This is a genomic window from Rhodococcus sp. IEGM 1406, from assembly GCF_030056745.1.
Taxonomy (GTDB): domain Bacteria; phylum Actinomycetota; class Actinomycetes; order Mycobacteriales; family Mycobacteriaceae; genus Rhodococcus_F; species Rhodococcus_F erythropolis.
This window is the reverse complement of record NZ_JASHKO010000001.1, coordinates 285,947-343,617: the sequence shown is the minus strand read 5'-3', so window position 1 is coordinate 343,617 and position 57,671 is coordinate 285,947. Positions and strand designations below refer to the sequence as shown.

Here is a 57,671-nt window from a genome sequence, read left to right as displayed (position 1 = left end):
TTCGACGCCTGCCGCGATCACGATGTCGTAGGCCCCGGCGATCACGCCTTGAGCCGCAAAGTGCGCAGCTTGCTGACTTGATCCGCACTGGCGATCGATCGTGGTGGCGGGTACCGACTCGGGGAACCCTGCCGACAGGACCGCGCTGCGGGTGATGTTGAGCGCCTGCTCACCGGCCTGGCCGACGCAACCGCCGATCACGTCGTCCACCAAGGCGGGGTCGAGGCCGTTGCGCTCGACAATCGACCGAAGGACGTGCGCCAGCAGTTCGACGGGATGAGTCTCGGACAGCGCTCCACCGGGTTTGCCCTTGCCGGATGCGATCCGGACTGCATCGACGATCACTGCCTTGGTCATCTTCGTTCCCTTCGAGGACGTGCATTGCTGGGGCGGTCCGGCACCCGAGTTCGTGGCACCGGATGCCGGACCGAGATCGTGAGAGCACCCTGACTTAGCGCTCGCTAAACAATTACCACCGAGTCGGACCGCCCGTCAAGAGAGGGCTACCGAACTCGAAGCCGATGTGGGCAGATGAAGAGTTGGGCGATCAGGAACCCCTGACCCACGCCCTTCATTAGTACTTTCGAATGATAGGTTTTCAATCTTCGCCCGAAATGTCCGGAATCGGATAGCCTTCCGCCACAAGCAATCCAAGCCACAGGGGATTCGGGGCGTGGCACCAATCGACGACAAACCGCAGGGGGACTGACCCGGAGGTAGAGCGTGGACCTGCGATACGTTGCATTCACACGTGCCGACTCGCATTTCTACGACCGAATCAGAACGGTCACTCGACCTGACACACCGACTGACCAGCACTTTAAGCCTGCAAAGTCGGTGGACTGGTCACTCTGGCGACGCGGTCCCCAAAGCGGACCGTGGAACTACTTTCAACCGCCTGACAGCGTGCTGCCAGAACAGGGATGGAAGATTCACTGCTCCGCTACCCAAGCCAACGCGCAGGAGCTGCTCGATACCGTCTCCGAGTATTGCGGCCGCGATCTGGTGCCTTTCAAATTTCTTCGGACGGCAGCAGACCTCATGTTCTCCAACAGCAAGCAGGCCAATCGAACATCCAGCGGAAAATTCATCACGATCTATCCGGCGGATAGCGTTGCCACACAACGTGTCATCACCGAACTGGACGAGCTTGTCACGGCTGCCGACGGGCCATACATCCTCAGCGATGTGCGATGGAACCGGGGACCACTCTACTTACGGTACGGCGCGTACCTGCCCATGCAGACCAATGATTCATTCGGCGATCGCGTCCCGGCAATACGTCGCCCTGACGGATCGCTCGAACCCGATCTGCGCGGCACTTCCTTCAGAACTCCAGACTGGGTACAAATCCCGGACTTCGTTCGCGCGCAGCAAGACAAGCTGAAATCGCGCGACGCCTTCCCCTATTCGATCACTGAAGCCCTGCACTTCAGCAACAGCGGGGGGATCTACTCCGCGCTGGACGACGCCGGCATCAATCTGGTCATCAAAGAGGGTCGACCCTTCACCGCCCCGGACGCCAACGGCCGGTACGCAATCGACCGCATCCGCAACGAGTACGACACGCTGACTCACCTTGCCGGCAACCCGTACTCACCTTCCGCGCTCAACTTGTTCGAGCGCGAAGGACACCACTTTCTTGTCACCGAGCGCGCTCCCGGCGCTCCCCTGAATCAGGAGATTGCGCTCCGCTATCCGCTGATACGTGCGGATCAGACACTCAGCTCCCGAACGGAATACAGAACCTGGGCGCTCGGTATTGCACAACAGCTGACTACCGCAGTCGAGAGCTTCCACCACGCCGGAATCGTTCATGCCGATCTTCACCCCGGCAACGTGATGTGCTCACCGTCGGGTATTCGGATCATCGATTTCGAGATGGCCCACAGCATCGACGAACAACCGCCCCGGTCCACCGGGGCTCCCGGGTACACCGCACCGCAACAGTTGACAGGAATCGAGGCAGATCGATACTCCTTGGGATGCATCGAACTGGGACTCTTTGTCCCACTTACTACAATGCTCCCCCTCGACCGCAACAAGATTCCCGAACTCATCGGCTACGCGGTGTCTCGATTCGATCTTCCTCGTGCCTTCTGTGCCTCGCTCTATTCGATGCTCGACGCACAGCCGCCGGAACCGGAGGATCACCCGCATCGTTGGGACACGTCGTCGAGGGAAACCTTGCAACGTATGGACGCTCGATTGCGCTGCGGCATCCTCACCACACTTGATCTCTCCCGCGCTGATCGACTCTTTCCCGGTGACATCGCCCAGTTCGAAGTGAACGGTTACGGCATTGCTCACGGCTCGTGCGGAAACCTACTCGCCGATGATCTTCCCACCGACACCTTGGAGACAGTTCTGGAATGGACTGAACATCAAGTTGATTCGGATACGCAACCACGGTTCGGTTTCTTCGACGGGCTCGCAGGTGCGGTGCATACCTTTCGGCAGCTAGGACGACACTCGACAGCCGACAGATGGGTCGAGACTTTGCGTGGAGTCCCACTCGACGCGCTCGACTCCAGCCTCTTCGGCGGCCTTTCCGGAATCGGGTGCCTTCTACTCGAGGAATCGGAGTCATGTCCGGCGGCATCGTCAACTCTCGCTCTCGTCACCGAAACTCTGCGGGATCGCCTTCCGGCTGCTCGCGCACACGTCCGCTTCACCGACGGAACATCTTGGGCGACAACGGGTCGCGGAGGCTTGATGAGAGGGCCGAGCGGGCAAGCACTGTTCTGGACTCGCCACTACGAACGGACCGGTGATCCTCGATCGCTGGAACACGCGCGACAGCTTGTCGACATCGACCTGTCCGTGATGCAGATGTGCCCTGTCGGTTCGATGCAGCTGAGAGAGGAGCGCCGGACAATGCCGTACCTCGGATCGGGATCCGTCGGCGTGGGCCTGGTACTTCTTCAACTTGTTCGACATGTCGACGAGCCGCGCTACGCGTCTGCGCTACTTGCCATAGCCCGCGCTGCCGCCGTCGAATTCACTGCCCAAGCCGGACTACTCAACGGGCGAGCCGGGCTGATTCTCTTTCTCGGCGAACTCTCCAAGAGTCCATATGCCGGCGCCGATTGTGAGCAGACGCTTGCCCAGCAGTTCCAGCTTCTGGGCTTACACAGCCTCAATCACGCAGGAGGACTGCACTTTCCAGGTGAACAGAACCTGAGACTCTCGACAGACTGGGCAACCGGATCTGCAGGAATACTGGCGTTGCTCCGACATACCGGATCGGCAACTGCCCGACAGTCGTTTCCACTGATGTGCGCGTCGAACTGCCACATCGCCTAATTGTTCGGAAGTTATCACCCACGGCAGATTGGAGCACAGAAGTACCAGGCGAAAAACCTGGAATTAAATCAACACCGCAAGCAAACTCGATCGATCAAATCCATCGGCAAGAACGCCGATCAACAAAGGAAATGACAATGGACGCTATTCTCTCCCTTCAAGATCTGTCAGTCGCCGCCGGCAACGTCGGAGACGCAGGCCAGCTCGAGCAGAACGCGGCAATCAGTTCGCTCAGTTTCTTCTGCCTCTGACCTCAGGCCGATACCTCGGAGAAGGTCCGGGGTATCGGCTTTCGGAATCCGTGCGGATCACCAGACGAACAGTATTGTTTCATCATGAGACGCATCCGCACTTCACCGAGCTGTATTTGCCGATGATGTGCGCGACCTGGCGGCAATGCCGAGGGCAGATCGGGCGGCCAGCGGCGGTGATATTCCTCCTGATCCTGACAGCCGCGTTTTCAGGTTGGTTCGTTCAGCGTTCGGCGAGAGTTGGGACTTCGGGGACATCTGCTCACGCTGGTACGACGGAGGTGGCAGTTGCCGCACCGACACCGCCTTGACCTTCACGACGCTTTTCGTACTCCTACTTCCCTTCGCCTCCGGAATGCTGGTCGGGTGGTTTGAGTTTCAATAGCTGTCAACGACAAGATGAGGGAATCGGTACCATCCGCCCCCGATGTCTTCCAACTGGAGCTGATTGAAGGTCTTGTCCGACACGCCATCGGGTGCGTACACCCAGCCTGGATTGTCCAAGATGTCCAATCCATCTCGTGCGTCATAGAAATAGACGTGGCCTTCACTGCTGACGTTGGCATAGGAGATATCGAATCTGCCGATTCGTAGATCACGATGATACCCATCGGAATAGGGATCGTCAGGTTCTTGAAGTAGTTGCTGTGCAACGGTTTCGAAGTCTGCCCGATACTGATCGAAATGTGGCTGCCCCGCGGCCGCGATCCCGAGTGCCATCACCACGAGAACCGGAACAGCGACATCGGACCACAACCATCGGCGTCGCTGCCACCAGCACACTCCGAGCAGCACGATTGCAACACTCGCCGTGAGGACCCAGAGAACGACCGCACCGGCGATCGAGAGTGCACTATCCGCAGGTTCGGGCCAGGTGAGATGGCATTTCGCTGCGACATACATCGCCGACGCCGACGCTGCGATAAGTGCGTTTACCAAAGCAACCCAACGAAGAGCACCGGACCTTCTCGTTGCCTGCGAGTTCGACACTGCCTGATCCATTCGATGAGGATAGCGAGCTGTTTGTCGCGGACTAGCAGTAACCACTTCCCCGATCTCACGATCGATTGTTTCTCGGCACGGTGAAAGTGTCCACGGTGCTATCTTTGCTGCCTATGGGAGGCAGGGCTGCGAGGATGGTCGATTGAACTACCGATGTCAGGAGAGTTCGGCGACTCCCAAAGTCGACAGGTCAATTTTGAGCACGGCTGGATTCGGTGGATCGCAGCAACCAATACCATCGTCACCTCATGATGACGTGACTGTTGCGGGCGAGTCGTGAAGATTCGATTATTACGAGCAAGCCAAGCGTCTTTAGCAATATCGCTGATCGCACTAACCTTGGTCTATTTGTTGGACGCATTTTCTTTGCGCCTCCAACATCAGCCCAGCTGGTGCATTGATCACTATGGAATCCCATCACGATTCAATTATCTCCTTCCCGACCGGGCGGAGAGGGTAGCGGCAGGAATTACAGACTTCTGGGGATGGTTCCCTCCAGGCATAAGCTGTACATTCACTGATGCAGTGACCAAAGAAAGCGAAACGGTGGCACCGGCCGCGGACAGGTCGTACATCGTCGTCGTTCTTGTGGCGCTGATCATGATCTCGGCTGTCGGCGTATTGTTCGGCCGCCGGAAGCGCTGAAGATTGGTTTTGGCTCGGGACTGCAGATGCGCACTCGACACCAGACCGATGAGTAATAAATCGGTGTCCGTCGTGTCCGGCGCTTCCACTACTCGTCGATCTTCGCGAATCCACCAGCCTTGTTCGAGGGCATTTCTTGCGGGTCCTGGTGGTCTTCGTTCCCATCACGCTGGCGATGACACTCCTGGGCCTGGTGCTCGGCTGGACCCATGCGCTTGCCGGGGACAGGCGGCAACATGATCGACGCCGATTACACAATGTGCTGGGGCTCAGACAATTCCGACGTGATGCTGTTGCGCTCCGGGTTGATGGTGGCGCTCGCACTCGTCGGCGCACGTGGACTACGTCGGCGACCCGCCTATAACCGACTGTCCGAAATGTCGAAATCGATTTGATAGCAGCAATTTTCGATCCACATTCTCTTGTGTTCGAAACTTTGTTCGATTAGGCTTTCGGCATGGACAGTCGGGAAGCGTGGCAGCTGGATGGCGAGGGCCTCAAGAGTGAGGTTCTCGATCTGGTGCGCGCCCGGCACGAGTTGCAGTCGCGGTTGGTGTTGCTGATCGTGGAAATGTTTTCCCGTGAGGTTCTCGGTGGGAAGGGTTTTCGGGCGATCGCGCAGTGGTTGCATGGTTCGACGAATCTGGAGATCGGTGAGTGCAGTCTGCTGGTCGGGTTGGCGCGGTTGTTGATGCTCGAACCTGTGGTGGGCGATGCGTTTCATCGTGGGGATGTGGATGCGTTGAAGGCGCGGCAGGTGGCGTCGTTTTGTCAGCATCCGCCCAAGAACATGACCCTGGCGGATGTGGACAAGGCCCGCGGGATCTTGTTGTCGTTGGCGTCGAAGAACATTGTGGATTGTGATGCGGTGCGGGCGGCGATCCGGCGGATCGAGAAGCAGTACGGAAAACGCGAGGATGGCGTTCCGGTCGGCGAGGATTCGGAGCGGAACGAGTTTTACGCCTCGAAAGGCTTGTACGGGCGTGTGTCTGTGAAGGGCGATTTAGATGCTGTGAACGGGGCCCGTCTGATCACCTTGTTGTCGAGGCTGTCGGCGCCAACGCCGGAGAAGGACGGCGTCAAGGACACCCGCACGCCTGCTTTACGGCGTGCGGACGGGTTCTGCGAACTGTTGCGCCGGTACGAGCGGGCGGGGTTGGGTCCGATCGAGGGCGGAGTGAAACCACACATCACGGTCACTGCCAGTGCGAAAGATATGACCGATCTGCAAGCGTTGAAAGACCTGTTGCCGTCCACGGCGGAACTCGGGTTCGCGTGGACGGATTGGGTGGGCCCGATCAGCCTCGACACTGCCCGGATGCTGGCGTGCGACTGCACCGTGACGCGGATTTTGTTGGATGAGAATGGTGTTCCGCTCGACTGCGGTAAGGAAGCGAGAACGGCGACTGTTCCGCAGCGCCGGGCTCTTGCGGTTCGGGATGGCGGGTGTGCGTTTCCGGGGTGCGGGACGCCGTCGGGGTGGTGCGATGCTCATCATATTGTTCACTGGAACGATGGCGGCCCAACGGATCTCGACAATCTGATCTTGTTGTGCGGTCATCACCACCGGACGATGCACCACACGGAATGGCGGGTGGAGATCGGTCCGGATCGAAAGACGGTGTTCTATCCACCGATGTCGGTTGATCCGTATCAACAGCCGATCGGCGGGAACAGCCCACCCACAGCGGCGTGAATCGCGACAATCGAATACATCAACACCGGGGACGAACCATGCCCCGGTGCTGGTGCACGTTTCTGGTCAGATCCCAACCCCTCAGATCCCAACCCCTCAAATCCCAGCCCCTCAGATCCCAGCCCCTCAGATCCCGGCCCTTCGCACGAGAGCGTCAGTGGCAGAAGGGGATACAACGTCGATCGCTCGTAACAGCCCCGCGTACCGCGGATACAGCTCGACGGGACGCGTATTGATCGCCCTCAAGATCCACGATGCAGCTTGATCGGCCGTCAGCGCCGGCTGGCTCACGTAATCCGCCGTCGGCGCGATCATCGGTGTTCGTATGAGTGGGAATTGCACTGTGGTGACATCGACACCGGTGCCGTGACATTCCGCGCCGAGGCTTCGGCCGAAGGCACTGAGAGCAGACTTCGACGCGTGGTAGGCACTGAACCTCGGCATCACGCCGGCAGTGACTCCCCAGGTTCCGACGTTGATGATGTGTCCGGACTTCGCCTCGAGCATCGCGGGCAGCAGACGCAACGTCAGTCGTGTAGGTCCGAAGTAGTTGAGTGCCATAGTGCGCTCGTAGTCGTGGAATCGGTCGACCGAATCCAACGCGGTACGCCGGATCGAGCGACCCGCATTGTTGACGAGGATGTCGACCGACCCGAATCGATCCGCGATCGTCTCCGCGAGTTCGTCGACGGCTTCACCGCGGGAGAGGTCCGCAGGCACGATGTGCGCCCACCCTCCCCTGCGGTGGATCTCGTCCCGTACGTGTTCGAGGTTTTCCTCACCGCGCGCGACCAGGATCATCTCGGCTCCCCGACGCGCCAAGAGATGAGCAGTGGCCTCACCGATCCCCGAGGAAGCTCCTGTCAGAACGATCGTCTTGTCGGAGAGCGTGACACCGCGTGACGGAACAAGAGAGCGCAGACGCGTCGGCGGACTCAAGGCAATATTGCTGAGCAGCGTTCTGATCACATCGGCCTCGGTTCGATCTTCGCGTGCGTTTCGGTGCGAACCCATCCCTGAACAGCCAACTTCGAGCGCACCGCGGAAATTACTCAAAAGTAAGTTATGGCGCCGCTTCGACCGTGTCAAGAATTCGTCGAGATCCAGGAGTATCTGCCACTAGCTTTTCCTGATACCTCGGGTTACATTAAACCCAGACCGAGTGCCAGCGATCACACAACCGGCCCTCGATTCCACCGAACACCGCGAGAAATACCAGCGGTGACCGAAACGAAGAGGAGACGCCATGACGCTCACATCGCCGCTCGACAAGCGCGGAGAAGCATCCGACGACTCGTACAACGAGACGCTTCGACTCCTGTCCGAGGGCTCGGTGCACAAGCACTTCGACCCGTACCTCGACATCGACTGGGACTCCCCCGAGTTTGCCGTCGTCCCGAACGATCGCCGCTGGATCCTCCCGGCCGAGACAGACCCGCTGGGTGCTCACCCCTGGTACCAGTCGCAGTCCGAGGCCAGGCAGATCGAAATCGGCATGTGGCGCCAGGCCAATGTCGCGAAGGTCGGTCTCCAGTTCGAGAACATTCTGATCCGCGGCATGATGCAGTACGTCTTCTCGCTGCCCAACGATTCGGCCGAGGCGCGCTACTGCACGCACGAGTCGGTCGAAGAGTGCAACCACACGATGATGTTCCAGGAGATGGTCAACCGCATCGGTGCCGACGCTCCCGGCATGAGCCGTCCGATGAAGATGCTTGCACCCTTCATCCCCCTCGCTGCGGGTCCGTTCCCCGAACTGTTCTTCGTCGGTGTCCTCGCCGGTGAAGAGCCGATCGACCACATTCAGAAGAGCATCCTGCGCGCCGGCGGCCAGATCCACCCGATCATGCAGTCGGTCATGGCCATCCACGTAGCCGAGGAAGCGCGTCACATCTCGTTCGCGCACAAGCTTCTGAGCCGTCGCATCCCGCTGATGTCACGCCCGAACCGGTTCGTCCTCTCGCTGCTGTTCCCGATCGTCATGCGCATTCTCTGTGACGCCATCGTCATCCCGCCGAAGTCCTTCTGGAAGCAGTTCGACATCCCGAAGTCCGTGAAGAAGGACCTGTTCTGGGATCTGCCCGAGTCGCGCCAGACCCTGCGCAACTACTTCGGTGACGTCCGCATGCTGGCCACCGACACCGGCCTGATGAACCGTGCCTCGCGCCTGGTGTGGAAGGCCTGCAAGATGGACGGCCGCGCATCACGCTTCCGTAGCGAACCTCACCGCAGCTCGCACAACGCCGCCGCGTAGCTCCCGGACAGTCGAGATCGGACTCATAGCGCCATGCCACACGTAGTCACGCAGTCCTGTTGCAGCGACGCCTCGTGCGTCTACGCCTGCCCGGTCAACTGCATCCATCCGACGCCGGACGAGCCGGACTTCCTCACCGCCGAGATGCTGCACATCGATCCGCAGGCCTGCGTCGACTGCGGCGCATGCGTCTCGGCCTGCCCGGTCGACGCCATCGTCCCCGAGTCGAAGCTGACCGACCCGCAGCGAGTCTTCCTGTCCATCAATGCGGACTTCTACAAGGAAGAGCGGCCCAGGCCGCTTCTCGCCAAGGTCATCCCGGCAGCCCACGTCGACAAGGGCCGACCGCCGTTGCGCGTTGCGATCGTCGGTTCCGGACCGTCGGCGATGTATGCCGCGGACGAGTTACTGACTCAGCCTGACGTGCAGGTCAACGTCTTCGATCGCCTTCCTGTGCCTTACGGCTTGGTTCGCGCCGGCGTTGCTCCGGACCATCAGAAGACCAAGCAGGTCACTCGCTTGTTCGACAAGATCGCCGCACAAAAGGGTTTCGAGTTCTACCTCAACGTCGAGATCGGCAAGCACATCTCGCACAGCGAACTGCTCGAAAATCACCATGCGGTGCTCTACGCAGTCGGCGCTTCGTCCGACCGTGGTCTCGGCATTCCGGGTGCTGATCTGCCTGGCACGGCATCGGCCACCGACTTCGTGGCCTGGTACAACGGCCACCCCGATCACGCCGACGACGTCTTCGATCTCTCGCATCGCCGCGCGGTCATCATCGGAAACGGAAACGTCGCGCTCGACGTCGCTCGCATTCTGACGGCCGATCCCGAGAAGTTGGCGGGCACTGACATCTCCGCTCACGCACTCGCCGCTCTGCGGAAGAGTCGCGTCGAAGAAGTTGTCATCGTGGGTCGACGCGGAATCGCGCAGTCCGCGTTCACAGTCCCCGAGTTCACCGGCCTGATGGCACTGCCGGACATCGAACTCTCTGTCGGACCCGACGACATGGTTCTCGACTCGGCCACCGAAGAACTGGCAAAACGCGGCGAGCTTCCGCATGCCGTCGAGCAGAAGTTGCGTCTACTCGAAGCCCTGAAGAACCGCGATCACGTCGACGTCGGCAACAAGCGCATCACGTTGCGCTACCTGCTCACGCCGACGTCGATCACCGGCGACGATCAGGTCAGTGGAATCGAGTTCGCTCGCAACGCCCTGGTCGACGCCAACGGAACCGTGCAGATCGAGGCGACGGGCGATACCGAGACCATCGATACCGGCTTGGTCCTCACCTCGATCGGCTACCGCGGAGTGCCCATCACCGGCGTCCCGTTCGACGAGCGTGCTTCGGTCATTCCGAATGAGAACGGCCGCGTCCTCGAAGCTCCGAACGGCGATCCCGCAACCGGCGTCTACGCGACCGGTTGGATCAAGCGCGGACCGAGTGGGTTCATCGGCACCAACAAGTCCTGCGCGCAGGAAACGATCAGGATGCTCGTCGACGACTTCAACGACGGACGCCTGACCAACCCGGTCGCCGACGACTCCGCAGTCGATCGTCTGGTTCGGGCGCGACAGTCCGACGTAGTCGACCGCGAGGGCTGGCACGCCATCGACAAGGCGGAACTGGAACGCGGCGCTGCGCACGACCGTGTCCGCGAAAAGATTCTGGATCAGGTCGAGATCACCTCCATCCTCGACGCTGCGGCCCGGGTGAAACCGGCGCGTCGATTCGGTCGACCCGTTCGCGCTCGCTGATCCGCTACAGGTAAACAGCTACTTTCACGCACACGGCCCCGCCTGCAGACTCGTCTGCCCGGCGGGGCCGTCTGCGTTCCGGCAGCGTCCCACTCAGCGAAAATTTTTGCCCGTCAGCGGCCAAAATCGTGTAATACTGCAACCTGTTCCAGTAAGCGGCACAGCGGGCCCACGATCCCCCGGATCAGGCTCGCCAACCAGATGAGGATTGCATGAGCGAGACTGCAACGCCGGCGCCGAACGGGAGTGTGACACCTGCAGTAGAGGGTTGGTTCACCACCGGCGACGAACCTGCTCTGATCGGCACGAAGTGCCAATCCTGCGGCACCATTTCCTTCCCTCGTGAGGCGACGTTCTGCAAGAACCCGAGCTGCTTCAGCGAGGAGTTCGACGACGTGGAACTCTCCCGCCGCGGCACTGTCTGGTCGTACACCGACGCGCAGTACCAGCCCCCGCCGCCGTACATCCCGCGCTCGGATCCGTACGAGCCTTTTGCTCTCGCAGCAGTCGAGTTGCCGGAGGGGATCGTCATCCTCGGCCAGGTGGCCGACGGATTCGGCGTCGACGATCTCAAGGTCGGCAATACCGTCGAATTGGTTGTCGAGCCGCTGTACACCGACGAAACCGGAGTACGTACGACGTGGCGCTGGAAGCCTGTCGCCGCAGCTGATCAGGAGTCGCAGTCATGAGCAAGGACGTCGCAGTACTCGGTGTCGGAATGCACCCCTGGGGCAAGTGGGGGCAGTCGTTCGTGAAATACGGCGTTGCCGCCGCTCGCGCCGCGCTCGCCGATTCGGGTGTGAATTGGCAGGACGTCGACTTCATCGTCGGCGGCGAAACTGTCCGCAACGGTTACGGCGGATACGTCGCCGGAGCCACGTTCGCTCAGGCCCTCGGCTGGAACGGCGCTCGCGTCGCCACGTCGTACGCAGCGTGCGCGACGGGAGCCCAGGCACTCGACACCGCTCGCGCACGAATCCTGGCCGGCCTCAGCGAAGTTGCCCTGGTCGTCGGCGCGGACACCACCCCCAAGGGTTTCCTCGCTCCCGTCGCCGGTGAGCGTTGGGACGACCCGGACTGGCTGCGCTTCCGCCTCATGGGTATGACCAACCCGGCGTACTTCGCGCTCAACGCGCGTCGTCGCATCGACCTCTACGGCGCCACCGCGGAGGACTTCGCCAACGTGAAGGTCAAGAACGCCAAGCACGGGCTCAATAATCCGAATGCGCGCTACCGCAAGGAAGTCACCGTCGAGAACGTGTTGGCCTCCCCCGTGGTGTCCAATCCCCTTCACCTGCTCGACATCTGCGCGACGTCCGACGGCGGCGCCGCAATCTTGCTGACGTCGATGGAATACGCCCGCAAGATGGGCATCGCGGAACCTGTTCGCATCAAGGCTATTTCGACGGTCACGCCGACGTTCCCGCAGACGATCATGGATATGCCGAACTTCTCCACCGATTCCAGCTCCGCCGTCCCGGCTCCGGAGCGCACGTTCAAGGAATCCATCGGCTACGCCGCGTACGAGGAAGCCGGAATCTCTCCCGAAGACGTCGACGTCGCCGAGGTCTACGACCTCGCTACCTCGGTGGAACTGGACTGGATCGAAGACCTCGCGCTGTGCAAGCGGGGCGAGGCCGAGCACCTTCTGCGTGCGGGTGACACCAGCATCGGGGGCCGCATCCCGGTCAATCCGTCCGGCGGTCTCGCGTGCTTCGGCGAAGCCGTTCCCGCACAGGCACTTGCGCAGGTGTGCGAGCTCACCTGGCAGCTGCGCGGACAAGCCGAAGGCCGTCAGGTCGAAGGAGCTCGCATCGGTATCACCGCCAACCAAGGTCTGTTCGGACACGGCTCCTCGGTAATCGTTTCCGCCTGACCCCGTTCTACTTTCGTGGCGGTCGCCTACTCACCCGTGAGCGGCCGCCACGATCACGTCTGCCACTGCCCCTGGCTGTGAAACCAGCGAGGCATGGGAGGTCGGGAGTTCGCTGGTGTTCGCGCCCATCCGGTTTGCCATGAACCGCTGCGCCGAAGCTGGGATCACGCGATCCTCACCGGCGACCAGATACCAACTCGGTGTGTTCGCCCACGACGGCGGCCCGCCGAGTTCGAGGTTCGCCCACAAAGCAGCGGACTTCTGATGAGCCAACATCGTTGCCGCCGTCTCGTCGGAAACGTCCTGAGCGAAGACGGAATGGAAATACTCGTCCGTGACGTAGCCGTCGACGTTCTTCCCGCCGATCGCGTGAGGATCGTCGACGATCTTCAATCCCAGAGCGGGAGGAAGCAATTGGCTGCCAGGGAATCGAATCGGGTCGATCGTGATCTGTACCGGCTCACCCTCCACCGGACCGAACGCCGCGATGTAGACCAGCGACTGGACTTTCGGATCGTGGACATTGGTGATCACCGCGCCGCCGTACGAGTGCCCGACGAGAACGACGGGGCCGTCGATGTCCGCAACCGTCTTCTCGATCACGGACGCGTCGTAAGCCGGCCCGCGCAGAGGATTGTCCGGCACCACGACGCGATAGCCACGCGAGCGTAGGTCGGCGGCAACGCCGTCCCAACTGGTGGCGTCGGCAAAGGCGCCGTGAACCAGAACGACAGTTGGCTTGGGGCTTGCCACCGCAGCACCGGAACCGAAGATCAGTCCGGCCGCGACTGTCATGAGAATTGCCAGAACTGCTGTGAATACACGTGAGATCTTCATGCGTTTCCTTCACTCTCGTAGGCAAGCGAGAAACTGCGGTAGGCCGGGACACGCCCGTTTCGATCCTAGAAATACCTGCTGCGACGGACGTGACTGTCCGTGCAGACTTCTGGGCTCACGGTGCACAAATTCTGGTTGAGCGTCCACATCCCGGGGTATCAAGGCTGCATGGCTTTGCTCCTGGATACTTCCGTGCTGGAGCCTGACCAACGCACGGACGCCTTCGTCGACGCGATGGGACGCGCATCGGTTCCCTGTGCGATCCACTTGGAGGATCCGGCGGGCGTGAGCGCCCGGATGAACGTGTGGAATCTGGGCGCAGCATCACTGTTCCGCTCCGAGTCGACGGGGATGCGATTGACCAGAACACCGCGGCACGTGCGATCAGCGTCGATGCCGGTTCTCGCGATTGCCCTGCAGGAGAGCGGAATCGGCCATCTAGATCAGCACGATGAACAACGCAGAGTCCCGGCCGGTGAACTACTCATGACGGACCTGACGTCGACCTACGATTTCTCCTGGACGGGAACGGGCGCTTCCCAGTGCCTCTACGTTCCGATGGATCGGCTGGGACTACCGATCGACACCGTGCGAGACGCTGCCACGCGACCTCACCACAGCAACCTGTACCCCTTGATGATCGCGCACGTTCGTGAATTGTTCCGCAGCGCCGATCAGTTGGAGACCGATCCTGCCGCCGAACAATTGGGCGAGGCCTCGATCGAACTGGCGCGCGCTTTGGTCGCTTCGATCACGCATGCAAATCCCGACGCCTCCGCTCCGAGATCGGCACTCACGTTGACATCGGTCCGCCGATACATCCGCGAACACCTTCACGATCCGGCGCTGCATCCTGCACGAATTGCCCACGCCCACAGCATCTCACTGCGTCAGCTGTACAAGATCTGTTCGGACAACGAATTCCGGCTCGAGCAGTGGATCATCACCCAGCGCCTGCAGAAGGCTCGGGACGAACTGACTCGACCGGCAACCGTCGACCTGCCGATCGCCACCATTGCGCGCCGTGCGGGATTTGTCGACGCCGGACACTTCAGCCGACGGTTTCGACAGGCCTACGGAGTCAGCCCGACTCGTTGGCGTCAGCTCCGCGATTGCAGCAGCGCCACAACGTCTGACTGACCACGGCTTTCGGCATTGTCCAATGCGGTCTTTCCCGACGCATCCCGGATCGAGGGATCTGCCCCGGCGTCGAGAAGCTGAGTGATCACGTCGACGTAGCGCGCCGAGCCGTCGCCGTACACAACGGCCTCGAGAAGCGCCGTCCACCCCGGATCATTGACGTGATTGACCGGTACCCCGGCAGCAATCAGCATCCGGACGGTCTCGACATGCGCGTGTTCACTCGCGGGAATCAGAGCCGTACCGCCGTAACGGTTCACGCTGTCGACATCCGCGCCATGGCTGAGCGTCAATGCCAGAATCTCGTTCAATCCCTCGGCTCCGGAATACAGGAAGGCCGAATCCTGCATGGAATCCTTCGCGTTCACGTCAGCTCCGGCAAGAATCAACGTAGAAGCCGCAGCGACGGCGTTGTTCTTGGTGGCCTCGACGAGTGGAGTCCGTTCGCCCTCGCCGCGCGCTTCGATGTTCGCGCCGGCAGTCAGGGCAGCGGTAACAGCTGCGGGATCATTGCGGTCCACAGCATCGAAGAGCGTGCGTTCGGATTCCGGCGTCGACGATGGCTTTACACCCGTAGTCGGTACAGCTGCCGTTGTTGTCGCTGACGTTGTTGTCGCTGACGATGCGGTGGTCGACGTCACCGGGGTGTCGGACGAACTGCAACCCGCCAACGCTCCGGTCACCGATGCCGCGAAGATTGCGCAGGCGAGGACAGACCTGCGCGGCCGCGCCGTCACAGCGAATCACTTTCTTGGACAAGTGTTTCGAGCGTCATCCTGACGGCGTCCAGGTGTTCGGCCATCGCCCTGGAGGCGTGGTCGTAACTCCCGGATGCAATTCCTTCGACTATTCGTTCGTGTTCCTCGTTCGACTTTTCCTGGCGACCTGCAACAAGATTGAGTGTCTCGGATTGCCTTGTCAGCGCTTCACGGATATCGACGATTACCGACTCGAAGACACGATTCCTACTGGCTTTTGCAATCAGTCCGTGAAATTGGGCGTCGAGTGCAACCCATACGAGCGGATCGTCCTCGTCACGCATCTGTTGTACCAGTCCGCGGAGTGCTGCCAGTTCCTCCGCGGTGTGCCGTTGCGCAGCCCATCCTGCGGCCGGAATTTCGACATGAGGCCGTGCTTCGACCAATTCGTTGGCCGCATAGCTGCCGAAATCGAGGTCTCGCGCTATCGAATCACTGACGACGAACGTGCCGAGCCCGGATTTTGTCTCGGTGAGCCCGAGAGCGTGGCACGAGCGCAGGGCTTCACGGATGACCGATCGACTGACCCCGTGCCTTTCGGCCAGGGACGCTTCGGACGGGAGACGCTCTCCGACTGCCAGATCGCCGGAGGCTATTGCGGCACGAAGGTCTGCGAGGACTGCCTCGGCAGCACTCACCCGCGCGGCGACTGGTCGCCTGGTGGCCCAGCTGTCTGACAGGTTCATGCCGTCATTGTTGCGACTGCCGAAGTCCCGCGTCAAACATCGCACCTGGTGACGGGTTGACGTGCAGGAGTGAGCGAGGTAACAATTAGACCTGTCAGACAGCCTGATAGCCCGATAGCTGGGCGGGTCTACTACTTGTCCGTCAGCGCTGCGATCCCGAAATACACCCACCGCGCAGAGTGATGCTTGCGCGAAGAGACACGAGGAATTGATCAAGTGCTCGAAACGCGAACAGAACACGATCTGCTCGGCGATCGCGAAGTTCCAGCCGATTCGTACTGGGGAATCCACACCTTGCGCGCGATGGAGAACTTCCCGATCACTGGTCGAACAATTGCCACGAACCCGCATCTGATCCGCGGCATCGCTTACGTCAAATGGGCCGCAGCCAGCGCAAACGAGAAGCTGGGCATCCTCGACGGCCCGCGAGCCGAGGCCATCTCACAGGCATGCAAGGAAATCGTGGACGGCCGGTGGCACGAACAGTTCGTAGTGGACGTCATCCAGGGTGGTGCCGGAACTTCGACGAACATGAATGCCAACGAGGTAATCGCCAATCGCGCATTGGAAATCCTCGGCCACCAGCGCGGCGACTACGAACGACTTCACCCCAATGAGCACGTGAACCTGAGCCAATCGACCAACGACGTCTACCCCACGGCCGTCAACATCTCGACGATCTTCGCGATCGAGGACCTGCTGGATGCACTTCGTGTACTCCAGAATGCGTTCACGACCAAATCTCTCGAGTTCGCCGACACAGTGAAGATGGGACGCACCCAACTGCAGGACGCCGTGCCGATGACTCTGGGTCAGGAGTTCGGCACCTACGCGGTCATGATCGAGGAGGATCGAGCGCGCCTGGCTGAGGCCGCTCTTCTCGTTCACGAGATCAACCTCGGCGCCACTGCTATCGGCACCGGTCTCAACGCGCCTGCCGGCTACGCCGAGGTGGCCTGTTCCGACCTGGGCGCACTAACCGGGCTGCCGCTGGTGTTGGCAACGGATCTGGTCGAAGCGACCCAAGACGTGGGCCAGTTCGTCCACCTCTCCGGCGTACTCAAGCGGGTCGCTGTGAAGTTGTCCAAGGTGTGCAACGATCTTCGGCTGCTCTCTTCTGGTCCGCGAGCCGGATTGAACGAGATCAATCTGCCGCCGGTGCAGGCAGGTTCGTCGATCATGCCGGGCAAGGTCAATCCGGTAATTCCCGAGGTCCTCAATCAGGTCGCGTACGAAGTCATCGGCAATGACGTGACGATTACGATGGCTGCGGAATCCGGGCAACTCCAACTCAACGCTTTCGAGCCGATCATCGTGCACTCACTGTCCGAAGGAATGCGACACCTCGGTGCGGCTTGCCGCATTCTGGCGGACCGGTGCGTACTCGGTATCACGGCCAACACCGAACTGTTGCGCGCGCGAGTCGAAGACTCCATCGGCCTCGTCACCGCGCTCAACCCCTACATCGGATATACCGCGTCCACACGGATTGCCCAGGAGGCGTTGATTTCCGGGCGTCGCGTCGCCGATCTCGTGATCGAAGCGGGCCTGCTCGACCGCGAGGAACTCGATCGGTTGCTCAGCCCCGAACATCTCGCCAATCTCCGCGTTGCGGGCGAGAAGCCTCATGCTACCGCCGTTGCGGAGGAGGTTTGATGACCGTCGAACGGGAAGAGACACCCCACGCCGAGGTTGCCGCTGAAGAGGATCTCGGATATCAGAAGGCGCTCGGCCCCAGACAGATTCAGATGATCGCGATCGGTGGTGCGATCGGAACAGGCCTTTTCATGGGTGCGGGAGGGCGACTCCAACAGGCGGGCCCGGCTTTGGTTCTCGTGTACGCGCTGTGCGGGTTCTTCGCGTTCCTGATCCTGAGGGCACTCGGCGAACTGGTGATGCACCGACCGACTTCGGGATCCTTCGTTTCCTACGCACGCGAATTCTTCGGCGAGAAGATGGCTTTCGCTGCGGGTTGGCTGTACTGGATGAACTGGGCAATGACTGCCGTGGTCGATGTCACGGCTGTGGCGTTGTACATGAACTTCTTCAAGAAGTACTGGGCGCCACTGGGGCACATCGATCAGTGGATGTTCGCTCTGATCGCGGTGATGTTGGTTCTCGGACTGAATCTGGTGTCCGTGAAGGTCTTCGGAGAGCTGGAGTTCTGGTTCGCGTTGATCAAGGTCGTTGCCTTGACCGCGTTCCTCGGGTTCGGTGTCTATTTCGTACTCTTCGGCACGCCCATCGAAGGGCATTCCTCCGGATTCAGCCTGATCACCGACAATGGTGGGCTGTTCCCCAACGGAATACTGCCGGCAGTCGTGGTGATTCAGGGCGTCGTGTTCGCTTACGCCTCAATTGAACTCGTGGGAACCACGGCCGGAGAGACCGAAAATCCCCGGAAGGTGATACCCAAGGCAATCAACACAGTGATCATTCGGATCCTCGTCTTCTACGTGGGATCGGTACTACTGCTCTCGCTGTTGCTCCCGTACACGGAGTACCACGCCGGTGAAAGTCCATTCGTCACATTCTTCGGTTCGATCAACATCCAAGGTGCGGATGCGATCATGAATCTGGTCGTTCTCACGGCAGCCTTGTCTTCCCTCAATGCCGGATTGTATTCGACCGGACGAATACTCCATTCGATGGCGTTGGCAGGCTCGGCGCCTGCCTTCGCTGCCAAAATGAACAAAGCCGGAGTGCCGTACGGGGGAATCGCACTCACCGGCGTGGTCATTCTGTTCGGCGTCGGGCTCAATGCTGTTGTCCCAGCGCAAGCCTTCGAAATAGTCCTCAATCTTGCAGCCCTCGGCATCATCAGTGCGTGGGCAGTCATAGTGTTGTGCCAGTTGAAGCTCTGGCAACTTGCGAAACAAGGCAAGGTCACCCGCCCTCCCTTCCGCATATTCGGCGCACCGTACACCGGGATCGCGACACTGGTCTTTCTTGCGGTCGTTATCGTATTGATGGCATTCGACAACCCTGTTGGAACATGGACCGTCGGCTCCATCGCGATCATCGCACCGCTGTTGATGATTGGTTGGTACGGCGCCAGGAATCGCATTCGCGAGTTGGCCATCCATCGCCCCACAGCTTGACGTGAAAGGACCTCAGTGTCGAAAGTCGCAGTCGTCACCACTGGTGGCACCATCGCCAGCACCCGAGATGCGCACGGAATCAGTCGGCCCGCAATCACCGGTGCAGATCTGCTCGGCAATGAGCAGACCGACATCGATCTTCGAGTCGTGGACGTGATGTCGAAGGACAGCTCGAGCATGACCTTCGCGGACATGGATCGTGTTCGCGACGCCGTAGCCGACGAATTGAAGGATCCTGGACTCGACGCGGTGGTCGTGCTTCACGGCACCGACACGATGGAGGAAACTGCGTTCTTGTTGGACCTGCACCACGACGACCGACGTCCGGTGGTCTTCACCGGGGCGCAGCGCACTTTCGACCATCCAGAGTCCGACGCTCGTTCGAATCTGGCAGCGGCGATCGCGGCCGGACTCGACATCTCATCGCAGGGACGTGGTGTCCTCATCGCCTTCGGCGGTTCGGTCCACCCGGCCGCAGGTACGCGAAAGGCCGACACGACGGCACTTGACGCCTTTCGCTCCTTGCGCATCGATCCGGCCCTGCTGCGCACTCCCGAACCATTGCCGTGGCATCCGATTTCGAACACCCGCGTCGACATCATCGCCTTGTATCCCGGGGCAGACCGCGTACAGATCGAAGCTTGCGTGAGCGCCGGGGCAAATGGACTTGTTCTCGACGGACTCGGTTCGGGAAATGCCAATCCGACGATCGTCGAGGCCGTCCGAGACTGCGTAGGCGCTCACATTCCGGTGGTCGTGACAACTCGTGTGCCCTCGGGGCCAATCTCCCCGGTTTACGGTGGTGGTGGCGGCGGCCACGACTTGATCGCCGCAGGCGCTGTATTTTCCACCGATCTTCGGGCCGGGCAGGCACGTGTACTTCTGGCGGCCTTGTTGTCAGATCCGGATCTCGTGGGCCTGGAAAAGGTATTCGACCGATATTCGAGGTTTGCTCGCACCCCGCCGTTCAGGCGGTAGCACTGGCGACGCCGTTCGTAGTTCGAACGCACCCCTCGCTAAATCAGGGACTTTGGTCCGAATCTTTTGATTTGGACGCTTAACAAGTGTCCGAATTGGGTAGTTTCACATCATCTAACTCGTTACGTATGTCGATCCAGCGGTCACGTCCAGTGCAGCCAGTCGAACAGGAGTCGGATGAGCAGCCCATTTCGTGATGCCGCTGCAGTGACGCTCGACGCGTCTCACCGCGTCGGGCACACTCACGCGTCGGACGCGCCTGTCAGCGGGCGCTTTCACCCGCCCTCTGCAATCAAGGGACTGGTTCCACGTCCCCGGTTGCACCAGAAACTCACCGCGTCCACCACTACCGAGGGCTCGGGACCCGGGTCCGTCGGGCTGCTTTCTGCACCGGCCGGAGCGGGAAAGACCCTGCTGCTGGCGAATTGGGCTCGTGAGTATTCGCGGGCGTCCCCTGACGTGGACCTCGCCTGGCTGACGTTGGCCGAGCGCGACAACAACGTGTCGGTGCTGTGCGAATCCCTCGCCGAGGCCATCTCGACGCCTCTCGACCCGGCCGGTCACGCGCCCACCGGCCAAGGGTTCCCGGCACAGGCGGGATCGAGACGACCCGTCGAACAGTGGCTCGCGCACTTCGCGGAAACCGTCGAAGCTCACGATCGCCGAACGACGCTGATCCTCGACGACGTTCACACACTTCACGATCCGATGTCGATCGGTCTTCTCGACCAGATACTCACGCACACCCCGGACAATCTGTCGATCATCGTCGCTGCTCGATACGAACCTCCGCTCACCTGGCATCGTCTCGCGCTCGATGGCCGACTCACTCGCTTCGCATCCACCGATCTCGCCTTCGACCGCACCGAGATCACTGCGATGTTCGGCGAATACGACATCGCCCTCGGCGACGACGAGCTCGCAATCGTCGAGAACTTCACCAAGGGGTGGGGCGCTGTTGTTCGCCTGACCGCAGCGTTCCTGGCAGGCCGGAGCGACATCGGTGATGCATTGAACGAGTTCACCCATACGCCGCGCCCGATCGCCGACTTCCTCGTCGACGAGGTCCTGACATCCTTGCCCGAGCATGTCACGACATTCATGTTGCGGACATCCGTCGTCGATTCGTTCTCTGCTCAACTCGCAGAAACGTTGACCGATTCGAATGCGCGGTCCGAGATCGACGCTCTGATTCAATACAACTTCCCCGTGACGCGGACCGACTCCGCTGACCACACCACGTGGTTCAGCTACCACCCCCTTCTCCTCGAACACCTCCGCGCAGAGTTCCGTCGGGTCGATCACGAGGAGAGAAATCGCGCGCACCTTCGAGCAGCAACCTGGTTCGAGAGTCGTCACTTCGAACTCGAGGCGCTCGAACTCGAGGTGTCGATCGGCGACCCGTGCCGCATCCTCGCTTTTCTCGCGCGCTGCGGACTGGGCCTCGTACTCGACGGGCACAGCGGAGACGTCGTCCGAGTGCTCGAATCCGCACCGACGCAGGTCTCCGAATCTCCGATCACCCGCCTGGTCCTGGCTGCGGCCGCCCTCCATTCCGGTGACATGACCTCTGCGACAACGTGCCTCGACCTTCTCGAGGCAACTCATCCGCCTATTGCGGACGAGCCACTGTTCCTGGCGATGAGTCTGGAAATCTCCTGCGCTTCGCCAACTTCCGACAACAAACCATTGGTTTCGCGCCTGGTGCGGCGCCAGAACAGCACTCACTCGGATGTCGAAGCCTACGCTCACCTCGAGGTAGCGACGGCCCTCCTACTCAAACGCGAGTTCGACAGGGCAACTGTCGAATACACCCAGGCGGTCGCGCTCGGAACACTACGAGGCAGGTCGCGATTCGTACTGAAGGCACTGACCGGGCTAGGATTTGTCGCCTCACTCAGCGGGGACATCGAGGCGATGAGGGCACACTCCACCTACGCCATCGACTACGCGGTCGAACACCGAATCACAACGACGGCGGAGTACGAGTTGTCCGCGTCCGTGGTGGCCTTCGCTGCATATCTCTGCGCCACCAGCGAACTTCCGTACCGCATACCGACTATCGGAAACTACCGGAGCACAGATGTTCTCGGCGCCAGCGTCCCGGCATTCGGGTGGCACACCGTCGTCACGTTCGGGCTCCACAGTCTCGGCGACGCGGCCGATCGACGGTCGACCGCTGCCGACGTCCGCGATGCGATGCTCAGCGCGATCGCACTGCGCACCTTCTCATTGGCGACTCTTGCCCTACTCCCACCGGTCGTGAACGCATGCCTGTCGGTCGGCGAAGTGGAATGGGCGGGCCGACTCGTGCGCGATGCGGCTGATCAGTTCGGCGAGACTTCCGAGATACACCTGGCGCGAGCTGCCGTGGCTTTCTCGTCCAACAAGTTCGCAGAAGCACTCGTCGAGGTTTCCGAAGCCCTCGGATCCACCGAAGAGCCTGTGCTCGCCCACACCGTCTACGCCTGGACACTCGAGGCTGGGATCCACGCTGCCACCGGTCACGAGCGCAAGTCGTTTCGTTCGCTGCACAAAGCCCTGCGAGCCGCAGAAACCGGTGGGCTGTTGCGACCTTTCCTCGACTACGGCGCGTCACTGCGTCCGATCTTCGACGAGTTCAGTGGGCACTTCGGCGATCAGGAGGCTTTTGCCGAACAGGTACGCAACCGCATTCGTCCACAAGAGCTGGTGAGTGCACCGATCCTCACACCGGGCGAATACACCGTGCTGCGCGAACTGGCCTCGGGAGACACCACCGAGTCGATCGCCGACACGCTGTTCCTGTCCGTCAACACCATCAAGACGCATCTACGCGGGATCTATCGGAAGTTGGAAGTAAGTAACCGACGCGACGCACTCAAGGCTGCGCGTCGCGGCGGACTCATCTGAGCAAGACTGCTTCCATGCCCCCGAAGCTGTACTCCGATACGCGCGATCGAATGACCGTCTGGGCGAGACGCACACCAAGCCGACGGTTGGCTACCGACGCGACGATCGACGTCTTCGAAGTCGGACTCGTCGACAGCGCCATGACTTTGGCAGCCCAGGCGTTCACGTCCTTGCTGCCGGTGATGATCGCAGCGTCCACCCTGGAAAAGTTGAAGCCCTTGGCCGATGTCGCCAGAGACGACCTCGGGGTGCAGCTTCCCGACGCCGTGATGACCGACACCTCCACTGCGGCCGCGTTCGGCATTGTCGGCCTGCTCATGCTGTTGATCAGTTCCACGTCCTACGCTCGCGCCCTTGGCCGGATGTACGGACGAATCTGGAGTGTGCCGACAGCGACACTTCGCCAGGCATGGCGGTGGATCGCGGTCGTGTTCGTCGTCGCCGCGTCAGTGGTCGGTGCTGCGCTGTGCCGCGAACTGAATGCCGTTCCGAGAGTGGGCAGTCTCCTGGAATTTGTTGCGGTCTACGCAGTGTGGGCACTGGTCTGGACTGCCGTGCCCATGCTGTTGACCGCCAATCGCATGACCACTCGTATGTGTGTCGGGTCCGGCTTGCTCACTGCGACGGGTCTGACCGGACTGCACGTGGCCGGCACTCTGTTTCTGCCGCGGATGACCAAGACGTCTCAGGACGAGTTCGGCCTTCTCGGCGTGATGTTCACCGTGATCGGGTGGCTGTTCATCTTCTCTGCCATCGTGGTGGTCGCGTCGTCGATCGTCGGATCGGTCGCAAAAGATGCGGGGCCACTGGGAATCTGGCTGCGGACCTCACGCTGAAGTGTTGTCCCGACCCTCGAGGGCCTGCGAGACGGTCGGATAGACGTCGACCTTCAGCGCACCCTCGTCAGCCCCGGACAAGACATCGCGGAACTGACCGATGTCGCGGGCCACCCGGAAGCTCACATTCTTGCGAGCCAACGAATCTCGAAGCTGAGCCAACATCTGGGCCGCGCTGACGTCGATGAACGGTGAAGTCTCGGCGTCGAGAATGACCGTCGTGGTCCCGGTGGTCACCATGCCGGTGATCTGATCACGCACGTGATCGGCATTCGCGAAGAAGAGTCCGGATTCGACCCTGACCACCACGACGCCGTCGAGTCTCCTCAGATCAGGATGGCTGCTCGTGTCGACCCAACGCGTGCCGTCCTTGGCCAGAGCGGCCACGTGCGGTTTGGAGACTCGATACAGGAGCAGCAGCATCGAGACGACAATTCCGATGATCAGACCGGGCAAGGTATCGAACAGGAGAACTCCGAACATCGCCGCGACAGCGGCGGCGAAATCGGCCCGAGCGGCGTGCCCGTAGATGCTGCCCAATCGCTTCGTCCAGACCCGGTACAGCGCTGCGAGAGAAGAGAAATCCACTAGTTCGATCACTGCGGCGATGACCACCGCCGATAGTGTCGCTTCCGGTAGTTTCTCGAACAACCCAGTCAGGAACAGCAGTGTCAGCAGCGTCAATGCGGCGACCACCAACCCGCTGACCTGTGATTTGGCACCCGCTCCCCCGTTGACAGCCGTCTTCGAGAGGCTGCCGTTGACCACCATTCCCGAGCAGATGCCCGATCCGAGATTGGCGGCCCCCAGTCCTACCAGTTCCCGATTGGCGTCGATCGTGTATCCGGCCTTCGCCGCGTATGTCTTTGCAGCGCCGAGACCTTCGGCGAACCCGATGAGTAGAACACCGACGGCCGGCCCCACTAGGTCGAGGTAGTCCTCGGCTCCTACTCCACTCGGCAGGCCCATAGTCGGCAAGCCCGAATCGATGTGTCCCACGATGTCGATGCCACGGTCATCGAGTCCGAACAGCGCCACTGCGGTAATCCCCAGTAGCACAACCAGAAGCGAACCTGGCACCAGCGGGAGCCATCGCTTGACTCCCAGAACCATTGCCAAGCTGAGCAATCCGATGACCACCGTCGGACCGTCGACCTCGCCAAGTTCCTTGATCACCGTCCACGCCTGGACGAAGAAGTTCCCCTCGCCCTTGTCCACGCCCAGGAGTTTGGGTACTTGACCGATGATGATCGTGAGCGCCAAACCGACTATGAATCCCTTGAGAACCGGCTCGGAGATGAAGGATGCGATGAATCCGAGGCGCATGAACCCTGCGAGCAATCCGACGAGTCCGGTCACGATCGCGAGCCCGACCGACAACGCGACAAATCTGGTGTCGTCTCCTGACGCCAGTGGAGCGATCATCGCTGCGGACAACGCGGCAGTGGCCGACATCGGTCCGACGATCAGATGCCGCGAACTACCAGCTGCTGCATACAGAATCAGTGACGGAACTGCAGCGTAGAGCCCGACCACCGGCGGAACTCCGGCGATGGTGGCGTACGCGAGCGCTTCCGGGACAAGGACAGCCCACACCGTGAGGCCCGCGATGATGTCTGGGCGAAGCCAGCCTCGCTGATAGTCGGACAGTGATCCGAAGACCCACCACGTCCGTGTGTGCGGAGCACTCATAGCCCTTGCACCCCTTTACTGATCTGCATCGCCGCGATCAGGACGAGGAGCCCGACGTTCAGCAAGTGCGTGTTGGTGGCTATCCAGGTGCGGATCTTCTGCAGCGGTTCGGTGGCCTCCTCCTTCTTGATCAGGAGAAGGGCGACCGGCACGGCGACCGAGGTCACGGACACCAGAGAAAAGATCACGGCCGAGACGATCTGCGACGTCGGCGCCACGGTGCTGAGGCGAAAGTTCATGGCAGCGGCAATCGCACAGGACATGTCGATGGGATTGAGAACGAACAGCGCGAACCCGAGTACACCCGATCGCATCGGCTGGAAGTGTTCCACCGACTGGAGCATTTTCGGCAGTTGAGGCGCGGCCGCGACAACATCTCCCGGAGCCACTGCAGCCGCCATCGCCTGTACTCCGCGCCGACTACGCGTGTAGACGAACCAGGCACCCGCGAGCAACGTCACGCCGAGAACGAGGTGGAGGATGGGCACCCACAGGGGTGGGTGTGTTCTCTGATGAACTTGGAGTGCGGTCAAGATGATGTACGACCCGGCCAGGGCGACAACTATTCCGAGATACCACCCGATCAGATACGCGATGCTGTTGAGACGCGCTCGTTCGGAAAAGAGCACGGCGACAACGGCGACAACCGCCAGCGGGCTCATGATGATACCGAGTGCCAGCGGGATCTGTTGCAGTAGCAGCGATCCCATAACTACCTCCCGTTGTCAGAGACCGCCGATGCCCTTACCGATGAGAACAACACCGATAACCAGGATCAACACACTCATCACAGTGGCGTTGTTGTCCTGCAACCACACCTTCAGCTTGGCCAGCGGACCGCGCAGTCGCTCCGCGGCAACGAGGTAACCGATCACGGGCACGCACACTGTCGAGGCAGCGATGACGGTGAAAACCAGAACCGCGACGACTACTTCACCGGAGCCCAATGACGCAGAGCCGATCGAGATTCCAGCCGCGATACACATCATCAGATTCTTCGGATTGATCGCTGCCAGCGCGAAGCCCAAGCCGATGCCCTTGGCAGCGGTCATGTCGTCGATGGCTTGCATCCACTTCGGGGTTTCATGCTCGCCACCGCGCCCACGCCATTGCTTCACTCCGAACGCAAGTAGCAACACACCCAACGCCAGCTTGATCCACGACACCGTCGCAGAGGGATCGCCTTCGGAGTCGCCGAGCTTGCTGGACAGGAGCACGAAGATCACAGTGGCGACAACTATTCCGAGTATCCAGCCCAGGGCGAATCCGACGCTGGTGCTACCGGCTCGCTTGGACAACAACATCAAGATCGCCGCGATGATCGGGATGGGCGATACCGCAACACCGACCGCTAAGGGTAGAAGATCCCCGATGACAGATCCCATGCCGACCTCTTCTCTCTCCCGGTCGACACTAGGGGTGACGTTCTTTCGCAGCCTCACACAAAAGGGATGAATGGAGCCGCGATGACATTCACCCGTTGGGGATGACGCCTCGGAAGCGTGTGGGAGCAAGACTGGATCTCACGGATACGGAGTCCTGGATCGAGCGGCGACGCCGATTGCCCCTGACGACACGTGATTTCGAGGCTCGACGCGGTACTGACCGAACCTCATGGCCCTACGAAATGGAGCGGACACTGATGAATGCTCCCACTCGGTATCAATTCCTCATCGACGGCGAAGTGTCGGACCGCGTCAAAGCGGCGTTTCCCGAACTCAGCGTTGCCAGTGCCGCCGGCGGATTCACCAGTTTGTACGGGCCCGTCGCGGATCACACTGCTATGCGAAGCATCATGGCCCGCCTCGATTCCCTCGGCTTGACCGTTGCCGAACTGCGAAGGCTCCCAGACTGATCCGAACAGAATGATCCGATCCGCCCCTCCGTCGGGTCGTCCCCCGCGCACGAGCGATGGTCCCGACCGAGTCGATTCGGTCGGGACCAACTGCTCTCGAGTCGTTCGGCGCCTAGACTCTGACTGTGTCCCAGGTCGCGACGGCCCAGATCACAACGACGTCGAGCGCGATGACCAGGATCGACCACAGCGGGTAGTACGGCATCCACAAGAAGTTGGCGATGATCGAGAGCGACGCAATAACTATTGCCGCCGCCCTGGCCCACACTGCACCGGTGAAGAGGCCGAGAGCCACCACGATTCCGATGATGCCCAAGATGATGTGGATCCAGCCCCACGTCGTGATGTCGAACTTGTACGTGTAGTTGATACCCACGACAAACAGATTGTTGTCGGCGACCGCCGCAATGCCCTGAAGCAGAGCGACAATGCCTGCGGTGAGCAGCAGAATTGCTGCTGCAAACGTCGTACCTACCGCGAAACCCTGCCGGACAGGGTGATTCGCGGGTTCCCGCGGTGGAGCAGTCATCAGCGTTCCTTTCGACAGAATGCACTTCCCATACTCAGTCTCGAGGGGCTGGGAAGCGAAAACATCACCCGTCGCGGATGAACCGCAGGTCACCGACCCGTACCCGCTTGCCGGCGTCGCAAACCAACATTGGCAAACTGGCACTGTGCAACACACCGTGGTCGTGATCACCGATATCTACGCTCCACCGGCAGTGATCTTCGATCTCGAACTCGACATGGACGAACACTCCGCCTCGCTCCACGCAACAGATGAGGTGGCAGTCACGAGTACGGGTAGATCGACGCTGGGAGAGGGCGACGAGGTGTCGTTCACTGCTCGGCATTTCGGGTGGAGATTCTCGATGACAAGCCGAATCACGCAGTACAACCGTCCGTACTCGTTCACAGACGAGCAGGTCCGCGGCCCGTTTGCCGCAATGCAACACGAGCACGTCTTCGACGATCAGCCGGGTGGGTGGACGCGGATGCATGACCGCTTCACGGTTACGGCCCCTTTCGGCGCGCTCGGACACCTGGCACTGAGGTTGGCTGTCGGCCCGTATCTGCGCCGTCTTCTCGAGCAACGCGCGGCGCACATCAAGACCCGCGCAGAAGGTGGCACCCCTTTCATCGAGTGAGCACCCGCTCCGACGCGCTGCAGACGGTGTTCACTCAACTGAACCTGTGCTCACTCAGCAGCAGTCACACTCGTCACCGCTCTCGGGCACCGTCACAACCGGGCAGCACGGATCACCCTTCCACGCGTTGATGCCTTCCTTCACTGCGATGACGGCGATCACCAGTGCCGCAATCGGGTCCGCCCACGACCAGCCGAGCACCGAGTTGAGCAGCAAACCGACCAGCAAGACCGCAGAAAGGTAGGTGCAGAGCAGCGTCTGCTTCGAATCCGCGACCGCCGAAAGCGAACCCAACTCCCTACCTGCTCGGCGTTGCACATAGGACAGGGCCGGCATGATCGCCAAACTCACTGCAGCCAATACTATTCCGACGCTCGTGTGCTGCGCTTCACCCAGACCGAACAGCGACCGAATCGCGTCGAACGAGACGTACGCAGCGAGCCCGAAGAACGAGAATGCGATCACTCGCAGTGCCGTCTTCTCACGGCTCGTCGGATCCGGGGCCGAGAACTGCCAGGCAACCGCTGCCGCCGAGGACACTTCGATCACGGAATCGAGGCCGAAACCGAACAGTGCTGCGGACGACACCCGCGTGCCCTCCGCCAGCGCGATGATCGCTTCGACGACGTTGTAGCTGATGGTGATCGCCACGAAGATGCGAATTCGTCTCGACAAGAGCGCACGCCGGGCAGTCGAGAGGCCGCCACCGTCAACGGGCGCGACCATCAGCAGCATCCTTCTGATTCACTGTCCGGGCAGTACGACGGATCCACCGCGAGTACGACCCCGAGCAGGTCGTCGAGGGCCTGACCGATATGTGCGTCGGCGAGTTCGTATCTGGTCCGGCGCCCTTCCGGGACGGCCACTACCAAGCCACAACCGCGCAGACAGGCCAGATGATTGGACAGCTTCTGCCTGGTCACAGCCAGTGTTTCAGCGAGGTCGGACGGGTACCGAGGGGCAGTTTTCAGTTCGAGCAGTATCCGTGTCCGAGTCTCGTCGGACAAGGCATGCCCGAACCTCGCAAGCACCGCCACGTTGGTCACCACATCTACGCCCTCGATATCCATACATACGACAGTACATCGAAATCTGTATTCAGAAAACAGTGAACTCAGATGGTTCAAGATCCTGCCAGCGGGTAACGCAAGCGTGAAGCCACCCGACCGGGTAAGCGAACACCGGGAGCCCACATCCGATGAACCGTACAAAAGTCGACGATCACGTAGCGATGGCCGAACTACCGACAACCGGCAGCATCTTCCAGGCCTCCTGGCCGGTGCGTACGGGCGACATCCACACCGACAAGCAACTGCGCCTCGACGCGATCGCGCGCTACCTCCAAGACGCGGGCTTCGACAATCTCGTCGACCGCGGCGCCATGGATACACACCCGCTGTGGATGGTGCGAAGGACGGTGATCGACGTACTCGAACCCGTCGTCTGGCCGGATCGAGTTCATCTGCAGCGCTGGTGTTCCGGACTCTCCAGCAAGTGGTGTTCGATGCGGGTTCGGATCAGGTCCGACAGCGGTGGATTGATCGAGACCGAGGCATTCTGGATCAACATCGACCCGAAAACCGGAATGCCGGCAACCATCAGTGAAAAGTTCACCGCTGCCCTGGCATCGACGGCCGTGGACGAGCATCTTCACTGGCGTCGGTGGATCGACCCCGACACCGACAATCAGGTGGATTCTCCATTCCCGTTGCGCTCGAGCGATTTCGACCCTTTCGATCACGTGAACAACGCAATCTACTGGCAACCCGTGGAAGATGCACTGCCCGAAAAATTACGAAGCGAACCCTTTCGCGCGATCCTCGAGTACACCCAGCCCATCAAGAGAGGTGAGCAGGTGAGCGTGCGAACCGGCACGAACACGCTGCACATCGACGCCGGCGGCGAGGCACGTGCATCCGCTCGATGGTTTGCCCTGACCTCGAACCACAGCGATCAGGGGTGAAGTTTTCCGAACCCCACGACGGCGGAGTCGGATTGCCAGTGAAGATCATGGACTCGCACCTTGCCGAACTCGTTGCCGCCGACCGTGATCGCCGAGTCACCGTCCACTGCCACAACGATGTTGGTGTGCTGACCTACCCATCTCGAACTGTCGTAGATCACCACATCACCCACGCTCGGGATGTACCCGCTGCCGTTCTCGGCGTACGCGCCGATCCCCTGGTAGTACTCCTGCAAGGTGTACACCCCCGGGATACGCCAGCTTCCGGAGTTCGGGTTCGACAACGGTCTACCCGCTTCCCTCATGATCCAGCTGACAAAATCGGCGCACCATTCTTCGTCGATACCGTCGGAATAGAAAGTGCCCGGACGGTCCCGCTCGTGCTCGGATTGCAGCAGTTCGAGCACTCGAGCCTGGTCCGCAGTCACCGAACTGGCGTCGACCGTCGGGAACTCGGCAGTGTCCCAGGGCAGATACCGCGAAGGCGCGACCGCGACGACAACCGCCCCGACCACGATCACGACGCCGAGCACCCCGGCAATCCAGAGCAAGATACGGCGGCGACGGTTGGATTCGGCAGGACTCACCCTTACGAGTGTGCCAGCCTGCCGAGAATCGAAACGCCAACCACCCCGATGACCTGGCACTTCTCATCAAACTCACACGAATGTGCCACCAAACTATTGCTATGGCACCAAAGTGGTGCCATAGTGATGCCATGGACTTGACACCGTACGTAGACAACCTTCGCCACGAACTCGCGGTGGCGGCCGAAGCAGGCGGAGAAGACGCAAAGGCCCTCGCCGATCGTTTGACCGCACCGCTGGAATCAGCAGTGCGACTCACCCTTCTCGACGCATTGTCTGCGGCAGCCGCCGAGATCACGCGTGACCTCGCCCCAGGCTCGGTGGACCTGCGCCTACGGGGACGCGAACCCGAATTCGTGGTGGCACCAGCCATCAGCGAACCGGCTCCGGCCCCCGCCGAAGAGGAACCGACTCCGGCTCCGCGCCCCGTCACGGAGTCCGACGACGCCTCGATGACTCGAATCAACCTGAGGCTGGGGCAAGACCTCAAAGACCGGATCGAGGCGGCGGCCAAGGAAGCCGGGATCTCCGTGAACGCGTGGCTGGTTCGCTCGGCTGCAACTGCGCTGGAAGGCGGCATGAGCAGAAGCACTCCGAGACAGCGCACGTCCCAAGGCTCCGAAAGCTTCAGCGGCTGGGTGCACTGACACCGGCTTCACCTTTCGCTCGACCCTCTATCACCAACCGAGACAACCTCATCGGGAGTATCACCATGCCTACATTCAGCACACCTGACCCCATCACCTTGAACTTCGACGTGGCAGTCGGACACATCCGGATCGCTGCGAGCAGCCGCAACGACACTGTCGTGGAAGTGTTGCCCAGCAACTCGTCTCGCGAGGTAGACGTTCGAGTCGCCGAACAAACGCGCGTCGAATTCGCAGGTGGCCGGCTACAGATCAAGACTCCGAAACAGCGCGGACTCGGCATTTTCGGGAAGACAGGATCTGTCGACATTGCCGTTCAGCTTCCCTCCGGCTCGGAACTCGAAGGCACTGCAGCAGTTGCCAGCCTTCGCGCCGAAGGCACTCTCGGACGCTCACGCGTGAAGGTCTCGGCCGGTGATTGCACACTGGACACCACCGGACCGCTCAACGTCAGCACCGGCGCCGGAGCGATCATCGTCGAGCATGTGGCCGGTGACATCGACACGAGCACCGGGTCCGGAAGCATCCGCATCGGCCGCGTCGACGGCAACGCGGAGGTCAAGAATTCCAACGGCGACATCAACATCGGCACGATCACCGGCGCGCTGAAGGCGAAGACCGCCAACGGAAGCGTCGCCGTCGAACACGCCGAATCCGACGCGAGCGCCGCAACCGCCAACGGCGACATCCGTTTCGAGACCATCGAGAGTGGAGTCGTATCCGCCAAGACGGCCGCCGGGCGAATCCATATCGGCGTTCGATCCGGAACCGCCGCACGATTCGACGCTCATACGTCCTTCGGCCGTGTCGACAACCAGATGAATGCCACGCACGGTCCGGCTTCCACCGAACGCCGGGTAGACGTCCGGGCACAAACCAGCTACGGCGACATCGTCATTCGACGTTCGGAGCCCCGAGAAGAATCCAACAAGAAGATCTAGCGAAAGGAACGCTGATGTCCCGTAAACCAGCCATCACCGCGACGGGTCTGAAGAAGGCCTACGACGACAAGACGGTACTGGACGGAATCGACATCTCCGTCGACCGCGGAACCGTCTTTGCACTCCTCGGCCCCAACGGCGCCGGCAAGACCACCATCGTGGAAATCCTCTCGACCCTCGTTCCCGCAGACGGCGGCGACATCCGCATCGCCGGGTACAACCCTTCCGACGATCCTGACGCGGTGCGTTCGCGCATCGGTGTCACCGGACAATTCTCGGCGGTAGACGACTACCTGTCCGGCGAGGAAAACCTTCTCCTCATGGCCGATCTTCACCACCTCGGCAAGGACGAACGCCGCACTCGCACTGACGAACTCCTGGAGATGTTCGATCTGCAGGGCTCCGCGGACAAACTCGCGTCGACGTACTCGGGCGGAATGCGCCGACGGCTCGACCTGGCAATGACGTTGATCGGACGACCGGAGATCATCTTCCTGGACGAGCCCACCACCGGCCTCGATCCCCGGAGTCGACGCACCATGTGGCAGATCATCCGGGAGTTGGTCAAGGGCGGTGTCACCATCTTCCTCACGACGCAGTACCTCGAGGAAGCCGATCAACTGGCCGACCACATCGCCGTCCTCGATCAGGGACGGATAGTCGCCCAAGGTACGGCAGCGGAACTCAAACGACACATCCCCGGCGGCCACATTCGACTTCACTTCATCGATCGAGACCAACTCGACTCTGCTGCTGCTGTTTTCGACGAGTCTACCCGTGACGATGCCGCGTATGTTCTGCAGGTTCCCAGCGACGGCGGTGTCCGCTCGCTGCGCTCTCTTCTCGACCAACTCGACGCTCACTCGATCGACGTCAAGGAACTCTCCGTGCACACACCGGACCTGGACGACGTGTTCCTGACTCTGACCGCCACCGAAAGGACCGACGCGCGATGACCACCATGACGCTTGCCTATCAGGACTCGAAAACCATGCTGCGTCGCAGCATTCGACACATCCTTCGATATCCGTCGATGACGGTGATGCTTGTCGGGATGCCAGTCGTCTTCCTGCTGCTGTTCGTCTACGTGCTCGGCGGAACGCTCGGGAACGGCCTCGGCCCAGGCGGTGGCGGTCGAGCCGAGTATGTCAATTACGTTGCACCGGCGATTATTCTGATGACTGTGGCATCAGCGGCACAAGGTACTGCCATCTCCGTCGCAACCGATATGACCGCGGGGATCATTGCACGATTCCGCACGATGGCGATCACGCGCACGTCCGTCCTGACCGGTCACGTTCTCGGCAGTCTCCTTCAGACGATCGTGAGCCTCATTGTAGTCATCGCCGTGGCGATAGCCGTCGGCTTCCGGCCTACTGCAGGCTTCGTGGAGTGGGTCGCCGCGTTTGCTCTACTCATCCTGGTCTCCATCGCGATGATCTGGTTGTCCGTTGCCTTCGGCCTCGTCAGCAAGAGCGTCGAGACGGCCAGTAATCTTCCAATGGTGTTGATCCTCTTACCTTTCCTGGGAAGCGGATTTGTCCCCACCGACTCGATGCCGACCGTCTTGCGATGGTTTGCCGAGTATCAGCCGTTCACTCCGATCATCGAGACTCTTCGAGGACTTCTTCTCGGCGAAGCGATCGGGAACAACGCCATACTCGCGATCGGATGGTGCGTCGCAATCACCTTCCTCTCCTACCTCTGGGCGCGGAGTTTGTTCAATCGACGCCCGGTGCGCTGACCTCGAAACACACGATCTTCGAGAACAGGTACGGTGTCGCTGTCGTCGAGTTCCGAGGCGATGGCGACGTCGTGTGGAAACCCCATGACGATCAACTCGCGTCCTGAGGCACAGTCCCGCAGGCGGTCCTCGTACGAATCCGACACCGCTGTCCAGGCATCCGCCGCCATCTGTGCCTCGGGCGACAGGGAACCTTCCCAACCAGCCGCGGTCAACGCCGTGACAACCCCGCCGGCGCCCCACAGATCCTCCACTGCAGGACGCAACTCTCCACCGGGCCACTTCTCCCCGGATGCGACTATCGCAACCCGCGATCCCGGACCATGTTCGTGCACAATCCAATCAGCGACAGCGGAAGCGTTCCTCAATGAAGCGCCGACACACACCGCAACCTCGGACGCCAACGCAAACGCAATGGTCGACCCGTTCGGCGACGGCAGTACCAGCCGACTCGGCACCTCCGCCTCGCGAATCGTCTTGGGAGACAGACTGATCTGTCCCTCCCTGGCCACACTCCGTCGTACTGCAAGAACCGCATCGGCATCGCGCGCGTAATCGACCGCCCTCTCGTCGTTCCAGGAAAAGGGAAGTACGTCGATTCCCGCGTCGGCGGCGACGCTCAGCGTCGTCGTGAACGAGAGGACATCTACCACCACTGCCACATCGACGCCGACAGCAATTGCTTCGGCGCCGCGCAGGCCCCAGTCGAATCGAAGTCCGTACTCGAGTTGGCGATGCTCCGGATTCATCGCACCAGCATCTCAGAAACGAATCAGGTTGTCCGGCACGCACAAATCCTCGTGCTCGTACAGCGCTCGCACGGCAACTGGATCGTCGCCGGCGCACACCTCGGCTATATCGTCGAGCAGTAGGTCGTAGTCGGCGCCGGTCTTTCCGTCGTAGGCGTCCGTCATACGACCCCACTCGTCCCACGGCAGGGTTTCGACCTTGTTCATCGCGGCAAGATCCTTCACTGCGTTGCCGCGGATCTCGGCCGGCCCCCAGTTCTGGGTGCCGTACACCCCGAACTGGGACCCGTCGATCTCGCCGCGTCGATACGCCAGCCACGCCTCACCACCACTGAGGAATTCTCCCGGCTGCAGGTTATGGGCGTGAGGAAGGACGTTCTGTCCGAGGATCTCCGAGTCGATGCGGATCCACCGCTTGCCGGCGTCGTCCCAGTACTCGGTAATCCAGTGGTCCACGCCCTGTCCCGGTTGAAAGTAGGTGGCAAAACCACAGCGGACGCGAGCGGCAATTCCGCGGTGGCGCAGAAACGCACAACTCAAAACAGCAAAGTGCCGACAGGTTCCGACGAGCCGCTTGTCGGGTTCTCGGGCGGAGGTCACCGGTGCCGGATCGAGCGCAAGCAAGCGTTGGAGCAGAACGCTTGCCGGCCGGATCTGGTTTTCGTCGAATCGGTCGGCAGGCAGATTCAGCGACCGTGCATCGGTGGGTTGGACCACCAGGTATGGCACTACCCGGCATATTTGCACGGGGTCGGTGGGGAGCGACTCGAGGGCGAGCGGGTCCACTCCGTCGATGCGGGTGAACGGTCCTGCTGATGTGTAGTCGAGAACCGCCGTCATGGGCGGAGACTAACAAACACTGCCGACACTGCCGCTCCACTATGGTTAGGGTCCCATAACCATGAAACCCGAGGTTGCTGTGAACCCAATGTTGAGCCGCCGTGCCATGCTGTCCGTCACCTTCGCCACAGCGGCAGGTTTTGCCCTTGCTGCCTGCGGCGACAGCGCGAAGGACGAATCCACTCCCGGCACCGAAGGTGCTCACGCCGAGGCCAACGCCTTCCCAGTGACGATCGACCACAAGTTCGGCTCCACCACCATCGGGCAGGCACCCAGCCGCATCGCAGCGGTCGGTATCGGCGACGCAGACGTTCTGCTTTCCCTCGGGCTGACTCCCGTCCTGGTCCCGGTGTGGAAGGGATCGACCGACGACGGAATCGGCGTCTGGGCCGACTCGGCAGTCCAGGGCGCCGAGCCGACACCACTGGCCAACGCCACCACCGATTTCGACATCGAAACGATCGTGGCAGCAGCGCCTGACCTGATCATCGCCGTCAACAACGCGATCGACGAGGATCTGTACAAGCAGCTCAGCGCCATCGCGCCGACTGTGCTTCACGCCGCCGATCAGACGGATTGGGTTCTGCCCTGGCAGGAAGTCACGACCCGCATCGGTACGGCTGTGGGCGTTCCCGCGCAGGCAAAGCAGGAGGTCCAGGAAGTCGAAGACCTCATCGTTCGCACCCGCGCGGAGAACCCCCAGTTCGAAGGCAAGACAGCAGCTCTCGTCATTCGCTGGAGCGACGGAAATCTGCGAGCGTTCAGCCCCGAGGCAGCGCGCGCTCAGCTGCTCACGCAATTGGGATTCACGGCTCCTGCCGCACTGAAGGATCGGTTCGCGGGCAAGCTGAACTACGAGATCTCCGCCGAGAACTACGACCTCCTCGAGTGCGACTACCTGCTCTTCGACAACTACGAAAAGGCTCGCCCCGAGATGGAGACGCAGCCGGCGTTCACCAATCTGAACGTGGTCAAGACCGGCGGCCTGATCAGCTTGGACCCCATCGTCAGTGACGCGGTGTCCATGCCGAACCCGCTCACCATTCCGTTTGTGCTGGAAGATTTTGTAGCAAAGATCAATCAGACGATCGCGGGTCGATAACCTTCGTTCGACCGGACCACACCCACAACACCACAGCCGACACGGCCACGCAGACCGAAACGATCACCCATGGTGACGCCGGCGCTGCGTGGCCGTTGTCGACTAGGTCGTACACGAATCCGACTCCCACGGTTCCCAGGAGCGCGAGCAGACCGCCGATCGTGTTGAGCATGCCGAAGTGCGCTCCGAGGTTGCTTTCACGACCGAGGATGGCAATGGTGTCTCGCATCGGCGGCACCATCAACATCTGTCCCAGGTGCAGCAGCCCGATCCACACCGCCAGACCGACTATCTGCGTCGACGCCGAAGCTACGAATTCGACGCCGGTGACCAGCGGAACCAGGAACGACACCGAAATGAGCACAAGCCCGAAGGTGATCGCGCGTCGATGCCCGATGCGGTGGGCAACCGCGACCGTCGGTCCCTGCCCGACGATCACCAACACCGCTGCACCCACGTAGAACCATCCCAGCGCCGACTGTGAACCGATACCGCGCTCGAGCTGTTCCGGCAGCATCAGGTACAGCTGGCTGTACGCAACCAGCTGAAAACTGCAGAGCGTCGCGAAGAGCAGAAAGTTGTTGTTGGTCAGCACGCTTCGCCAGACGTCGCGCAGCGTATAGGTCGACACCGGGCCGTCGTGGGCATCGCCCGGCCGCGGGAACCAGACGAAGAACCCGACCCACATGATCGCGAACAGCAACGCCGCGCTCGACGCCGTCCACGAGAACGGAAACATCAACAGAGCAGCACCCAATGCCGGACCGATCACGGTTCCCAGACGACTGCACATCTGTTCCACTGCAAACAGATCCGTACGACGCATGACTCCTGAGGTCTCGAGTTCGCGTCCGTATTCGGCGTTGGCCGACTCCACTGCTGGCGCGAACAGAGCCGCGGCGAACCCGACCAGAAGCACACCGACGATCACCGCCGCCATACTCTCGGCCAATCCGAGCATCAGGAAGCCGACCACGCGAACTGCGATGCCCAGCAGGATGATCGGACGCTTGCCGAACCTGTCGGCGAGGCTTCCACCGATGAAGAACATGCCCTGCTGACTGAACATCCGGAGTCCGAGGACCAGGCCGACAATCCAGGCCGCGAATCCGAGGTCCTCCGAAAGGTGCACCGCGAGAAAGGGGACAACCAGATAGAACCCGATGTTGAACAGCACCATCGAAAGTAGGAGCAACTTCACCACCGGCGGCAGGACACGAACCTTCGCGAAGGTCTTGTTACCGGGGAAACGCTCACTGAGTACCACGACCAGAAGACTATTGCCCGCGCGGCGTTCTGTGGAAATCTGCCATTTTGCAATTGGTTAACTGTCCGTTTAGGTAGCGATGGTAATCATCTTCCGGGGGTTCGAGCACACGACAACGAGAGCCGGGATCTGATGAATGGATTGACGCGCCGCCAGATGGTCAAGGCGATGGCGGTAGCCGCAGGGACAGTCACCGCAAGCGCATTTACCTTGGGTGCCAATACCTCCGTCGCGGGGGCGAACCCCGCGCAGGAGGTCAAAGTGCTCTCCCTCAATACCTGGCACGGCGGAACCAAGATCAACGGTGGCCTGCAGCTGATCGCCGACATGATCATCTCGACCCAGGCGTCGATAGTTCTCCTGTCGGAAGCCGGCACTGCGACAACTGTATTGGCCGACATGCTGACCAAATCAGGAACCACCTTCTACGGAGCAGCGTCCTCCGACGTGGGGATTCTCTCCAAGTTTCCGATCGAGGAAACAGCCGACCTGAACTCGATGATCAAGGCAGTCGTGACGGTCGACGGCAAACAAATCGCTGCTTACTCGGCACATCTGGCCTACACGTCCTACGCAACCTATCTACCGCGCGGATACGGCGCGGGTGTTCCCAAGCCTGGAGAGTTCTCCGAGTTCGGCTGGAACAAGATGCCGTCCGGTCCGATCACGGACCCCGAGACGGTTCAGCGTGTGAACGTCAATTCGAGACGACCCCTGGCAATTTCGACGTTCATCGACGATGCGGCCGCAGAACGGGCGAAGGGCAGGTCCGTCATCCTCGGCGGCGATTTCAACGAACCGTCGGCCCTGGACTGGACCGACGGCACGCGAAATCTGTTCGACCACAACGGTGTCGTCATTCCGTGGGAATCCACTCGTCTGCTCGACCAAGCCGGATTTGTCGATGCATACCGCAGCAAGTACCCGAACCCGGCTACACACCCGGGCTTCACCTGGCCGTCCGACAATCCCGACGTCGACACCTCACAGCTCACCTGGGCACCCGAGGCAGACGAACGCGATCGGATCGACTACATCTTCGCCGACCGCGCTTCCGACCTGAAGTTGGGATCTGTGGGAATCATCGGACCCCGAAAGACGATCGTGCACAACAAAAGAGTGGAGGAGAACTCCCAGGACAACTTCATCGCTTCACCGACGCCGTGGCCGACCGATCACAAGGCCGTTCTTGCGACGTATCGTTTTGCCAGCTTCGGCGGCGGATCATCTACCGGTTCGTGGAGCGGTTCCTGACAGGGCATCTCGTAGCCAGTCGATCATCATCGGCGTCAACTCGGGCAGCTTGGTCACTGCGCAGTGCCCCGCATCCGGGATGATGTGTACCTGCGTGTTCGGGCGCTCTTCGAAGAGTGTTGTGTCCGAGAGCGGGATGTGAACGTCGTCGGCCCCGTTGACCACAAGCATCGGGGTCCGGCCGTCGTCGGCGGTCATCAAGACACTGCGATCGAACGCACGGAGACCCTGTACCAGCGCCTCTTTGGTTGCCGGGGCATCGAAACCCAGTGCGTTTCCGACGATGTCGCCCATGCCGTAGACCAGGCGCTCGGCATTCGCGGTCTCGAACGCACCCTTGACCGGGGCGCCGATGTTGATCACCGCATCGACGGCGCCGGTCAACCCCGAGCGCACGGCGAAGTTGCCGCCGAAGGAGACTCCCAGGTGCGCCACCTGCCCGTTGCCGAGAGCGCGAGCCGTCGATACGAGCCCGTCGATCACCTCGTCGCCGAAAGCATCGAGAGGAACGGGTGATTCACCAGTTCCCGGCTGATCGAAAGCAACAACCGTCACCCCGGCGTTCGTCGCGAACGCGCTGGCCAACGGATGCATGTCCATCTTCCAGCCGTCGACGCCTCCGCTGAGCAACAGGACGGGTGCGTCTTCGTACCGTCCGTCCGCCGAGAGGATGTGTACCGGTAGCTCGATCTCGCCGTTTCGGTAGGGCAGGGCGAGGATTCGACGCTCGAACTCGAGCCCGAATCCTGGTGCTGCCTTGACGTATTCGTCCACCTGATTGCGCAGAGCCCGTCGACGGGATTCGTTGGCCAGCACCGGGAACTTGGCGATTCCGTAGATCATCGCTGCCAGGGAATGATTGCCGGCCGCGGAGTACTTCGCCGCCAACGCCGACCACTCGTACGACCAACCACCCGGCGCGTCGGCCCAGGTCGAGTTGATGGACGCGCGCAGTTCCTCGAGATCCGAGACGGGGAGCCCGAAGCTCAGAAACTGTCCTGTGCGCTCTTCGAAGAGGCCTCGGTGATCGACAGGAAATTCGTATGACATGGGAAAACACCCCTCAATTCATCTCTAACGCAACGATCAGTTGCATTAGCTCAGTGAACCACGTGTCTCCAGCTAACACAACACCTTGTTGCGATAAGGTTGACCCATGACCTCGACACCACAACGGCCCGGAGGGCGTAGCGCCAGGGTGCGCGAGGCCGTCCTGGCGGCCACCGCGGCCGAACTGTCCGAACGCGGATTTGCAGCGATCACCATCGAGGACATAGCCGCCCGTTCCGGAGTCCACAAGACCACGATCTACCGGCGATGGAGCACGCTGTCCCAACTGGTGGCCGACGCGGCCGTCGAGGTATCGGCAACCACCGTCCCCATCCCGGATACCGGTTCCATCGAATCCGACCTGCGCGAGATGGCCAGATCGATAGTCGCACTGGTGACAAGCGAGTCGGGCGGCGCGTTGGTGGCTGCACTGTTCTCGGACGCGGTTCGTACGCCAGAAGTGGCGAGACTCAAGCGCGAGTTCTATTCCGCACGTTACGAACTGGCCGACATCGTGGTCCGCCGAGCAGTCGAACGCGGGGAAATCTCCGAGAAGGTCTCAGCTGCTGATCTTCTGGCGGCCGTCGCCGCGCCCATCTACTATCGCCTGTTGGTCGCCGATCTACCTGTCGACCAGTCGGTTGCCGATCGCGCTGCTGCCGGCGCGCTCGCTGCGGCGCACGCCGGAGCACTCGATCAGACCGAATGAGCCAGTGAATTCAGCGCTTCCACGATTGCCTCGTTGAATCCACCCCCGCCATGCCCGGCGTCGTCGAGCACCACCAACTCACTGCCCGGCCAACGCTGGTGGATCGCCGAGGCAGTGTCGAGTGGTCCGGAAATGTCATACCGGCCGTGCACGAGAATCGCCGGAATCTCGGCGAGACGGTCCATTCCGTCCAGGATCTGATTCGGCGCGAGGAAGCAATCGTTGGCCCAGTAGTGCGTGACCAGCCTGGTCATCACCCGACGGAAGTCCGGATTCTGGTATCGAACACTCGGAGTCCACCCTGGCATCAGCGACACATGTACGTCTTCCCAGCGGCACCACTGCACCGCAGCATTTTCCCGCACAACAGGATCCGGATCGGCGAGCAGTCGCGCGTATGCCGCGGGGAGGTTCCCGTCACGCTCTTCCACCGGCAGCGGCGCGACGAACTCTTCCCATTCACGCGGAAATATCCTGCCCATGGCACGGGTGATCCATTCGATTTCCACTCTCGTCCCGCCGGTGATCGCGCCCAAAGCCATCGCGATCACCCGCTCGGGAAACGCTTGGGCGTACACCAGACCCAAACTGACGCCCCAAGAAAGGCCGGAAACGATCCATCGTTCGATACCGAGATGTTCACGAAGACGCTCGATGTCGTCGAGGATGTGCGCCGTCGTGTTCACGGTGAGATCGACGTCCGGGCTACTCGCGAGAGGAAGGCTGCGCCCACAGCCTCGTTGATCGAACAGAACTGCGCGAAAGGTTTCGGGATCGAAAAAACGCCTGGCACCGACAGTGCACCCGGAACCGGGGCCACCGTGGAGATAGAGAACCGGGACGCCGGCCGGGTTACCGACGGTCTCCCAGTAGAGGCTCTGACCATCGGGCACTTCCAACAGTCCCGACTCGTACGGTTCGACGGGCGGGTACAGGACAGCGCTCATAGGCGGTAATTCTTCCATCAACCGACGTGTCCGGTAAGCAGCACGCGTCCGGGCTATGGCCTAGCGTGGACAGGACACCTCTGCGACGGGAGTACACCAGATGCGTGATGGGTTCAGGTTGCCGGGGTACGGCGGCGCCGCGGTATTCCTTCGCAGTCATGCGGTACCCGCCGCTGTCTTCGAATCCGACGTACCCACACTCGTTTTCGACGTAGGCCTGCTCAGCCCCGATCGGTTCAATCAGTATCTCAGCAGACACACCGACGAAGGATTTGTCGAACGGCTGGCGGCGTTCTTCTTTCACGCGGCCGCAGACTTTCATCCCGAGAAATCGCTTCCGGCGTTCACCGACGAACGACTCGGACTGATGATCTCGGTCTGTTCCAGCACCGATCGAGAGGTGGAACTCGACTTCTCACTCGCCGAGGATCCCGAATCGGAGGACACCGAACGCGACGAGATGACCTTCGAGACAAGCCGAGTCGTCCTCGCGACCTCGGCTCAAACGGTTTCTCGACTCACCGGTGGAGTAACCACCCACTTCGACGGAGAGTGGTGACGACATGGGTTTCCTCTTCGAGGTTCTCGATTTTCCCGACGGCAGTCGGATGACCGACCTGTGGAACAACACGTGGGCCGAGCCTTCAACCGGAGAGGAGATCGCGTCCGGCCACTTCATTCACCTCGGAGACGATCAGCACGTCGACGTGGAGACAGATTTTCTCAGTAGTCACCTGCCATTCAACGTGGCAGGCTTCGGCGGAGTCTTTCCCGACGGCAAACCCTGGATGTTCGTCATGCAGAAGGCACCGGCCGACCTCGCGAGCAGGCTGCGCGGTGAGGACGATCCACATTCGCTTCTGCGCGGATCACTCGACCGCGCCATGTCTTTCAACCCCGATGCACTGGTGGCCGAGGAATTGTCCTGGAGGCATGACGATCTGGTGAAGGTGTACGAGGAAGAGGGGATCCCAGCAGCATCCATCGCCGGCTGGTCGGCCGCGGACCTCCTGCGCGGCCTTTTGGCGCAGTGTTGCAATGCCGAACTTGCCGCCGTCGTCGCCGGATACCCCGAATGTGCCTACCCCGAATCGGCGCATGCGTGCGAAGCAGACGTGTTCTCCGACGTGTTCGCCGGTTGGGTCAGCGGACTGCGGTGATGTGACGGAGGAGACCCCACCCTCTCCATATTTCGGAGTAGACTCATTTATGAGCGTGATCCGAAATGAGACGAGGTGAGCGGGATGACGAAATCGGACCAAGAGTTGGGTCGTCGTGAACGCAACAAACTCGAGAAGCAGACACGCATCTTCGACGCCGCGGCCGAACTGTTCGCGGAAAAGGGCTACAGCGCAGTCACAACTCAAGAAATTGCCGATCGCGCCGATGTAGCCGGTGGCACCCTCTTTCGTTACGCCGCAAGCAAAGCCGAGCTACTGCTCATGGTGTACAACGCGGAGTACCGCAAGCAGATCGAACTGGGAGAAGAGCGTGAGGCCAAATCGACGGGCACAGAAGATCGTGTACTCGAGCTGGTTTCACCCCTGCTGATCGCGAGTCGCCGAAACGACGAGAACACCGGTATCTACCAACGCGAAGTGTTGTTCGGCGAGCCCAGCGAATGTTTCCGGGCCGAAGGTCTGGAACTCTCGCAGCGCCTGCAAACGCGGATTGCGCAAATCTTGCTCGAGGGGCACCCCAACCACACCACCCGAACCATCACTGCAGCGCGAACGATTTCCAACGTGCTGCACTTCGAAATAGCCCGCGCGGCATTGGACCGGATCACGGCTGACGAACTCACGAACATCGTTGCCGCACAAGTTCGATTGACGCTTGCCGGACTACCCACCGAAAAGGATTGAGGATCGAAAATGACTGAACTGAAGCAGATCACCGTTCTGGGTACCGGAGTTCTCGGCTCGCAGATCGCCTATCAGACCGCCTATCACGGATTCGACGTCGTCGCGTACGACATCAACGCCGAGGTCATCGAGAAGGCCAAGGCTCGGTTCGACTCGTTGGCCGCGGCCTACAAGGCCGAAAACGTCGAGGGCGCCAAGGAAGGCAAGGCCGACGAAGCGCTACAACGTATTACGTACTCGTACGACCTCGCCGAAGCCGTGACCAAGGCCGATCTTGTCATCGAGGCAATTCCCGAGGACATCGCCATCAAGCGCGACACCTACGAGAAGCTCGCCGCAGTAGCTCCGGAGCACACGGTGTTCGCAACCAACTCCTCGACGCTTCTGCCGAGCGACCTCAAGGAGTTCACCGGCCGCCCCGAGAAGTTCCTCGCACTGCACTTCGCAAATCACGTGTGGGTCAACAACACTGCCGAGGTCATGGGCACCGAGTCCACCGACCCCGCCGTGTACCGCGAGGTCGTCGAATTCGCGAAGAACATCGGCATGGTGCCGATCGAACTCAAGAAGGAGAAGGCGGGCTACGTACTCAACTCGCTCCTGGTCCCGCTCCTCAATGCAGCATCCGACCTGCTGATCGACGGCATCGCCGATCCCGACATGGTCGACAAGACGTGGCGTATCGGCACCGGAGCCCCGTTCGGCCCCTTCCAGATCATGGATGTCGTCGGGTTGACCACTGTCTACAACATCTCCTCCCAGGGCGGCGAGAAGCAGCGCGCGTTCGCCGACTACATCAAGAAGAACTACATCGACGAAGGCAAGCTCGGCGTCGCTGTCGGCGAGGGCTTCTACAACTACAAAGGCTGATCAACTGCAGGGCTGATCAACCAACAGGCTCACCGCGCGGTGGCTACGACGTGAATTCACGTGGTAGCCACCGCGCGGACGTCTGTTGTCAGTAAGTCCGAAACCACCCTGAGCGATTGTGACGCAAGCTTCTTCACGTGCGAACCCATCCTCAGGAGAGATCCCCACATGCGTCGTTCCGCCATCTCGGCACTCACAACACTGGTACTGCTCGGCGCCGGAACACTGGTCAGCACAGCCGCTGTCGCCGCTCCCCTCGCGTGTGACGGAATCTCCACCGGTTCGTTCTCAGGCTCCGCCGGCGGCTCGGAGTACCTGTGCGCCAAAGAAGGTGACCTTCTGGACGTGCGCATCGGCGACGTTCATGCGACGCAGCCTTCCCTCGGCTACGACGAGGTGTACTACAAGCTCGGGCGATACACGCTCGGAAAAGACACGATCAACAAGAAGTTCGACGACTGGTGCGAGGCGAACGGCCAGATCCAGGCTGCGACCGCTACTCCCGCCTCGACGCTGAAGGACCCGTCGTCCTTCACCTGCCAGATTCCAGTGGGTCAGGAAACCGCCGAGAGCATCGCGCCCATGAAGACCGTGGTCGTCGGACCCCGCGGCGATCTCTACCTGACCGACGGTCACCACACCCTCACGTCCTTCATCGAGACGGCCGACGGAGGCCCCGACCTGCACGTGCGACTGCGGGTTCTCGGCAACCTCAGCGGCCTGAGTGAAGGCGCCTTCTGGACCGAGATGGAAAAGAACAAGTGGGTCTGGTCGCGTGACGTGGACGGAAACCAGGTACCGGTCCAGTCCCTGCCGAAGAGCGTCGGCCTGGCCAACTTCGCCGACGACAAGTACCGCAGCCTGATGTACTTCTCCCGCGACATCGGATTCGCCGCCGGTACGATCCCGTTCCAGGAGTTCTACTGGGGTGCGTGGGTCCGCGACGCCGCGCCCGTCGACCTCACCAACTGGAATCGCGACGACCTCTCCAGCTACCTGGCCACCGTGAAGTCGGTGACCAAAGCACAGACCGCGTTGGCGGGCGATGCCGTCGTCGACAGCGGGTTCACGGCTACCGATCTCGGAGTCCTGCCGGCCTGGAACGACGGCAAAGCGGAGTCAAAGGGCGAGTTCGGAAAGCTGTCGAAGCCGTACACAGACGACAAGCCGGGCAAGATCGCCTACGCACTTGCCTACAAAGCAACCCTCTGACCTGCTCGGATCCAAGTCACACCCAGCAAACTTGACTAAGGTAAGCCTCTACTCAGTAGTCTGATCCCATTCGGGTGCCGCTTCATCGAAGCAGCGACGCCCTGCCCTGACGGAAACCATGCCGTCGTATCTGCCCGGTCGATCAATCTCCGGGCAACCAGGACAGGGAGAAGGTTGCTGCAGTGAGCACGTCCATCGTCGGTTTGTACGACCCCGCAGATGACAAGAGCAGTTGCGGGGTCGGGTTCATCACGCGCAAGGACGGCGTGCAGACCCACGATGTCCTGATCAAGGGCAGCGAAGCGCTCTGCTCGGTTCCGCACCGCGGCGGTATGTCCTCCGAGGGCGTCGGCGACGGCGGCGGCGTCTCGGTGGACCTCTCCCTCCGGTTCTTCCGCAAGGTAACCGGGCGCCCCGACCTTCGCGCCGGACGCTTCTGCGTCGGCAACTTCTTCCTTCCGGACGACGACGCCCAGCATGCACGCGCTGCCGCCCTGGTCGAACGTGAACTTCTCGATCGCGGTTTCACCACTCTCGCAGTGCGCGACGTCCCGGTCGACAACTCGGCGATTCGGCCGGCCGCGATCGCGCATCAACTTCCGGTCAGGCAGTGGATTTTCGAGGTCCCCACTCCGCGTCCCGAGCCTGCGGTAGTCGATCGCCTCGTGCACGAGGCCCTGCTCGCCATCGAGGCAATCGCGTACAACACGCCTGCACTACGCGGTTTGTACCCACTGTCCCTCAGCGCGAGGACTCAGGTTCTCAAGGGCCGCTTGAACTCCGACGAAGTGATCCCGTACTTCCGCGACCTGGTCGACCCCGATCACGCTGTCCACACGATGTACTTCCACACGCGATTCTCGACCAACACGGACCCGCATCCCACGATGGCGCAGCCGTTCCGATTCATGGCTCACAACGGAGAACTGAACACCGACAAGAAGAATCGGCTCTCCGAAGCAGCGGTGGCAAGCGCAAAACGACGTGCGATCGTCCGTCCGCCCGGTCAGTCCGACAGTTGCCGACTCGATCAGACTCTGGAAGCACGCGTCATCGAGGACAGCGTCGATTTGGTGACAGCTGTGGTCTCGATGATGCCCCCTGCCTGGGAAAACGACACCACTCTCTCCCCCGCAGTGCGTGCGATGTTCGAGTACTTCTCGCTGTACGAGGAGAAGAACGACGGACCGGCAGCGCTGGTGTTCGGCGACGGCACCATCATCGGCGCCCGACTGGACCGCCTCGGCCTGCGTCCACTTCGCACGATCGAGACACACGACTACGTGTGCGCATTCTCCGAAGCCGGACAGATCGCGTTCGCACCCGAGACGGTGATTCACCGTGGACGCGTCGAGGCCGGCGGAATGCTGTACTTCGATCATCGCGATCGCCATACCTACACTGCCCGTGAAGCTCTGGAAAAGATCGCCGCACAGCGTGACTACCAGTCTCTGCTGGAGCAGTCCCGAATCCTGATCGAAGACATCCCCGCTGTACCTGCGGAGAAGGTCAGCTCACCGACGCGCTACAACGGAATGTTCGAGGTTCATCAGCGCTACATGGCGTACTCCCTGGATCAGGAGAGTTTCAAATTCCTGATGGATCCGATGCTCACGCACGGAGCCGAGAAGGTATCGGCCATGGGTTACGGCAACGCCATCAACGCGTTTTCCGATCGTGAAGGCGGTGTGGCACGCTACTTCTCGCAGCGATTCGCGCAGGTCACCAACCCTCCGCTGGACAGCATCCGGGAAGCGGATGGCATGACCCTCCGGGTTGCGTTGGGCGCGAAGATGACCGCCGGACAGGGCAAGCAGATCGTCATCTCGTCGCCGATCCTCGGGCATCTGGACATGCTCAAGATCCGCGAACAGAAGCACACCCCGCATCGCCGATTCGAAATGCTCTACCCCGCCGCGGGTGACGCGCAGGCGATGGTTGACGCGATGACCGCGCTCGGCGACGCGGTTGTCGCCTTCGCGGCCGAACAGGGCGGAATCGCAGTCCTGACCGACCGGCACGTATCTCATGAGCGCGCAACGCTTCCCGCGATCATGGTCGTCGGAGCACTGAACCAACGCCTCATCGACGCAGGCCTGCGATTGCGTGTCTCTCTCATCGTGGAGAGTGGCCAGATCGAGTCCTCGCACCACGTTGCCGCTGCGCTCGGATTCGGTGCTTCCGCTGTCTACCCCTTGTCCGTTCAGTTGCGAGCCGAGGAGAAGTTCGCTGCCGACCCGGATGCCGCCTTCCGACGCTTCGCGAAGGCTGCCGAGAAGTCCCTCATGAAGACGATGGGACGCGTCGGCCTGTGCACCGTCGAGAGCTACATCGGCGGAGAATTCTTCGAACCCAACTTCCTCGATACGTCCGACCCTGTTCTGCGCCAGTGGTTCCCCAACATGAAGTCACCGGTGGGTGGCGTCGGTTTCGACACCGTCGCGGTGACCTCGAAGCAGTGGCACGAGCGTGCAAGTGAAGTCGAGGGTGAAAAGGACCTGCCACTGCTCGGCCTGTTCAAGGAGCGCGCAGACGGCGCGGGGCATTCGTTCGGTACCACCGCAGTCCGCAAGTACGTCGAACTCACCGAAGAGAAGATCGCGTTCGACAGTCCCTCAGGTACCGAACAATTCGATGCTCTACGCCTGCTTCCGCTCGGGCGACTCGACGATGCATTCCGCCTCGATGCCGGGGCCTACCGGGCAACGAGTTTCGACCGGTTGACCACCGAACAGATCGACGACTTCGACATCACTACCGGGTACCGTGATTTTTCGACTGTGATGGCCGCGGAACGATCGCGTCGGCCCGCAGCGTTGCGCGACGTCATCTCTGTTCCCGGCGACGTCACGTTTGCGGTCACGACAGCCGAGTTCGCCGAGCAGATCAGCCGATTCTCGGTGCACGGCAACACAACGATCGTGATGCGCGGAGTCCAGTGTGAATCCGCCGCAGACGACCGGTACACGCTTAGCCTGGACGGTCCACTGGCCGGTGACAGCGCGCGAGCAAAAGCGCTCGGCGACGCTCTCTGCGCCACCTTTGCCGCCGATATCACCATTGAAGCCATCACACCGGATCTTGCGCTGAGGGCAACCGGCATCGGGGCAGAGTTCCTGTCCAAGCTGAGGGTCGCACCGGCAGGTGTTCCTCTCTCCGAGGTACAGAGCGCCAGCGACATCACCCCGAAGTTGGCGTCGGGTGCCATGAGTCATGGCGCACTGAACGCTCCGGCGCACGAAGCCGTCGCACACGGCACGAACATGGTCGGCGCGATGTCCAACAGCGGCGAAGGCGGCGAACACCTTTCGCGCTACAACACGATTCGTGCGTCGCGCATCAAGCAGTTTGCATCCGGACGCTTCGGAATCTGGGCGGGATACCTCGCCGACCCGATGCTCGAAGAGATCGAGATCAAACTCGGCCAGGGCGCAAAACCCGGTGAGGGCGGGCAGCTTCCGGCCGCCAAGGTCACCGTCGACATTGCTGCTGCCCGCGGCGGAACGCCCGGCGTCGAACTGGTATCGCCGCCGCCGCACCACGACACCTACTCCATCGAGGACCTCGCTCAGCTCATCCACGACTGTAAGGCAGCGCGCATCCGGGTGATCGTGAAGTTGGTGTCCTCGGAAGGAATCGGCACCATCGCCGTCGGTGTCGCCAAGGCCGGCGCCGACGTCATCAACGTCGCCGGAAACACCGGTGGCACCGGCGCCGCTTCGGTGACCAGCCTCAAGTACGCGGGTCGTGCGGCCGAGGTCGGTATCGCGGAGGTCCATCAAGCTTTGTGTGCCAACGGGCTTCGCCAGAAAGTCGTTCTGCGATGCTCGGGCGCGCATCAGACCGGCAGCGACATCATCACTTCCGCGCTACTGGGCGCAGACAGCTTCGAGTTCGGTACGTCTGCGCTGATGATGATGGGCTGCGTCATGGCCAAGAACTGCAACATCAAGTGTCCGGCCGGTCTGACCACCAACCCGGAACTGTTCGACGGCGATCCCCGCGCCATGGCGCAGTACCTTCTCAACATCGCTCACGAAACTCGTGAACTGCTCGCGAATCTGGGAATGCGATCCCTTCAGGAAGCGCGGGGTCGAACTGATCTCCTGCATCTGCTCGATCACCCGTCCATCGTCGGCAATCTGAAACTGGACGCGATGTTCGAGTCCGCCCCGAACATCACCGTCGACAATCCCGTGTACCTCGAGCGTGAGTACGCGCTCGACGAGAAGATCATGGACGAGGTTCGCACGGTGCTCTTCAACCGTGGCGAGGCCTCGGTCGCCGTGTCCGGATCTGAATTCGCCGAAGGTGCACTGCACCTGGGTAACCGGAACAAGAGCGTCGGTGGGCAGTTGGCGATCGACCTCGAACGCGAACTCAACTACGGAGCGGCCGGCCTTCTCGCTCCGGGGGTACTGACTGACGAGCGTGGGCGACGATATCTGGCTCCGGGCAGCGTGCGCGTCCTGACGACCGGATCTGCTGGCCTGTCGTTCGGCGCATTCTGCAACGACGGCATGCACCTGGAACACACCGGGACATGTAACGACGGTGTGGGAAAGAGCATGAGCGGCGGCGTGATTGCCGTGCGCAGCCCAGGCGGCGGCTCCAGTGACGCCGGCGGAAACGTGTTGATCGGCAACTTCGCGCTCTTCGGCGCCACCGGCGGACGAGTGTTCGTCGAAGGTGAAGCAGGCGATCGCTTTGCAGTTCGCAACTCCGGCGCCAGTGCTGTCGTCGAAGGTGTCGGCGACTTCGCCGGCGAGTACATGACCAACGGTGCTGTCGTGAATCTCGGCGAGTTCGGCAAGGGTGTCGGCAACGGCATGAGCGGCGGGTTCTTCTACCAGTACGACCCTCGCGGCGAACTGGCACTGCGAGCAAGTACCGATTCCGTACTGCTCGGTTCGATCACCGCTGCGACCGATCCTCTAGCCGCCGTCCACAACCACGCGGTACAACTCCTGCTCGAACTGCATGTGGAAGCAACGGGATCCGCACTCGGAACCCGACTGCTCGAGAACTGGGAAGTCGAACAGCACTCGTTCGTCTACGCCATGCCCAAGGCATTGATGCTTTACCAGGACAGCGATGCAATCCTGGCTGCGAAGTCGCACAAAGAGCTTCTCGAAGAATTGGCGTCCGCCATCGCAGCACGTCAGGTCCGCACGTTCAAACTCGCAGTGCGCGATGGGCGCCCCGCGCTGAACGGAGCAGTCCCCGCCTATGGCGAGACCGATACCGCGACGATGTATGCGCTGCTCAGTGCGTACACCGTGCTTCACTTCGCACAACAACTCGCCGCCGCCCGCACGCCGGGTGCGTCCGGACCCGACGATCCAGCAGTGCAGAAGGCGGCCCGAAACCTGGTGCTGACCGAGGACTTCGCCCTCGTCCAGCACTTGGTCAAGTACTCGAAAGAGATTCTCGCCGGCTACGACGACGAACAGTTGGCTGCGTTGATTGCAGCCAAGCGCGTCGACGACTACAAGCAGGCGCTGAGCCTGCGCAACGTGTTGGCCATGGACAGCCCGGCGACGTACGGCTGGATTCTGTTTCAAGACAACAAGAATCGGGACAAGCTCGGATCACTGCCGAACTTCGACGAACTGTTCGCTTCGCGCACGATCCCCGACCTGGTGTCCTGACCTCCTCCCCCGAACGTAGGTGAGCTTCAAAATGGAAATCCCGTACATCCCCGAATACGCACCGTTCAACGGCGACCAACGCGCGTGGCTTTCCGGATTCCTGGCCGGTCTACACTCACGAACTGTCATGCCCGGTCAAACCGGTGCTGCAACAGCGACAGTGGAGAGAACTGCCGGCACGGCAGTGCACATCCTCTACGGAAGCCAGACCGGCAACGCGGAGTCCGTGGCCGAAGACGCGGCCGCAGCTGCTCGTGCCCACGGTCTCGAACCACTTGTCGCGGGTCTGGACACCGTGGATATCAATGCACTTTCCGCCATGCGCCGGGTGCTCGTCATCACCTCCACCTACGGCGAGGGCGAGATGCCTGACAACGCGCAGCTGTTCTGGGATGCAGTCGAATCCGAGAGTGCGCCCCGGCTGGAGGGTCTCTACTTCGGAGTACTCGCACTCGGTGACACCAGCTACGACGGGTACTGCCAGTCGGGAAAGAACATCGACGCCCGCTTCGAAGCGCTCGGCGGGACCCGGGTTGTCGACCGCACCGATTGCGACGTCGACTACGAGGATGCTGCTGCCGAGTGGATCGTTCGGGCCGTCGCTGCGGTGGCCGGTGTCGACGGTGATGCGGGAGCCGCTGCCGCGCCGGTTACGTCCGCTCCGACGAAGACCAAGTCCCAGTGGACTCGCAAGAACCCTTATCCTGCAACCGTCCTCGCCAACCGACTGTTGTCCGGCGAGGACTCCGCCAAGGAAGTCCGCCACTTCACCTTTGCGCTCGGCGAGGACGGTCTGGACTACGAGGCCGGAGATGGATTGGGCATCCGCCCGATCAACGACCCCGCTCTGGTCGAGGCGATCATCCTTCAGCTCGGTGCGAGCAGTGACTACGTCGTCACCGCGAAAGACGGCTCGTCCGCACCGTTGGACCAGGTGTTGACCAGCGACTACGAGATCTCGATTCCCTCGCGCGATTTGATCGAAGACATCGCCCGACGCAGCGGCGACGCCGAACTGCAGCACATTCTCGACACGGAAGATCGGGAAGCGCTCGATGCGTGGCTGTGGGGCAAGGACGTTCTCGATCTCCTGCAGTTGGACAACAGCATTCGATTGAATCCCGAAGATCTGCTTGCACTTCTGCGCCCGCTGCAACATCGGGTCTATTCGATCTCCTCCAGCCCGCTGGCCCACGACGGCACCGTGCATCTGACGGTAGCGAGTGTGCGCTACCGCTCGGGCGAGCGGGACCGCGGCGGCGTCTGCTCGACGTACCTGGCGGACCGCGTCGGCGAGGGAGATCGGGTCGGAGTTTTTGTCTCCAAGAACAATTCGTTCCGCCTACCTGCCGATGACACTGCTCCCGTCGTGATGATCGGACCCGGCACCGGTATCGCACCCTTCCGCGCTTTCCTGCACGAGCGTCGCGCACGCAACGCGTCGGGGCAGAATTGGCTTTTCTTCGGCGATCAGCATCAGTCGAGTGACTTCATCTACGAGGACGAGTTGAACGGTCTGACCCGTGACGGTGTCCTGACGCGTCTCGATCTGGCATTCTCGCGTGATCAGTCCGAGAAGGTCTACGTCCAGACTCGTATGCGCGAGCATGGCCGAGACTTGTTCGACTGGCTCGAAAACGGTGCGCACGTGTACGTCTGCGGCGACGCAACCCGGATGGCGAAGGACGTCGACGACGCGTTGCACGAGGTGGTCGCCGAGCACGGTGGGTTGGATGCGGACGCCGCCGAGGATTACGTCAACAACCTCAAACGATCGAAGCGGTATCTACGGGATGTCTACTGAGATGTGCCCGCACCGTGGCGAATGCCGTTGCGCAGCTTTGGCGCGCATGTCGGACCTGGACGCACTGCTTGCGCGTCCAGGGTTCCGCGGCGGACTGATCGACACCGCACCTGAGGTAGTCGGCAAAATGTTGCCGCTCTTGGACGACGCCGTAGCGATCACCGTTGCAGGTCCGGTGGCTGTCAACGACTCGGGCAAGTACGCCGTTCCAGCAGTTCCCGGCGATCCGCTGGTCTGCACGCCCGGACTCGTCTCTCTACGTTTGATCCCTTCTACCCTCGGTTCGGTGGTGACCACTGACGCAGAACAGCACCTGCCCCCGACGCTTCGGATGTTCGATACCCACGGATCAAGTTCACACACTACGTATTTGACCCCGACCTCGGATCGTCTCGCCTTCGAAGCGATGCGAACTGCACCGAGCACCGTGAGGGAAACAAGCCCTCCCGTCCAGACATCGAATACTCCCGCATTCTGGGCCGAGGCCGATCAGCTGGCACAGCTCGACTTCATCCTCGCGGACAGCGGCAGCGAACGTCGTAGCGGCTTGGTCGCTCTGGGTGCCCTCGGCTACCGGCGAGTCGATCCTCACCTCATGGCTGCCGGGATGGAGCACCTGTCTTACCACCAACTGCCCGTCACGAGTGTGGTCGCCGGCAACGGCTGCCTGCAGATCCACCGCGGTGATCTCGACGCCGCAGCCATGTTCGGCGGGACATTGACTCTAGCCTCGGACACCTGCCGAACGATGATCGATCTGAACGGCGTCTCGGAGTGTTGGCTGACCCGCACCCACGGAGTGCACGGCTTGACGACGTCTGTCGAGGTGTACGACTTCCGCCGCAAGTGCGTAGCCGTGTTCACTCAGACTGGCCCAACCGAATCCGCGGTCATGGCCGTATGGGAAGACGTCATGAGTTCCATTTCGGCCGCATCCTGAAGACCGAAGTACGACCCATTCGGGTGTAAGAAATCGGCGCATCGCGATAACTGGACGTGACGACCGAAGCCTAGCCTTGGGTTTCGGTCATTTGTCGTGTCTGCACCCGGACGCTGATTCAAGGAGTTATCCATGCCCCGCCCTCTCGTCGAACCGTCGCTGGTCCCGGCTTTGCGCCCGGCGCTGCCTGCATTGGCCGCCGGGGTGCTCGCGGCGGCAGCGTCAGGGGTCGCGACGCTCGGTGCGCTCTGGAGCGTCGTGCAACTCATCGGTGAACCGTCGATGACTTGGGCCGGGTGGGCATGTGGGCTGTGGCTCACCGGGGTAACGCTCGCGGCCACGTCGTCGTGGCTCTCGCATCACGCCGAGTCGCTCTTCGAGGCCAGGCTTCGACGCCAGCTCGCAGCTCATCTCGTTCGACTGCCCGCAAGCACGCTGTCCCGCTACAGCGGAGACGCACTGAGGAGGCTCGTTTCGGACGACATCTCGGCGCTGCACCATATGACTGCGCACCTACCGGCCGAGTTCGCGACACTGATCGTGGTCCCGGCGGTCACGATCGCGGTACTGGTTGCCTCAGCCGGCCCCGTAGCGCTTCTCGCTCTCGCTCCCGGCATCGTGGCAGCACTGTTCTACTTGTTCGTAATCCCCAGAATGGCCGCTCGGCACAGCGCCGAAAGTGCGGATGTCATGGGAGACATCGTGACCGCCGTGGACGACTATGCCCGCGGTATCCACGTCTGCCGGATCTACGGCGCGCAGACCGGCGCTGCCGCCGACTATGCAGAATCGACAGCACGGTTCACCCGGGGAATGCAGGAGCGCGTTCGACTCGTGGCTACCCCCGCGGCCGTCGCGGTTGCCCTCATGCAGGCGACGGCGACGTTCGCGATCGCCTATGCCGTCGGATATCGCTGGGATGCAACGACGTTGGCCGCCACTATTCTCTTCAGCCTCGCAATCGTGACACCGGCCCTGCGGCTCGGGCACGGCCTCGACTACGTCGCGGCTGGACGCGCTGCTGCAGTCCGGCTCGCCGCTGCCCTGGACGAACCCACCCTCCCTGCCGGTGAAGCACTCACCGTTCCGGCGTCGAGTCCCTCCGACCGCCTGGAGATCGTCGACCTGACTGTCATGATCGCGGACCGCAGAGTCGTCGACGGCGTCACGCATGCATTCCGCCCAGCCGCGATCACTGCGATCACGGGACCGAGTGGAGCGGGCAAGTCGACGCTCCTGAAAGCACTGGCCGGCTTCGAGATCCCGGAACTGGGTACCGTCCGCTACGCGGGCCAGAGCGTCGTCACGATCGACGAGAACCTGCGGCCACAGTCCATTCTGCTCACACCCCAGGGCGCAGACGTGTTGCCGGCCACGGTGCGCGAGAACATCGCACTGGCCGCCCCCGATGCAACGGACGCAGAATACACCGCCGCACTACGCCGGGCACAGATCGACATCAGCCTCGACACCGACGCCACTTCACTCTCCGGCGGAGAACGTCAGCGAGTCGGGCTCGCTCGGGTATTCCTCTCGCCCGCAGCAGTACTGCTGCTCGACGAGCCGACCAGTGCGCTCGACGATCGGACAGCGGCCGAACTGCTGAAGGAACTGCGCCACTTCGCGCACGACGAAGGAAAGACGATCGTGATCGTCACCCACGACCCTGCTCTTGCAGACGACGCCGACGATCGACTCGACCTCGACAGCCCCAACTCGCACAACGCCGCCTCGCGTAATGCCGCCCTGACTGGAGCCGAATAATGAACAGCGCCAATGCAGCCCGTCGCCGCTTGATCACCATCGGATTCGGTTGGGTGTCCGTTGCTGTCCTCGAGGCGATCGCGTACACCACCCTCGCCCTCTCGATCGCTGATCACCGGTCGCCGGTTCTCGTGCTGGCCACGGCCGCAATCGCTCTCTTCGTGACCGTCCTGGTCTCGCGGGGTGGTTACTTCACCGGGGCTCGACTCGTCGGCGATCTCTACGATGCGCTCGGCGACGCCTTCGCCCGCACCAAGCTGTCGTGGTTCACCGACGACAACCGGGCGCTGCTCGCCACCGTCGCCGGGCGCGGAATCCCGTCACTGATGAGCGTTCCCGCGCACCAACTTCAGACCTTCCTCGTTACGCCACTGATACCGCTGCTCCTACTTCCTGGGATCGCGGTCGTCGCGGGGCCCGGCGTCATGCTGCTCGTCGGCGGACTGCTCGCCGTGTCGCTCGCGGCTCAGACGCTCGCCCAACGCGCTCTCAGCCGAGCGGACGCGCGCCGGCACGAGGCCGAACTCGCAGCAACGCAGTCGACTCTCGAGCTCACCGATCATCTCGAATTACTGCGCACGGCAGCCGGTCCCACACGTTCCGTCGAACGTATCGAGCGAAGTTGGCGGGATCAGGAAACCGCGCTTGCACGGACCAATCTCGCCGCGGCACCAGCGACATTCATCTCGGCGATCGCCACCATTGTGCCGCTGGCAGGCGCAGTGATCTTCCTCGCCGCCACCGGATTCGACGATCCCGCAGCCGCTCTCGCGCTCGTCATCCTCACCGCCCGCGCCGCTGCCCCGCTCGACGAACTCGCTCTGGCCGGAATCGGAGTCAATGAACTGCGTGCAACGGTTCGCGATTATCGGGCCGCGACTTCGGCTCCCGCACTACCCGAGCCCGCGTCCCAGGACGCCGCGCGCCCTGTTGGAACTGGCATCAAGGTCGTAGGAGTGGACCACGCTCCGGTTCTGCGCGGCATCAACGCGGAGATCCCCGCCGGGGAGCGTGTTCTCGTCGCAGGGCGCTCAGGTACGGGGAAGAGCAC

50 protein-coding genes (2 of these 50 running past the window's edge) are annotated in these 57,671 nt (G+C 61.5%); 32 read left to right on the top strand and 18 right to left on the bottom strand.

What is annotated here, in order from left to right:
• A protein-coding gene (locus tag QM596_RS01610; RefSeq protein ID WP_283307915.1) for a thiolase family protein crosses the window boundary here: on the bottom strand, nt 1–357 show its 5' portion. The gene continues 837 nt to the left of window position 1, outside the view; only the first 357 of its 1,194 coding nucleotides appear in the window; it begins with the start codon at nt 355–357; the stop codon falls past the left edge of the window.
• A 366-nt stretch (nt 358–723) separates the two neighbouring features.
• Here QM596_RS01610 and lanKC point away from each other — a divergent pair, with 366 nt between their 5' ends.
• Nucleotides 724–3,306 (top strand): class III lanthionine synthetase LanKC, encoded by a 2,583-nt coding sequence (gene lanKC / locus QM596_RS01605; RefSeq protein WP_283307914.1) that lies wholly within the window; start codon nt 724–726, stop codon nt 3,304–3,306.
• A 629-nt stretch (nt 3,307–3,935) separates the two neighbouring features.
• Here the strand turns inward: lanKC and QM596_RS01600 are convergent.
• Nucleotides 3,936–4,559, bottom strand: coding sequence for a hypothetical protein (locus QM596_RS01600; RefSeq protein ID WP_264613500.1), 624 nt, complete (start codon nt 4,557–4,559; stop codon nt 3,936–3,938).
• Between the two features lie 1,102 nt (nt 4,560–5,661).
• On the opposite strand from QM596_RS01600, the gene QM596_RS01595 reads away from it, so the two are divergent.
• A complete protein-coding gene (locus tag QM596_RS01595) occupies nt 5,662–6,900 on the top strand; it encodes an HNH endonuclease signature motif containing protein (protein ID WP_283307913.1) in 1,239 nt (412 codons plus the stop codon).
• A 126-nt stretch (nt 6,901–7,026) separates the two neighbouring features.
• Here the strand turns inward: QM596_RS01595 and QM596_RS01590 are convergent, their stop codons facing one another.
• Nucleotides 7,027–7,914 (bottom strand): SDR family oxidoreductase, encoded by an 888-nt coding sequence (locus QM596_RS01590; RefSeq protein ID WP_019745837.1) that lies wholly within the window; start codon nt 7,912–7,914, stop codon nt 7,027–7,029.
• A gap of 232 nt (nt 7,915–8,146) precedes the next feature.
• Here QM596_RS01590 and QM596_RS01585 point away from each other — a divergent pair, with 232 nt between their 5' ends.
• From QM596_RS01585 to QM596_RS01570, 4 genes are all read left to right on the top strand, one after another.
• Complete coding sequence (locus QM596_RS01585; RefSeq protein ID WP_003943163.1) at nt 8,147–9,154, top strand: AurF N-oxygenase family protein; 1,008 nt, start codon at nt 8,147–8,149, stop codon at nt 9,152–9,154.
• Between the two features lie 33 nt (nt 9,155–9,187).
• Nucleotides 9,188–10,915: an FAD-dependent oxidoreductase gene (locus QM596_RS01580; RefSeq protein ID WP_283307912.1), complete on the top strand. Its 1,728-nt coding sequence runs from the start codon at nt 9,188–9,190 to the stop codon at nt 10,913–10,915.
• A 212-nt stretch (nt 10,916–11,127) separates the two neighbouring features.
• Nucleotides 11,128–11,604 carry a Zn-ribbon domain-containing OB-fold protein gene (locus tag QM596_RS01575; RefSeq protein ID WP_019745839.1) on the top strand — a complete coding sequence of 159 codons (477 nt, stop codon included), beginning with the start codon at nt 11,128–11,130 and terminating at the stop codon, nt 11,602–11,604.
• Entirely contained in the window at nt 11,601–12,791 is a 1,191-nt protein-coding gene (locus QM596_RS01570) for a lipid-transfer protein (protein WP_020909545.1), read from the top strand. Before QM596_RS01575 ends, QM596_RS01570 begins: the two co-directional genes overlap by 4 nt.
• Before the next feature lie 30 nt (nt 12,792–12,821).
• On the opposite strand, the gene QM596_RS01565 is transcribed toward QM596_RS01570, so the two are convergent.
• Nucleotides 12,822–13,628: an alpha/beta fold hydrolase gene (locus QM596_RS01565; protein ID WP_283307911.1), complete on the bottom strand. Its 807-nt coding sequence runs from the start codon at nt 13,626–13,628 to the stop codon at nt 12,822–12,824.
• Nucleotides 13,629–13,796: 168 nt separating this feature from the next.
• On the opposite strand from QM596_RS01565, the gene QM596_RS01560 reads away from it, so the two are divergent.
• Nucleotides 13,797–14,768: a helix-turn-helix domain-containing protein gene (locus tag QM596_RS01560; protein WP_283307910.1), complete on the top strand. Its 972-nt coding sequence runs from the start codon at nt 13,797–13,799 to the stop codon at nt 14,766–14,768.
• Here QM596_RS01560 and QM596_RS01555 read toward each other — a convergent pair.
• Nucleotides 14,729–15,505, bottom strand: coding sequence for an ankyrin repeat domain-containing protein (locus QM596_RS01555; protein ID WP_283307909.1), 777 nt, complete (start codon nt 15,503–15,505; stop codon nt 14,729–14,731). The two genes, QM596_RS01560 and QM596_RS01555, sit on opposite strands and share 40 nt — an antisense overlap.
• The gene (locus tag QM596_RS01550; RefSeq protein ID WP_021333372.1) at nt 15,502–16,212 is read right to left on the bottom strand and encodes a FadR/GntR family transcriptional regulator; all 711 of its coding nucleotides are present in this window, start codon (nt 16,210–16,212) and stop codon (nt 15,502–15,504) included. Before QM596_RS01550 ends, QM596_RS01555 begins: the two co-directional genes overlap by 4 nt.
• Before the next feature lie 216 nt (nt 16,213–16,428).
• On the opposite strand from QM596_RS01550, the gene QM596_RS01545 reads away from it, so the two are divergent.
• From QM596_RS01545 to QM596_RS01525, 5 genes are all read left to right on the top strand, one after another.
• A complete protein-coding gene (locus QM596_RS01545) occupies nt 16,429–17,868 on the top strand; it encodes an aspartate ammonia-lyase (RefSeq protein ID WP_021333371.1) in 1,440 nt (479 codons plus the stop codon).
• Nucleotides 17,868–19,313 (top strand): amino acid permease, encoded by a 1,446-nt coding sequence (locus tag QM596_RS01540; RefSeq protein WP_283307907.1) that lies wholly within the window; start codon nt 17,868–17,870, stop codon nt 19,311–19,313. Before QM596_RS01545 ends, QM596_RS01540 begins: the two co-directional genes overlap by 1 nt.
• Nucleotides 19,314–19,328: 15 nt before the next feature.
• A complete protein-coding gene (locus QM596_RS01535; RefSeq protein ID WP_283307905.1) occupies nt 19,329–20,291 on the top strand; it encodes an asparaginase in 963 nt (320 codons plus the stop codon).
• A gap of 177 nt (nt 20,292–20,468) precedes the next feature.
• Nucleotides 20,469–23,183 carry a winged helix-turn-helix domain-containing protein gene (locus tag QM596_RS01530; RefSeq protein WP_283307904.1) on the top strand — a complete coding sequence of 905 codons (2,715 nt, stop codon included), beginning with the start codon at nt 20,469–20,471 and terminating at the stop codon, nt 23,181–23,183.
• 14 nt (nt 23,184–23,197) lie between these two features.
• Nucleotides 23,198–24,019 (top strand): hypothetical protein, encoded by an 822-nt coding sequence (locus tag QM596_RS01525; RefSeq protein ID WP_020909552.1) that lies wholly within the window; start codon nt 23,198–23,200, stop codon nt 24,017–24,019.
• On the opposite strand, the gene QM596_RS01520 is transcribed toward QM596_RS01525, so the two are convergent.
• The 3 genes from QM596_RS01520 to QM596_RS01510 are packed head-to-tail and all read right to left on the bottom strand — an operon-like array spanning nt 24,011 to nt 27,096.
• Nucleotides 24,011–25,711, bottom strand: coding sequence for a SulP family inorganic anion transporter (locus tag QM596_RS01520; RefSeq protein ID WP_069145376.1), 1,701 nt, complete (start codon nt 25,709–25,711; stop codon nt 24,011–24,013). The genes QM596_RS01525 and QM596_RS01520 overlap by 9 nt on opposite strands.
• Nucleotides 25,708–26,421: a GAP family protein gene (locus tag QM596_RS01515; RefSeq protein ID WP_019745851.1), complete on the bottom strand. Its 714-nt coding sequence runs from the start codon at nt 26,419–26,421 to the stop codon at nt 25,708–25,710. The genes QM596_RS01520 and QM596_RS01515 overlap by 4 nt, the downstream gene beginning before the upstream one ends.
• A gap of 15 nt (nt 26,422–26,436) precedes the next feature.
• Nucleotides 26,437–27,096 carry a GAP family protein gene (locus tag QM596_RS01510; RefSeq protein WP_020971194.1) on the bottom strand — a complete coding sequence of 220 codons (660 nt, stop codon included), beginning with the start codon at nt 27,094–27,096 and terminating at the stop codon, nt 26,437–26,439.
• Between the two features lie 257 nt (nt 27,097–27,353).
• On the opposite strand from QM596_RS01510, the gene QM596_RS01505 reads away from it, so the two are divergent.
• Nucleotides 27,354–27,566, top strand: a complete 213-nt coding sequence (locus QM596_RS01505) for a DUF8691 family protein (RefSeq protein WP_078377385.1) — start codon at nt 27,354–27,356, stop codon at nt 27,564–27,566.
• Nucleotides 27,567–27,678: 112 nt separating this feature from the next.
• Here the strand turns inward: QM596_RS01505 and QM596_RS01500 are convergent, their stop codons facing one another.
• Nucleotides 27,679–28,095, bottom strand: coding sequence for a DUF7144 family membrane protein (locus QM596_RS01500; protein WP_283307900.1), 417 nt, complete (start codon nt 28,093–28,095; stop codon nt 27,679–27,681).
• A 145-nt stretch (nt 28,096–28,240) separates the two neighbouring features.
• On the opposite strand from QM596_RS01500, the gene QM596_RS01495 reads away from it, so the two are divergent.
• Nucleotides 28,241–28,714: an SRPBCC family protein gene (locus QM596_RS01495; RefSeq protein WP_229756690.1), complete on the top strand. Its 474-nt coding sequence runs from the start codon at nt 28,241–28,243 to the stop codon at nt 28,712–28,714.
• A gap of 54 nt (nt 28,715–28,768) precedes the next feature.
• Here the strand turns inward: QM596_RS01495 and QM596_RS01490 are convergent, their stop codons facing one another.
• Both QM596_RS01490 and QM596_RS01485 read right to left on the bottom strand, forming a co-directional pair.
• A complete protein-coding gene (locus QM596_RS01490) occupies nt 28,769–29,449 on the bottom strand; it encodes a cation efflux transmembrane domain-containing protein (protein WP_283307898.1) in 681 nt (226 codons plus the stop codon).
• Nucleotides 29,440–29,784 carry an ArsR/SmtB family transcription factor gene (locus QM596_RS01485; RefSeq protein WP_003943224.1) on the bottom strand — a complete coding sequence of 115 codons (345 nt, stop codon included), beginning with the start codon at nt 29,782–29,784 and terminating at the stop codon, nt 29,440–29,442. Before QM596_RS01485 ends, QM596_RS01490 begins: the two co-directional genes overlap by 10 nt.
• 128 nt (nt 29,785–29,912) lie before the next feature.
• Between QM596_RS01485 and QM596_RS01480 the strand changes: the two genes are divergently transcribed.
• The gene (locus QM596_RS01480) at nt 29,913–30,677 is read left to right on the top strand and encodes an acyl-[acyl-carrier-protein] thioesterase (RefSeq protein WP_021345931.1); all 765 of its coding nucleotides are present in this window, start codon (nt 29,913–29,915) and stop codon (nt 30,675–30,677) included.
• On the opposite strand, the gene QM596_RS01475 is transcribed toward QM596_RS01480, so the two are convergent.
• Nucleotides 30,668–31,264 (bottom strand): CHAP domain-containing protein, encoded by a 597-nt coding sequence (locus QM596_RS01475; RefSeq protein ID WP_283307896.1) that lies wholly within the window; start codon nt 31,262–31,264, stop codon nt 30,668–30,670. The two genes, QM596_RS01480 and QM596_RS01475, sit on opposite strands and share 10 nt — an antisense overlap.
• A gap of 131 nt (nt 31,265–31,395) precedes the next feature.
• On the opposite strand from QM596_RS01475, the gene QM596_RS01470 reads away from it, so the two are divergent.
• The 4 genes from QM596_RS01470 to QM596_RS01455 all read left to right on the top strand — a co-directional run bounded on the left by QM596_RS01470 (nt 31,396) and on the right by QM596_RS01455 (nt 34,596).
• On the top strand, nt 31,396–31,911 hold the full coding sequence (locus tag QM596_RS01470; protein WP_029256566.1) for a toxin-antitoxin system HicB family antitoxin: 516 nt from the start codon (nt 31,396–31,398) through the stop codon (nt 31,909–31,911).
• Nucleotides 31,912–31,976: 65 nt separating this feature from the next.
• Nucleotides 31,977–32,852, top strand: coding sequence for a DUF4097 family beta strand repeat-containing protein (locus QM596_RS01465; protein WP_020909560.1), 876 nt, complete (start codon nt 31,977–31,979; stop codon nt 32,850–32,852).
• Between the two features lie 14 nt (nt 32,853–32,866).
• The gene (locus QM596_RS01460; protein ID WP_070385049.1) at nt 32,867–33,808 is read left to right on the top strand and encodes an ATP-binding cassette domain-containing protein; all 942 of its coding nucleotides are present in this window, start codon (nt 32,867–32,869) and stop codon (nt 33,806–33,808) included.
• Nucleotides 33,805–34,596: an ABC transporter permease gene (locus QM596_RS01455; RefSeq protein ID WP_070385050.1), complete on the top strand. Its 792-nt coding sequence runs from the start codon at nt 33,805–33,807 to the stop codon at nt 34,594–34,596. The genes QM596_RS01460 and QM596_RS01455 overlap by 4 nt, the downstream gene beginning before the upstream one ends.
• Here QM596_RS01455 and QM596_RS01450 read toward each other — a convergent pair.
• Nucleotides 34,551–35,345 (bottom strand): 2-phosphosulfolactate phosphatase, encoded by a 795-nt coding sequence (locus QM596_RS01450; protein WP_021333360.1) that lies wholly within the window; start codon nt 35,343–35,345, stop codon nt 34,551–34,553. The genes QM596_RS01455 and QM596_RS01450 overlap by 46 nt on opposite strands.
• A 12-nt stretch (nt 35,346–35,357) precedes the next feature.
• Complete coding sequence (locus QM596_RS01445; protein WP_070385051.1) at nt 35,358–36,185, bottom strand: transglutaminase-like domain-containing protein; 828 nt, start codon at nt 36,183–36,185, stop codon at nt 35,358–35,360.
• A gap of 88 nt (nt 36,186–36,273) precedes the next feature.
• On the opposite strand from QM596_RS01445, the gene QM596_RS01440 reads away from it, so the two are divergent.
• Nucleotides 36,274–37,287: an ABC transporter substrate-binding protein gene (locus QM596_RS01440; protein ID WP_225989364.1), complete on the top strand. Its 1,014-nt coding sequence runs from the start codon at nt 36,274–36,276 to the stop codon at nt 37,285–37,287.
• On the opposite strand, the gene QM596_RS01435 is transcribed toward QM596_RS01440, so the two are convergent.
• On the bottom strand, nt 37,262–38,554 hold the full coding sequence (locus QM596_RS01435; RefSeq protein WP_211918491.1) for an MFS transporter: 1,293 nt from the start codon (nt 38,552–38,554) through the stop codon (nt 37,262–37,264). The two genes, QM596_RS01440 and QM596_RS01435, sit on opposite strands and share 26 nt — an antisense overlap.
• A 132-nt stretch (nt 38,555–38,686) precedes the next feature.
• Here QM596_RS01435 and QM596_RS01430 point away from each other — a divergent pair, with 132 nt between their 5' ends.
• Nucleotides 38,687–39,808 carry an endonuclease/exonuclease/phosphatase family protein gene (locus tag QM596_RS01430; RefSeq protein WP_283307893.1) on the top strand — a complete coding sequence of 374 codons (1,122 nt, stop codon included), beginning with the start codon at nt 38,687–38,689 and terminating at the stop codon, nt 39,806–39,808.
• Here QM596_RS01430 and QM596_RS01425 read toward each other — a convergent pair.
• Nucleotides 39,779–40,858: an alpha/beta fold hydrolase gene (locus tag QM596_RS01425; protein WP_283307892.1), complete on the bottom strand. Its 1,080-nt coding sequence runs from the start codon at nt 40,856–40,858 to the stop codon at nt 39,779–39,781. The two genes, QM596_RS01430 and QM596_RS01425, sit on opposite strands and share 30 nt — an antisense overlap.
• A 106-nt stretch (nt 40,859–40,964) precedes the next feature.
• Between QM596_RS01425 and QM596_RS01420 the strand changes: the two genes are divergently transcribed.
• Nucleotides 40,965–41,567, top strand: a complete 603-nt coding sequence (locus tag QM596_RS01420; protein ID WP_020909567.1) for a TetR/AcrR family transcriptional regulator — start codon at nt 40,965–40,967, stop codon at nt 41,565–41,567.
• Here the strand turns inward: QM596_RS01420 and pip are convergent.
• Nucleotides 41,555–42,514, bottom strand: coding sequence for a prolyl aminopeptidase (gene pip / locus QM596_RS01415; protein WP_283307891.1), 960 nt, complete (start codon nt 42,512–42,514; stop codon nt 41,555–41,557). The two genes, QM596_RS01420 and pip, sit on opposite strands and share 13 nt — an antisense overlap.
• A 100-nt stretch (nt 42,515–42,614) precedes the next feature.
• Here pip and QM596_RS01410 point away from each other — a divergent pair, with 100 nt between their 5' ends.
• The 10 genes from QM596_RS01410 to QM596_RS01365 form a co-directional block, all read left to right on the top strand.
• Nucleotides 42,615–43,073 carry a hypothetical protein gene (locus QM596_RS01410; RefSeq protein WP_019745870.1) on the top strand — a complete coding sequence of 153 codons (459 nt, stop codon included), beginning with the start codon at nt 42,615–42,617 and terminating at the stop codon, nt 43,071–43,073.
• 4 nt (nt 43,074–43,077) lie between these two features.
• Nucleotides 43,078–43,674 (top strand): hypothetical protein, encoded by a 597-nt coding sequence (locus QM596_RS01405; protein ID WP_046379528.1) that lies wholly within the window; start codon nt 43,078–43,080, stop codon nt 43,672–43,674.
• Nucleotides 43,675–43,758: 84 nt separating this feature from the next.
• The gene (locus QM596_RS01400; RefSeq protein WP_021333352.1) at nt 43,759–44,379 is read left to right on the top strand and encodes a TetR/AcrR family transcriptional regulator; all 621 of its coding nucleotides are present in this window, start codon (nt 43,759–43,761) and stop codon (nt 44,377–44,379) included.
• Nucleotides 44,380–44,388: 9 nt separating this feature from the next.
• On the top strand, nt 44,389–45,249 hold the full coding sequence (locus QM596_RS01395; protein ID WP_069145366.1) for a 3-hydroxyacyl-CoA dehydrogenase: 861 nt from the start codon (nt 44,389–44,391) through the stop codon (nt 45,247–45,249).
• A gap of 168 nt (nt 45,250–45,417) precedes the next feature.
• The gene (locus QM596_RS01390; protein WP_283307890.1) at nt 45,418–46,461 is read left to right on the top strand and encodes a ParB/Srx family N-terminal domain-containing protein; all 1,044 of its coding nucleotides are present in this window, start codon (nt 45,418–45,420) and stop codon (nt 46,459–46,461) included.
• A gap of 182 nt (nt 46,462–46,643) precedes the next feature.
• Nucleotides 46,644–52,112, top strand: coding sequence for a glutamate synthase-related protein (locus QM596_RS01385; RefSeq protein ID WP_283307889.1), 5,469 nt, complete (start codon nt 46,644–46,646; stop codon nt 52,110–52,112).
• Between the two features lie 31 nt (nt 52,113–52,143).
• A complete protein-coding gene (locus QM596_RS01380; protein WP_283307888.1) occupies nt 52,144–53,916 on the top strand; it encodes a sulfite reductase subunit alpha in 1,773 nt (590 codons plus the stop codon).
• A gap of 46 nt (nt 53,917–53,962) precedes the next feature.
• The gene (locus tag QM596_RS01375) at nt 53,963–54,856 is read left to right on the top strand and encodes a ChuX/HutX family heme-like substrate-binding protein (RefSeq protein WP_283307887.1); all 894 of its coding nucleotides are present in this window, start codon (nt 53,963–53,965) and stop codon (nt 54,854–54,856) included.
• A gap of 132 nt (nt 54,857–54,988) precedes the next feature.
• Nucleotides 54,989–56,620: an ATP-binding cassette domain-containing protein gene (locus QM596_RS01370; RefSeq protein ID WP_283307886.1), complete on the top strand. Its 1,632-nt coding sequence runs from the start codon at nt 54,989–54,991 to the stop codon at nt 56,618–56,620.
• Nucleotides 56,620–57,671, top strand: the 5' portion of a protein-coding gene (locus QM596_RS01365) for an ABC transporter ATP-binding protein (RefSeq protein ID WP_283307885.1). 496 nt of this gene lie beyond the right edge of the window; only the first 1,052 of its 1,548 coding nucleotides appear in the window; its start codon is at nt 56,620–56,622; its stop codon lies off the right edge, out of view. The genes QM596_RS01370 and QM596_RS01365 overlap by 1 nt, the downstream gene beginning before the upstream one ends.

Coding starts and splice junctions, on each gene's coding strand:
- QM596_RS01600 (WP_264613500.1), bottom strand. CDS start 4,559: ATGGATCAGGCAGTGTCGAACTCGCAGGCAACGAGAAGGTCCGGTGCT.
- QM596_RS01595 (WP_283307913.1), top strand. CDS start 5,662: ATGGACAGTCGGGAAGCGTGGCAGCTGGATGGCGAGGGCCTCAAGAGT.
- QM596_RS01590 (WP_019745837.1), bottom strand. CDS start 7,914: ATGGGTTCGCACCGAAACGCACGCGAAGATCGAACCGAGGCCGATGTG.
- QM596_RS01585 (WP_003943163.1), top strand. CDS start 8,147: ATGACGCTCACATCGCCGCTCGACAAGCGCGGAGAAGCATCCGACGAC.
- QM596_RS01580 (WP_283307912.1), top strand. CDS start 9,188: ATGCCACACGTAGTCACGCAGTCCTGTTGCAGCGACGCCTCGTGCGTC.
- QM596_RS01575 (WP_019745839.1), top strand. CDS start 11,128: ATGAGCGAGACTGCAACGCCGGCGCCGAACGGGAGTGTGACACCTGCA.
- QM596_RS01570 (WP_020909545.1), top strand. CDS start 11,601: ATGAGCAAGGACGTCGCAGTACTCGGTGTCGGAATGCACCCCTGGGGC.
- QM596_RS01565 (WP_283307911.1), bottom strand. CDS start 13,628: ATGAAGATCTCACGTGTATTCACAGCAGTTCTGGCAATTCTCATGACA.
- QM596_RS01560 (WP_283307910.1), top strand. CDS start 13,797: ATGGCTTTGCTCCTGGATACTTCCGTGCTGGAGCCTGACCAACGCACG.
- QM596_RS01550 (WP_021333372.1), bottom strand. CDS start 16,212: ATGAACCTGTCAGACAGCTGGGCCACCAGGCGACCAGTCGCCGCGCGG.
- QM596_RS01540 (WP_283307907.1), top strand. CDS start 17,868: ATGACCGTCGAACGGGAAGAGACACCCCACGCCGAGGTTGCCGCTGAA.
- QM596_RS01530 (WP_283307904.1), top strand. CDS start 20,469: ATGAGCAGCCCATTTCGTGATGCCGCTGCAGTGACGCTCGACGCGTCT.
- QM596_RS01525 (WP_020909552.1), top strand. CDS start 23,198: ATGCCCCCGAAGCTGTACTCCGATACGCGCGATCGAATGACCGTCTGG.
- QM596_RS01520 (WP_069145376.1), bottom strand. CDS start 25,711: ATGAGTGCTCCGCACACACGGACGTGGTGGGTCTTCGGATCACTGTCC.
- QM596_RS01515 (WP_019745851.1), bottom strand. CDS start 26,421: ATGGGATCGCTGCTACTGCAACAGATCCCGCTGGCACTCGGTATCATC.
- QM596_RS01510 (WP_020971194.1), bottom strand. CDS start 27,096: ATGGGATCTGTCATCGGGGATCTTCTACCCTTAGCGGTCGGTGTTGCG.
- QM596_RS01505 (WP_078377385.1), top strand. CDS start 27,354: ATGAATGCTCCCACTCGGTATCAATTCCTCATCGACGGCGAAGTGTCG.
- QM596_RS01500 (WP_283307900.1), bottom strand. CDS start 28,095: ATGACTGCTCCACCGCGGGAACCCGCGAATCACCCTGTCCGGCAGGGT.
- QM596_RS01490 (WP_283307898.1), bottom strand. CDS start 29,449: ATGCTGCTGATGGTCGCGCCCGTTGACGGTGGCGGCCTCTCGACTGCC.
- QM596_RS01485 (WP_003943224.1), bottom strand. CDS start 29,784: ATGGATATCGAGGGCGTAGATGTGGTGACCAACGTGGCGGTGCTTGCG.
- QM596_RS01480 (WP_021345931.1), top strand. CDS start 29,913: ATGAACCGTACAAAAGTCGACGATCACGTAGCGATGGCCGAACTACCG.
- QM596_RS01470 (WP_029256566.1), top strand. CDS start 31,396: ATGGACTTGACACCGTACGTAGACAACCTTCGCCACGAACTCGCGGTG.
- QM596_RS01465 (WP_020909560.1), top strand. CDS start 31,977: ATGCCTACATTCAGCACACCTGACCCCATCACCTTGAACTTCGACGTG.
- QM596_RS01460 (WP_070385049.1), top strand. CDS start 32,867: ATGTCCCGTAAACCAGCCATCACCGCGACGGGTCTGAAGAAGGCCTAC.
- QM596_RS01455 (WP_070385050.1), top strand. CDS start 33,805: ATGACCACCATGACGCTTGCCTATCAGGACTCGAAAACCATGCTGCGT.
- QM596_RS01450 (WP_021333360.1), bottom strand. CDS start 35,345: ATGAATCCGGAGCATCGCCAACTCGAGTACGGACTTCGATTCGACTGG.
- QM596_RS01445 (WP_070385051.1), bottom strand. CDS start 36,185: ATGACGGCGGTTCTCGACTACACATCAGCAGGACCGTTCACCCGCATC.
- QM596_RS01440 (WP_225989364.1), top strand. CDS start 36,274: ATGTTGAGCCGCCGTGCCATGCTGTCCGTCACCTTCGCCACAGCGGCA.
- QM596_RS01430 (WP_283307893.1), top strand. CDS start 38,687: ATGAATGGATTGACGCGCCGCCAGATGGTCAAGGCGATGGCGGTAGCC.
- QM596_RS01425 (WP_283307892.1), bottom strand. CDS start 40,858: ATGTCATACGAATTTCCTGTCGATCACCGAGGCCTCTTCGAAGAGCGC.
- QM596_RS01420 (WP_020909567.1), top strand. CDS start 40,965: ATGACCTCGACACCACAACGGCCCGGAGGGCGTAGCGCCAGGGTGCGC.
- pip (WP_283307891.1), bottom strand. CDS start 42,514: ATGAGCGCTGTCCTGTACCCGCCCGTCGAACCGTACGAGTCGGGACTG.
- QM596_RS01410 (WP_019745870.1), top strand. CDS start 42,615: ATGCGTGATGGGTTCAGGTTGCCGGGGTACGGCGGCGCCGCGGTATTC.
- QM596_RS01405 (WP_046379528.1), top strand. CDS start 43,078: ATGGGTTTCCTCTTCGAGGTTCTCGATTTTCCCGACGGCAGTCGGATG.
- QM596_RS01400 (WP_021333352.1), top strand. CDS start 43,759: ATGACGAAATCGGACCAAGAGTTGGGTCGTCGTGAACGCAACAAACTC.
- QM596_RS01395 (WP_069145366.1), top strand. CDS start 44,389: ATGACTGAACTGAAGCAGATCACCGTTCTGGGTACCGGAGTTCTCGGC.
- QM596_RS01390 (WP_283307890.1), top strand. CDS start 45,418: ATGCGTCGTTCCGCCATCTCGGCACTCACAACACTGGTACTGCTCGGC.
- QM596_RS01380 (WP_283307888.1), top strand. CDS start 52,144: ATGGAAATCCCGTACATCCCCGAATACGCACCGTTCAACGGCGACCAA.
- QM596_RS01375 (WP_283307887.1), top strand. CDS start 53,963: ATGTCGGACCTGGACGCACTGCTTGCGCGTCCAGGGTTCCGCGGCGGA.
- QM596_RS01370 (WP_283307886.1), top strand. CDS start 54,989: ATGCCCCGCCCTCTCGTCGAACCGTCGCTGGTCCCGGCTTTGCGCCCG.